Genomic DNA, 57,671 nt, shown 5'->3' on the forward strand with positions numbered 1-57,671 from the left:
GCGTTGCCGAGCCGGCTGGCGGGCGTGCTGTAGAGCCGACCGTCGAGCGGGTCGCTGGGCGCGTTGCTGAATCAGCCGTCGAGCGGGTCGCCGGGCGCGTTGCCGAATCAGCCGTCGAGCGGGTCGCCGGGCGCGCTGTCGAACTGGCTGCCGAGCGCGTTGCCGAGCCGGCTGGCGGGCGTGCTGTAGAGCCGACCGTCGAGCGGGTCGCCGGGCGCGTTGCCGAATCAGCCGTCGAGCGGGTCGCCGGGCGCGTTGCCGAACCAGGCGCCGAGCGGGTCGCCGGGCGCGCTGTCGAACTGGCTGCCGAGCGCGTTGCCGAGCCGGCTGGCGGGCGTGCTGTAGAGCCGACCGTCGAGCGGGTCGCTGGGCGCGTTGCTGAATCAGCCGTCGAGCGGGTCGCCGGGCGCGCTGTCGAACCGGCTGGTGGGCGTGCTGCCGGGCGCGATGCGGAGACGGACGCCGGGGGTGATGGCGGGCGCGTTGTCGAGCCGGGCGTAGAGCGCTCTGCCGTGTCCGTTGGTGAGGTCGCCGAGTCAGGGGCTGGGCGGCGTGATGTCGGGGCGGGCGGCGGGTCGGTTCCTGGTCGTGGCGCCGCCGCATGATGCCTTCCTTGTTGCTCGGGTGCTTTGACGCACCGACGAAAGGTTCATCCTCATGACCTCAACGCACGGTCGGGGGCTGCTGCATCTGGCCGTGGCCGCAGCTGATCAACAGGAGCTGTTCGACGCCGACTTGTGTGTCGAGTCGGCGCGGCTCGCCGAGAGCGGTGGGCTCGACTTCGTGACGTTCGGACCGGACGCGCTCGGCGTTCTCGCCCGGGTCGCGCCCGCCACCACGCGGATCGGTCTGGTGCCCACCGTGAGCGCCACCCGCACCGAGGCCCGGCACGTCCGGGCGGCGGTGGCGAACCTCGACCGGGTCAGCGGGGGTCGGGCCGGCTGGCAGCTCGACGTGTCGGCGACCGGGGCCGAGGCCGGACTCTCCGGCCGTCGCCGGGCCGTACCCGGCGACGAGTTGTGGCGTGAGGCCGGTGAAGTCGCCGACGCGGCAGCCCGGTTGTGGGACGACCCGGAGGACGGTGACGAGATGGGGGAGGTGGTGCCCGGCGGCTTCGGCGACCGGGACGCGCCGCGTCACATCGGCGCGCGCCTGCCCCAGGGCCACCCTGTCCGTGTCGTCGACGCGACCGGGGTCCAGGCCCGGCAGACCGCCGCCCGGTATGCCGACGTGGCACTCGTCCGGGCGGCGAGTGTCGCGCAGGCGGGTGCCGTACGGGACGAACTGCGCGTTGCCGCAAAGGATCTGGGGCGTGATCCGGACGGGCTGCGGGTCCTCGCGAGCCTCGTCGTCGACCTCGGCGGCGGCGAGTACGCGGCCGAGCCGGGGCACGGGGGCGGCGGTCCCCGGCCGAGCGCGCACGGCCCGCTGTACCGGGGCGGGCCCGTCGACCTCGCCGAGCTGATCACCGCCTGGCACACCTCGGGGGCGGTCGACGGCTTCCATCTCGTCCCCGCCGAGCCACGCCGCGACCTGGAGCGGCTCGTCAACGGAACGGTGGCGCTGCTCCAGCACCGGTGTCTGTTCCGCACCTTCTACCCGGGCCGCACCCTCAGGGAGCACCTGGGGCTGGCCCGGCCCGCCAGGCAGTACACCGGGTCGGTCGGGTCCGCCGGGGGAGCGGCCTGACCGTACGGTCGCCGGGGAGCGGTGAACTCCGGCGAACCCGTATGGACGGGCTGACTGAGCGCCACCCTCGTATTGATGACATACAGGTTGTGTACGCAGGTTGTGTACGGGCCGCGCACAGAACGCGTGGCCTGGGCGTGTTTCCAGGGAGTGGCTGGAGTGAGTTCATGACGGCGGACGACGTGTCCGAGGCGTGGCAGCGGTTACACGAACGGTGCATCGAGAAGGTGTCGGCGCCCTACGGGCTCCTCTCACTCGTCGGTACGCACTGGATCGAGGACTTTCCGGACGGTCGGCTTCCGGCCATCCCCGGCCGCTGGACGGCCGACGGCGACCGACTCCTCCTGGACGCCGGGGTCACGGACGGGCTGACGCTCGACGGTGAGCCCTTCGCCGGGAAGGTCGGGCTGACCGCCGACCACGGTCCGGCGGGCGCGGCGCGGGTCGGCCTCGGTGAGCGTCACCTGGTCGTACTGGTGCGCGAGGGTAGCTGGGGTGTGCGCGACTTCGACCCCGCCGCCGAGACGCGCACGGCGTTCAAGGGCGACGCGGTCACCCCGTACGACGGGCACTGGTCGATACCCGGCCGGTTCACGCCGTACGACAGGGTGCGCAGCGTGCGCGTCGCGAACGCGGACGGGCGGGAGCGCGGGCTCGGGCTCGACGGTGAACTGACGTTCTCGCTCGACGGGCAGGAGCTGACGCTGCGTGCGACGGTCGAGGAGGACGGCAGTCTGTGGGCCGTCTTCGCCGACTCGACCAGCGGCGAAGGCAGTTACCGCTTCCACTTCCCGCGCCCCGCGGCCCCGGACGCCGAGGGGCGCACAACGGGGGACTTCAACCGGTCCCTGCTTCCGACAGGCGCGTTCGCCGACCATTTCGGCTGCCCTTTCCGTCGCCCGGCAATACGCTGGGCGTCGCGATTGCCGCGGGGAGCGTGATCTCCGCCAGGGCCTGACGTCAGGCCCTGGACCACCGAGTTCCTTGATCAATCCCTGTGGGCCGTGCGGGGGTTGAGCTGTCCGAGGCCGAAAGGCGCCCTTGCGTCGACCGGTCGAACGGCCGAATACTCCCACCCAGCGCTTGTCAGGGTCACAGCATGTCCGGAATCCGGACGGAACGGTCCCCGACTGCGCCTCACGGGCCCCGACCCCACGCGGGCCCCCGACTTCCCATGTGGAGGAACGACAAGTGAGGATCAAGCGCACTACCCCCCGCAGTGGCATCACGAGACGGACCCGGCTGATCGCCGTCAGCACCGGACTCGTGGCCGCGGCCGCGATCGCGATCCCCAACGCGACCGCCGCCGACGTCACCACCTTCAGTACCGCCCAGCTCGCCAAAACGAGCAGCTCGGTACTCAAGGCCGACATCCCGGGCACCGCCTGGGCCGTCGACGCGAAGACGAACCGCGTCGTCGTCACCGTCGACAGCACGGTCTCCCAGGCGGAGATCGCGGAGATCAAGCGCCAGGCGGGCAGCACCGCCGACGCCATCACCATCAAGAAGACGCCGGGCAAGTTCACCAAGCTGATCTCCGGCGGCGACGCGATCTATGCGAGTAGCTGGCGTTGCTCCCTGGGCTTCAACGTCCGCAGCGGGAACACCTACTACTTCCTGACCGCCGGTCACTGCACCGACGGCGCGGGCAACTGGTGGTCCAACTCCGCTCGTACGACGCTGCTCGGCGCGACCTCGGGCTCCAGCTTCCCGACGAACGACTACGGCATCGTCAAGTACGCGAGCAGCTACCCCACGAGCTCGATCTCGGGCACCGTCGGCAGCGTCGACATCACCAGCGCCGCCACTCCGTCCGTGAACACGACGGTCTACCGTCGCGGTTCCACCACCGGCATCCACAGCGGCCGGGTCACCGCGCTGAACACGACCGTCAACTACGGCGGCGGCGATGTCGTCTACGGCATGATCCAGACCACGGTCTGCGCCGAGCCCGGCGACTCCGGCGGCCCGCTCTACTCCAACAGCGGCATCGCCTACGGTCTGACCTCGGGTGGCAGTGGCAACTGCTCCTCCGGTGGTACGACCTTCTTCCAGCCCGTCACGGAGGCCCTGAGCGCCTACGGCGTCAACGTCTTCTAGTTCCTAGGGCATCCGCTCCACGGCACACGGCACCACGGCACATGGCACCACCGGTTTCCGTACGGCCTGACCTGCAGCCGGCAGCAGCAGGAGAGCGACAGGCGAGCCCCCGCACGCGACTCGTGTGCGGGGGCTCGCCCTTGTCCGCCTGCCGGAGTTACCTTCGAAGTACAGGAAGTCTCCCCTGCGTACGCCCACTTCGGACCCTGGGGGCCGGCATGGTCGAGGAACTGGTGACGGCGTCTGTCGCTGTCGCGTCCGCCGGAGTGCTGTACGTCGCGGCTGCGGCGCGGGTCGTCAAACAGTACGAGCGGGGTGTGGTGTTCCGGCTCGGACGGCTCACGTCGAGTGTGCGCGGGCCCGGGTTCACCGTGATCGTGCCGTTCGTGGACAAGATCCGCAAAGTCAATATGCAGATCGTGACGATGCCGGTGCCCGCGCAGGAGGGCATCACGCGGGACAACGTGACCGTGCGCGTGGACGCGGTCGTCTACTTCAAGGTCGTCGACGCGGCCGAGGCGGTCGTCCAGGTGGAGGACTACCGGTTCGCGGTCTCGCAGATGGCGCAGACCTCGCTGCGGTCGATCATCGGCAAGAGCGACCTGGACGACCTGTTGTCCAACCGGGAGAAGCTCAACCAGGGCCTGGAGCTGATGATCGACAGTCCTGCCATGGGGTGGGGCGTGCAGATCGACCGGGTCGAGATCAAGGACGTGTCCTTGCCGGAGACGATGAAGCGTTCGATGGCCCGGCAGGCCGAGGCCGACCGGGAGCGGCGGGCGCGGGTCATCAACGCGGACGCCGAGCTGCAGGCCTCGAAGAAGCTGGCGGAGGCCGCCGGTGTGATGTCCGAGCAGCCCGCCGCACTCCAGCTCCGGCTGCTCCAGACGGTGGTGGCGGTCGCGGCCGAGAAGAACTCGACGCTCGTTCTGCCCTTCCCGGTGGAACTCCTCCGCTTCCTGGAACGGGCCCAGCAGGTTGCTCCGCAGGTGGCCGGGCAGGTGGCCGGGCAGTCGGTTGCGCCGCCGGTTGCGTCTCCGGTCGGGCAGGCCGTTGCGTCTCCGGTCGCGCCGTCTGTCGTGCCCTCGGCGGGGCCGTCGCAGCCGGAGAGTACGCAACCGACGTCGTCTACCTGAGCCGGGTCGGTCTCGGCTGCGGTAGCTCTCGGGGATCGTCGGTGTTGCCGGGCCGTCGGCGGTCAGGCGTGCGCCCTAGCGGATCCACGACCCAGTTGTACTCCGACACGGTCGGTGTCGGTGTTCTTGCTGGGGGCTGTGGTGGCGGCTGAGGCCGTCTGACCGTCTGGTTCTCGCCCCCGCCGCCCCTACCCGTCCCATCCCTGGGGGCTGCCGCCCCCAGACCCCCGCTTTCGGCCCTAAGGGGCCTCGTCCTCAAACGCCGGACGGGCTGAAGGGGCGGGCCGGGCTGGAAATGCGGCGGGCTCGGCCCCAGGCGTCGGTGGGTTATCGGTCACCGGTTTGGACGCGGCCGTGCGTTACGGCGGCGGCGACACGCCGGGGGCGGGATTTCGCCGTCCGGTGAGGGTGTCCAGGCGGTGGCCGTGGTCTTCGAACGCCGTCGGGCGTCCTTGATCAGGTCGCTGACCGGGGCCGATGGGGCTAGAGTGAATGAATCAATCGAACGGAAGTGCGAATCAGCTGTCGGTCGATCATCGAACTGATGATCGATTGCGTGGCCGAAAAGGGGTGGAGTGATGGAGGTGCGGCATGACGGGCTTCGCCCATCTGCACGTCGCGTCCGGTTACTCCGCCCGGTATGGCGCCGCCCACCCCGAGCAGTTGGCCCGGCGGGCCGCCGAGCGCGGTATGGGGACGCTGGCCCTCACCGACCGGGACACGGTCACCGGTGCCGTACGGTTCGCCCACGCCTGTGCGAAGGAAGGGGTGCGGCCGGTCTTCGGCGTCGACCTGGCGGTGGCCGCCCTCGCGCCCCCGCCTCCGGAGGCGCGGCGTCGTACCCCGGCGCGTGGCGGCGCCCATGTGGTCGAGCCGCCGCTGCGGTTCACGCTGCTCGCGCGGGACCGGGCCGGCTGGGCACGGCTGTGCCGGATCACCTCGGCCGCGTATGTCGGTACGGCGTCCGGCGCGGCCCCGGTGGTGGTGCCGTGGGAGGCGCTGCGTGAGTACGGCGGCCCCGGCCTGACCGTGCTGCTCGGGCCGCTCTCGGAACCGGTGCGGGCGCTGGCGGTGGGCCGGGAGGACGTCGCGATGAGGTTGCTGGCGCCCTGGACGGAGATCTTCAGGAACGGGGTCAGGTTGGAAGTCGTTGCGCAGAAACGTTTCGGCACAGGTCCGGGATCCCTGCGCCTGGCCGCCCGTACCCTCGCCCTGGCCGACCGCACCCGTACCACCGCCGTCCTCTCCAACGCGGTCCGCTACGCCGACCCCGAACAGCACCGGCTCGCGGATGTCCTGGACGCCGCACGTCTGCTGCGGCCCATCGACCGGCGCCGGCTGGACGGCGGACAGCGGTGGCTCAAGGACGGGAGGGGGATGGAGACCGTCGCGCGGATGGTCGCCCAATGCGCCGGAGCGGACGTACCAAGGGCCCGCCGTCTGATGGCGGACACCGTCGACACGGCGGCCGCGTGTCTCGTCGACCCGGTGGCGGACCTCGGGCTCGGTGCCCGGCACTTCCCGGAACCGTCGCTCTTCGGCGCCGAGCCCCGAGCAGCTCGAGGGGACGGAGCCGCGCAGTTGTTGCGCCGGCAGTGCGAGGAGGGACTGGTCCGGCGTGGCCTCGACCGCGACCGGGCGGCGCTCGACCGGCTGGAGGCGGAGCTCGAGGTGATCTCCACGCTGGACTACGCCTCGTACTTCCTCGCCGTCGGCCAGGTCGTGACCGACATCCGGGCCAAGGGCATCCGGGTCGCGGCCCGGGGGTCGGGCGCCGGCTCGCTGGTCTGCCACGCGCTGGGCATCGCCACGGCCAACCCGCTCGAACACCGGCTGCTGTTCGAACGTTTCCTCAGCGAGCGGCGCAGGAGCCTGCCCGACATCGACATCGACGTGGAGTCCGCCCGCCGCCTGGAGTGCTACGACACGATCTTCGACCGGTTCGGCAAGGAACGGGTCGCGGTCACCGCGATGCCCGAGACCTACCGGGCGCGCCGGGCGCTGCGGGACACCGGTCTCGCGCTGGGGATCGCCCCGGCCGAGGTCGACCGGATCGCCAAGAGCTTCCCGCACCTGCGGGCCTCCGACATCACCGGCGCCCTCGCCGAGCTGCCCGAACTGCGGAAACTGGCGGGTGAGATGGACCGGTACGGACCGCTGTGGGAGCTGGCCGAAGGGCTCGACTCGCTGGTCCACGGCATGGCCATGCACCCCTGCGGTGTGGTCATCAGCGACGCGACCCTCCTGGACCGGCTGCCGGTGCAGCCCACCCCGCAGGGCGACTACCCCATGGCCATGGCGGCGAAGGAGGAGATCGAGGCGCTCGGCAACATCAAACTCGACGTCCTGGGCGTGCGGATGCAGTCCGCGATGGCCCACGCCGTCGCCGAGATCGAACGCACCACCGGCAACCACATCGACCTCGACGACCCGAAGCAGGTGCCGCTCGACGACGTCTTCGCCTTCAAGCTCATCCAGGAGAGCCAGACCCTGGGCCTGTTCCAGCTCGAGTCGCCCGGCCAGCAGGACCTGCTCTCCCGGCTCCAGCCCCGCGACCAGCAGGACGTCATCGCCGACATCAGCCTCTTCCGCCCGGGGCCGGTCGCCGGCGGCATGCCCGAGCGGTACATCGCCGCCCGGCACGGCGGCACACCGGCGTACGCCCACCCGGACCTGGAACCGGTGCTCGCCGACACCTACGGCGTGACCATCTGGCACGAGCAGATCATCGAGACGCTGCATGTGATGACCGGCTGTGACCTGGCCCTCGCGGAGATCGCGCGGCGGGCGCTCGGCGACAAGAACCGGCTGCCCGCGATCAGGGACTGGTTCCACGGCCTGGCACGCGCGCGTGGCTACAGCGCGGCCGTCCGGGACGAGGTCTGGAGGACCGTCGAGGCCTTCGGCGCGTACGGCTTCTGCCGGGCCCACGCGGTCGCCTTCGCCGTACCGGCCCTGCAGAGCGCCTGGCTCAAGGCGCACCATCCGGCGTATCTGCTGGCCGGCCTGCTCGAACACGACCCCGGGATGTGGCCCAAGCGGGTCCTGGTCTCCGACGCCCGTCGGCGCGGTGTGCCGATCCTGCCCGTCGACATCAACCACTCCAAGGTGAAGCACACCGTGGAGAGAGCCGGCGGAGAGCAGTGGGGTGTGCGGCTCGCCCTGTCGGCGGTGCACGGCATCGGCGCGGAGGAATGCGCCCGGATCGAGGAGGGGCAGCCGTACGGATCGCTGTCGGACTTCTGGCAGCGGGGCCGCCCCAGCCGTCCGGTCGCCGAACGCCTCGCGGAGATCGGCGCCCTGGGCTGTCTGCACGACGGGCGTCTCACCCGGCGCGACCTGTTGCTCCAGATCGCCGAACTCCATCGGGCCTCCCGCACCCGGTCGGCAGGCAACGGTCAACTGCCCATCGACGCGGGCGCCGTCGGCGGTGCGGAGCCGAGCGGTCTGCCGGAGATGACCGGCCGCGAGGCCCTCAGCGCCGAACTGAACACCCTCGGCATCGACGTCTCCAGGCATCTGATGGAGCACCACCACCGGCTGCTGCGCGAGATCGGCGCGACCGACGCGGCGCATCTGGCCGGGCTGCGGGCCGGTCAGCAGGTCCTGGTCGCCGGTGTACGGGCCTCCACGCAGACCCCGCCGATCGCCAGCGGCAGGCGGGTCATCTTCGTGACGCTGGAGGACGGCTCCGGCCTGGTCGACCTGGCCTTCTTCGAGGATTCGCATCCGGCGTGCGCGTACACCGTCTTCCACAGCGGGCTGCTGCTGGTGCGCGGCACGGTCCAGGTGCGCGGCACCCGGCGTACCGTCGTCGGTTCCATGGCCTGGGACCTGGACGAGATCGCCGCCGCCCGCCGCGACAACGGGCCCGAGGCCGCGCTCGCCCTCCTCGGCACCGACCGTCCGGCCCCGACCCCCGCCCAGCCGCGGCGGACCCTGGCCAACGGCACCACCGGTGCCCGGCTGCATCCGTACGCCGACCTCCAGCCCGCCGGGACCCGCTCGGCCGACCTGAAGAAGTTCGGCCACACCAGTCCGGGGAGTGCGGGATGAGCATTCGGCAGCGGCACATCGCCCACCTCCACCTGCACGCCTCGCTGACCGGGGATCAGTACGGAGACATAATCGAACTGATGTGTGGCATAACGCCTCACGTCCAGGCCGTCCCGCCCAACGCCGTCCAGCTCGATCTGACGTCGGCGCTGAGATACTTCGACCTGTCCCCCTATGACGTCGTCCAGCTGGCGAAGCTCCGCTTGAAGGGCCTGTACGGCATCGACAGCAGTGCAGGCCTTGCGGGCAACCGCATGCTGGCGGCGATGGCGGCCGACGCGTCCGCGCCGGGTGACACCACCTGGGTCCCCGCCGGGCAAGTGGCCGACTGGCTGTATCCGCGGCCGGTCACCGCGCTGCCCGGGATCGGCCGTGCCACGACGGAGACGCTCAACAGGTATGGGCTGCACACCATCGGGCAGCTCATCGACCTGCCCGCGGGGACCCTGCAGCGACTTTTCGGCGCAGGCCCTGCCCGGCTGCTGGCCGAGCGTGCCCGCGGTCACGATCCCCGCCCGGTCGTCCCGTCGGAACCGGCAGGGCATCTGGTGGCCGACCTCGTGCTGGAACGGGACTGCCTCGACCCGGTGCAGCATCACCGAGCCGTCCTGGGACTCGCGGACCGGATCGGCCAACGCCTCCGCGGCGAAAGCCGGATCGCCGGCCGACTCACCCTCACCGTGCGATACGCCGACCGGAGCTCCACCACACGTACGCGCACCCTGCCGGAGCCGACCAGTCACTCACCCCACCTCGCGGCAGCTGCCCTGGGCCTGCTGGCCGGCCTCGGGCTGCAGCGAGCGAGGGTCCGCGCCTTCGCGATCCGCGCCGACGACCTGCTGCCGGCCGGCAACGCCTACCGCCAGCTCTCTCTGGATCCCGGTGACGCTCGTGCCCGCGCAGCCGAAGCCGCCGCCGACCGTGCCCGTCGACGCTTCGGGGCGGAGGCCGTACGTCCAGCCACTCTGGCTGACCGCTAGCCCCGCGAACCGCCCGTATCTGGTGAGACGTAGGCGGCGATATCGCCGTCGGGCGGTTCGCACGACCCGGGCTCGGGCCGCGTCCGGTGGGTCGCGGAGTCGGACATGGCCTGGCTCTGCGGACCTGGCCGTCTGCGGACCTTTGGGGAGAGAGCATCCCTCGAAAACCTAGGTCCATGTGCTGAGTTCGGTTCGGGCTCGGGTCGGGTCCCGGTCGCGAGCTCCGTCGATAGCGTTGGCGATCAGCCACGACACACCCGTGACGCTCCTGGTCGGCGCGGCGGGCCCGACGCGCCCCGGGGAGCTGATATCCGGTCCAGGTGTCGTGGGCGCACCCGAGGAGAGCGATGTCCAGCAGCGGCTACACGTACATTTGCAAGTTCGACGTGTTGGAGGAGGGCGTGCCCCGACGGTTCGAGGTGGAGAGCGTTCCCGTCTCCCTCGTCCTGGCCGAGAAGCAGGTGTTCGCGATCCACGATGTGTGCTCCCACAGTGCCGTCTCGCTGTCCGAGGGGGAGGTGGACGGGTGCACGGTCGAGTGCTGGCTGCATGCTTCCCGGTTCGACCTGCGCACCGGACAGCCCCTCGACCCGCCGGCGACACGTCCCGTGCCTGTGTACCCGGTGCGAGTCGAAGACGGATGCGTGTACGCGCTTGTGGCACCGCGGGGTGAACGGTGAGGCAGGCGTCGGACGATGCCGCCGGGGAGCGGGCCGATGCCGCCCGCAACCGTGCCCGGCTGCTGGAGGCAGCCGCGGAGCTGGTTGCCGAACGGGGAGCGGAGCATGTGACGATGCACGAGGTCGCGCAGGCGGCCGGGGTGGGCAAGGGCACGCTCTTTCGCCGGTTCGGCGATCGCACCGGGCTCCTGCTGGCTCTGCTGGATGACGCGGAGGCCGAATTCCACGAGGTGTACACCTCGGGGCCGCCGCCGTTGGGGCCGGGAGCACCGGCGAGTGAGCGGCTGGCGGCGTTCGGTTGCGCCTTGATCGCGCGCATCACCGACGAGGCGGACCTGGGTGCCGCTCTGGCACGCCAGGTTCCCCTTGAACGGCGCCATGGTTCGAACGTCGGCGGGGCCTTCCACGACCACGTCGTCTCCCTCTTGCGGGAAGCGGGAGCAGCGGGCGATCACGACATGCTCGCCCACGCCCTGCTCGCCTGGACGAACTTCGAGACCATGGATTACCTGCGCGACGAGTGCCAGGTCGCCGCCGCTCGGCTGCAGGCCACCTGGGTGGACCTGGTGCGGGGGGTGACGGGAACGGATGCAGGGTGACCATGAGACGTACGGCTTCTTCTTTGCGCCTGGGGGTATGAGGCCGAGCAGACCGAGGCGGACGAGAGCTGATTCCAATTGGTCGGGGGCCACCGCGGCGACCCTGGACAACTAGACCGGTTCGACCGGTCAGCCGCCGGAAAATCGATCATTCGCGAGGGCGTCGGCCGTCACCTGGAACTCCTCGAGAACAGCGAGGAACCCGGGCCTGCCCCACAGAGCCAGGCCCAGAACGACGACACCCACGGCCGTCATGTGCACGGCCCCTGGGAGGTCCTGGCACGACAACGCGTGCATGGCCGACTCGTCCCCCCGGGCCCATGCCCGCGTTGCCTCGACAACGGCGAACTCGTGATGGGGCGGGGCTACGGCCGCGACCTCCTCGGTGTGCCGAACCAGTTCGCCCACCTGCCACCGCTTGCCGCTCAACTCCATGATGCTGACGGTGGAGTGCAACAGCCCACTCAGAAAGGCGTACACCTCTGTCCAGCTGCTCGCGTCCAGCCCGGACAGCGCCTCTTCGACCGCGACGGCGTCGCGGTCCGTGTAGCCCCGGACAACGTCCATCGCGCGCTCGTGAGAAGTCTTGGGCGCTGCATCGCTCATGCGACTCACACTAGGGTCGCCCGGACCGGCGGGAATCGGTCTCTTGTCCCAATACACCTCGGAAGATTGAACTAAGACCCACCACCTGCGGCCGACCCGCGCGGTAACGCCACGGCCGCGCCCAGGTCTGGATGATCAGGGCGCGGAGCGGTGAGCGAACAACAGGTGTCACCGAGGTTGTCGGGGTGGTCAGCCGAGAGTCCAGGCGACGCTGTCGGTGTAGGTGGAGCCGTTGATGGTCGCGGTGACGGTCACGGTGTTCTGCCCGGGCCTCAGTGTGACGTTGGCCCACCTGAAGATGTGGTCGTTGCTGCTCAGGGTTCCCAGGGACGTGCCGTTGAGGGTGGCGCCGACCTGACTCGCGTTGGAATAGACCTTCAGTTCGGTGGCGGCGTCGGTGCGCTGGGTCCAGCGGCGGCTGGTGATGTAAAGCGTGGGAGTGGTCGCCCAGTTGGCCTTGTACCAGTAGAAGGCGTCCTTGCGGATCTGCCGGTCGTGGGTGACCAGGCCCTTGTCGTTGATGCCGGGCTGGCTTCCTTCGTTCCGGCCGTCGGAGGCGAAGTCGAACATGGCCCAGACGAACGTGCCCCAGATGTACGGGCGGGCGGCGAGCTGCTTCCAGGCCGCTTCGTGGAACAGCGACTGGTACTCCTCGGGGTGCCAGGAGCCACCCGGCGAGGGCTTCGGCGGGTTGAGGGCGTGCTGGGTGGTGTTGGCGCCGGCGCCGTACTCCGAGATGGCGATCTTGCGGGTCGGGGAGGTGGTGTGCAGGTTGTCGGCCCAGGCGCCGAGCTCACCGTCCTTGGAGCCGTAGTACCAGCCGAGGTACTTGTTGAAACTGGTCGTCTGCGTGTGCAGCCCTGCCTGCGCGTTGTCGGGGTCCTCGCTGCGCACGGCGTAGGTGGAGAGCCGGTCGGGGTCCTCGGCCGCGACGATGTCGGCCAGTGACTGGAGCAGCGTGTTCGTGGCGGCGCCGTTGTAGTCGGTCTGCTCGTTGCCGATGCCCCAGAAGACGATCGACGGGTGGTTGTAGTTCTGCCGGATCAGCTCACGCATCTGGTTCTGGGTGCTGGCAGTGAAGGCGGCCGAGTCGGTGACGGAGTTGACGAGCGGGATCTCCGCCCACACGATCACCCCGCGTTCGTCAGCGAGGCTGTAGTCCTTCTGGTCGTGCTGGTAGTGCGCCATCCGGATGGTGTTGGCACCGACCTCCTGGATGAGGTCGAAGTCCTGCGTGTGGTCGGCGTCGGATATCGCCCAGCCCTTGACGGCCCGCTCGTGGTGCAGGTTGACGCCGTGCAGATGGAGGCGGCTGCCGTTGAGCTGGAAGCCTGTGTCGGCGTCGACGGCGATGGAGCGAAGGCCCAGGCGTTCGGTCACCACGTCCGCGATCCTGTCCCCACCCCCGGTGACGTCGTGTATCTCCACACTGGCGTTGTAGAGGTACGGATCCGCCACGCCGTTCCACAGACGCGGGCTGTTGACAGTGACCGTTTGACTGATGTCCGCGCCGGTGGCCGCGGCAAGGGAGCGCGCGGTGCTGCTGGTGTCCGCGACGACGTTCCCGCCGCTGTCGGCGATGACGGTGCGGACCACCACCGACCTGGTGGTGCTGCTGTCGTTCCACAGCTTCGTGGTCACGGTCACCGTGGCCGACGCCGTGCTCACGTCGCTCTGCCGCAGATAGACGCCGGGACCCGCGTAGTCCGTCATCCGCACGTGAAGGCTGTCGATGGCCCACAGGCTCACATTGCGGTAGATGCCGCCCTCGAAGGTGTAGTCGGCGCTCACCGGCGCGATGCCGGTGTCGCGGGCGTTGGTCACCTTCACCGCGATCACGTTGTCCCCGCCCACGACGAGCACACCGGTGACGTCGAACCTGAACCGGGCGTATCCGCCTTTGTGCTGCCCGACATAGGTGCCGTTGACCCAGACGTCGGCGACCTGGTTGACCCCGGCGAACTGCAGGTACAGCCTCTTGCCGGCCATGGTGGGCGGCACGGTGTAGTGGCGGCGGTACCAGCCCACGCCGCGGTAGTAGTTGTTGCCGCCGTCGGCACCGTCGACGGCGTTCCAGGTGTGGGGTGTGTTGACCGGTGTCCATCCGGAGTCATCGAATCCGGGCGCCTGCGCACCTGTGACGTCTTGTCTGATGAATCGCCACCCATCGTTGATGTGGATCCAGACGCGCGGATTCGGCGCCGTGTACGTCGTGGCGGCGGACGCGGCACCGGCAAGCGGAATCCCCGCCAGCGATGCCAGCACTCCTGCGGCTGCCCCGCTCAGCACGTGCCGGCGAGTAGGGGAACCAGTCATGTCAGAACTCACTTCCTCAAAAGGTGAATCGAAAGGTCTTCCTGGGGCGCGGCATGCCGGCGACCGCGGTGGGCCGACGACCGCGGTGGGCCGACGGCATCCGGGCCGGGGGACCGGCTGCGCGAGGCAACCGGGAGACGTGCATCGGCGGCCCCTCGCGTCCAGCCGGCCGGCTGTGGAGGGTGGTAGCGGTGTGGAACGGGGATGGCCGGGCTCGTCGGTCTGGTCGGCGAGCCCGGCCGGGGGTGCGAGTCACTCGTTCTTTCGTCGGGTCAGTTGATGCGGACGATCTTCCAGAGTTGGTCGTCGACGGTGAGGTTGTTCCACTGGACGACGGCTGCGCCGTCGGCGGTGGAGGACTGGGCGACGCCGGCGTAGAGGGTGCTGTTCACGTTGCGGAGTTTGTAGTAGCCGTCGCCCGCGTCGGTGAGGGTCCATTTCTGGGAGTCGGCGGTGGAGGCGGTGTTCTGGACGATGGTGGCGCCTGGCGTGGTGGAGGAGTTGCGGATGTCCAGGTTGAGGTTGCTGTTGGCGTTCTTGATGGTCCAGGCTCCGTTGCCGGTGGACTGGAAGGTGAACAGCTGGCAGGGGCAGGCGGAGTTGTGCCACTGCTGGGCTGCGGTGTTGGTGGTGGTGGAGGCGGCGGGGATGTCGATGTATTTGCCGCTGTTCTTGTTGACGAGGACGTATTGTCCGGTGCCGAGTGGGGGCAGGGCGGTCTGGGTGAGGTTCCAGCGCTGGCAGGCGCAGTTGCTGGTGGTCCACTGGTCGGCGGGGGTTCCTGCGGTGGTGGAGGCGCCGGGGATTTCGAGGAGTTTGCCGGTGATGCGGTTGGTGATGGTGTAGCCGCCGGCGGGGTGGGGGGCGACGGCCCATTCGTGGTCGAGGGTGCCGTTGTCGTCCCACTGCAGGATGGCGGCGCCGTCGGCGGTGGACTGGTTCTGGACGCCGAGGACCTTGCCGCTGGCTGCGTTGAAGATCTTGAAGAACCCGGAGGGCTGTGCTGCGAAGCGCCACTGCTGGTTGGTGGAGGTGGTGGGGGTCTGCTGGGTGGCGGCGGTGCCGTTGGTGGTGGTGCCGCCGGTGATGGTGAGGTTCAGGTTGCTGCCCGCGTTGGAGGCGGTGTAGGTGGCGCCGTCCGAGATACCACCACCCAGATCGATCGTGCTGTACTGGATGGGGTTGAGGACGCTCCCTTGGTTGCGTCCCCCGGTGAACACCATCAGGCTGTGTCCGTCGGACAGGGGCAGCAGGCCGCGGCTGTAACCGCGCGGGACGTTGGCGCGGATGCGGGTCCAGGCGCTCGGGTCACCGTTCTGGGTGTTGAGGAACAGGTCGTCCTCAGTGTCGCCGCTGACGGCGAGGGTGCCGTTGGGGCCGCCGGTGGGCAGCCAGGTGACGTAGGGCGCCCCGCTGGGGATGGTGCCGTCGGTCGACCGCAGCAGCTGGTCGGTGGCCGGGCCGAACGCCTCCGGGTCGGCGGCGATCTTGTAGTAGACGGAGCAGCGGCCCTCGGGCGCACCGCAGTACTCGTGGGTCATCACGTAGTTGCCGTTGGGCAGCCGGGTGACCACGGGCATGCCGGGCCGGTCCGCGTAGTTCGGCTTCGACACGTCGTCCACGATCGGGCCCCAGTTGCGCAGGTCCGTGGTGACCTGGTGGACGATCTCCTGGCCGTGGCTGGTGTCGCGCTGGTCGGAGTAGTAGGCGATCAGCTTGTTGCCGGAGACCAGGAAGTAGGGCTCCCACACGGGGGTGTTGCCGTTGCTGGATATCGCCCGTCCACCGGTGGCGATGTTGCTGACGAAACTCCAGGTCAGTCCGCGGTCGGTGCTGGCGTACAGGTCGATCTTGGTCGCGGAGCGGTCGCCGGGGACGGAGTCGCCGGCGACCAGGATGGTCCCCGCCGGGAAACCGCCCATCGCTGTGGGCAGTTCGAACAGCTCGGGCTCCCAGCGCATCCCCCAGCCGTTCTGGGTGTCGGCGACGTCGGAGATCTTCGTCCAGGAGTTGCCGTTGTCGGTGCTGCGGTAGATCGGGAAGACGGGCGTGCCGTTGGTCCACTGCTCGAAGGTGGCGAGGATGGTGCCGTTGGCCGAGCCGTTGTGCTGCAGACGCAGTGCTCGCGGGTAGAGCGAGCCGGGGGCGGGCGCGTCGGACGGCGGCGTGTACAGGGTCTGGGCGGCGCGGGAGAGGGCGTCCGCCCTGCCCGCGGCGGGCAGGACCAGGGTCGCCGCGGCCAGGGCGAGGGCGAGCAGGAGGAACAGGAGAGAGGTGGGACGGGGACGTGGAGAGGCGCCGGGTCTGGCGCCGGACTGTGCGGGGGACATGTGCGGCTCCCAAGCGGGAAAAGGGAAGGGGTGTTTCGGTGTCCGCCGCTCCGGAAGGATCCGGAGTGACGCGGCGGAATTCGTTGGGCACGTGGCCCGCGGAACGATCGGGCGCCACTGCCGGGCGCGGCTCGCGAGCCCAGGGATCACGACGCGACAAGCGGGGGACGGCGCGGAGGCGGGGGCCCCGGCCGGTGGGCCTGTGCGGGAGCAGTGGCGTGGTGGGGGTCGGTCAGAGCGAGGGCGGGGGCGCGGTCGAGCCGCGGACGATGAGTTGGACAGGGGGGTGACTCGCCGGTGGCGGTTCGGTGTCGGGCTCCTCGATGGCGTGCACGAGAAGCTGGATTCCTTCCCGTGACGCGGCCTCGAAGGGCTGACGCACGGTGGTGAGAGGAGGGGAGATATAGGCGAAGACGGGGTTGCCGTCGAAACCGACGACACTGACGTCCTCCGGTACCCGGCGCCCGGCTTCGCGCAGGGCGTGGATCAGGCCGATGGCCATCTCGTCGCCCGCCGCGAACACTGCGGTCACCGAGCTCTCCGGGGCCAGCGCACGGCCTGCCGCGTATCCGGAGGCCGCCGACCAGTCACCGTTCAGCACGGGGGGTTCGTGCGCGCCTTGTGCCGCCAGCGCCGCCTGCCACCCCTCGATACGGTCCTTGGTGGCGTACCACCGCCTCGGCCCGGCGAGGTGATGGACGGTCGAATGCCCCAGGTCCAGCAGGTGTTCGGTGGCCGCTCGCGCCAGCTGATGGGCGCCCACACCGACAGTGAGTGTCCGGGCCGCAGCGAAGGCGGGTGGTGCTCCCAGGAAGAGGACCGGCACGTCGACCCCGAGCGGTACTTCCCCTTCGACGATGGGTTCGGAGACGACCACTCCGTCCACCCCCTGTTCGAGGAGTGATTCCACGGCGCCGGCGATGCTTTCCGGGGTGCCGTCGGGTGTGTTGACCACGCGAAGCGCGTAACCGGCGTCCCGTACGGCCTGCTCGATGCCCACGAGCAGGGAGGCGGTTCCGTACCCGGAGGTTCCCAGCGCGACCACGCCGATGGAACGGGTGCGACCGGAGGCCAGCGCCTTGGCAGCCTGGTTCAGCCGGTAGCCGAGTTCCCCGGCGGCCGCGAGGACCCGTCGGCGGGCCTCGTCGGAGACGTACGGCTCGTTGTTGAGGACCCGAGAGACCGTCTTGCGCGAGACGCCGGCCAGCGTGGCCACGTCCGCACTGCGCGGCGCGGCGGAGCCCACACCGCGCTCCACCCCTGTTGTCATGGAGCCTCCCAACGACCGTGTGCCTGCATCGAGCTAGGTCAGCGATATGACCACGCGGTCTGATCGCGCGGTCAATGTCTACGCACCGACCGGCCGCTCGTCAAGAGTTTTGGGTAACGTTCCCTGTCTTCCGCTGTGGCTGGTCACCGAGGGCGTGGGCTGCGCGGAGGAGGTCGTCCAGCGGGCTCGAGAATCCATGGCGGCGAGGTATCGGTGCCGGTCAGACCGCGATTGCCCGGCGTGAAGCGGTGTGGCGCGCGGCCCCGTCAGCCTGGTCCGGGCTGCCGGCGGTGCGATGTTTCGCCGGTTCCGGACGTCGCGTCCAGCTGAACGCACGTCTTGACAGTGAGCACGTGGAGCGTCCACGCTTCCTGGCGTCCGCCGGTCGAGATTGTTCGGTCATGTTTGTTTGTGGTCGCTCGACGGCCCAGTTTCCGCTGTACCCCTACTGCTGACGTGCCATGTTTGGATACGCCGGTCTGCCGGGAGCCGAAATGCACCAACGCCGCTCAGACGCTGGTGGCGAAGTGAACGGAACGCAGCCGACTCGCTGGTTCCGAGGCCGTCGCCGCACAGGCGGACGGCCCGCTCGTCGGCGCGCCCGCCGTCATCCCTTACACGTACGGCGGTCGAACCGCCTGGTACGTGGCCACCCGGCCGGAGCCCGAGATCCTGGCCGCTCTCATGGAGCGCATCCGCCAGGAGGCGGGTGTGCGGCCGGAGTGCGAGGCACCCGGGAGATCGAGGTGGTGCGGCGCCGTGTCACGGACGCCGACCGGCCATGTCCGCCACCCGGCGCCCGCTGCGCCGCATCGAGGCTGCCCTTCCCACTGTCGAACGGCTGTCGAGCCGCCGACACGACCCTGACTACGATGACCTCACAGGTCGTCACAGGGCATGAGCACAGCCGGGAGAACCGCTGAACAAGGTCACGATTCGGGACGTCGCCGAGTTCGCGCAGGTGTCCCAGTCGACGGTGTCGAACTACTTCCACAAGCCCCGCAAGCTCTCGGACACCACCAGGGAGCGGATCCGGCAGGCGGTCGAAACGCTCGGGTTCGTGCCCAACGACGCGGCTCGCATGCTGCGTACGGGGGCGAGTCCGGTCATCGGCTATGTGGCTTTCGAACTCGCGAGCGCCACCACCCCGCAGATCGCCACCGCCATCGAGCAGCGCGTGTCCGCCGAAGGCATGTATCTGCTGATGGCCAATGACGTCGGATCCCGGCAGCGTGAGCGTGAGTATCTGCAGCTCTTCGAGCAGCAGCGGGTGGCGGGGATCATCATCTCGCCCGTCGGTGACGTCGAGGACGAGCTGGCGCGCCTGCGTCGGCGCGGTATCGCCAGCGTTCTGAGTGCTCGACACGCGGTCTCCCCGTCCCAGGCGTCGGTGTCCATCGATCATGTCGCCGGCGCCCGCCTCGCGGTCCGGCATCTCGTCGAACTCGGCCACCGGAAAATCGGGTTCGTCGCCTCCTCCCTGGATCTCCAGCAGATCGCCGACCGGCAGCGAGGGGCGTTGTCGGTGATCGAGCAGGTGCCGGATGCCACGCTGGAACTCATCTCCGTGCCCGAACGGTCGGTCGAGGCCGGGATCGCCTGCGCCGACCGCCTCGCCCGCCGCGCCGACGCCGACCGGCCCGATGCCCTCTTCTGCGCCAACGACCTGCTCGCCATCGGCATCGTCCAGTCGTTCGTGGCCGGTCGCCGCATCCGCGTGCCCGAGGACGTCGCGGTGGTGGGCTACGACGACATCGAGTTCGCCCAGTCGACCATCGTTCCCCTGAGCACCGTGCGCACGCCCCACGCTCAGCTGGGAACGGCCGCCGCGCAGCTGCTGTTCGAGGAGATCGCCGCGCTGCGCGCCTCCGGGGGCACGGAGGACCGGGGCGTGGCGCCGCAGATCGAGTTCGCGCCCGAACTCGTGGTCCGTGACTCCACCACCGGAACCTGACACCGGAGGTTCCGCACGGCAGGTACACCCGGGTTGCGATTAAATCGATTTACCTTACCGAGGGACATTCGCGGCCCACGCGCTCCCGGGGCGTGCTGACCCTCAGGAGCGGCCTCGCCGGGATCGTCGACGATCAACAGGCGTACCAGGCAGTGCTCGACGCGATCTGCGGCATCGACGCCTCGCGCGCCGACGCCTTCCGTCGCGCCACCCGATGGAGGGTCGGCCGGATGCTGAGTGAATCAGGGCAGGCGCACGACGTCCACACCGACGGCAACGGCGACTGAACCCTCACCCCCTGCGGCGTCGGAGGGTGATGTGCCGATGCGTGCGTGCGCGCGGCCGACTCGCCAACTCGCCCTGGCAGACAGGGAATTCACCAGTTCTTCGCAAGAAATCCTGGTGCGTGGCCGTCTGTTGCGTGAGACTGGACGATCATTCGAGACCATCTCTCGAATTGACGCGGCGATCTTATTGGATCGATTTACTCGCCCGCCCCTCACCGTTCCTTCAGCACAGGGATGCCCCCATGCCCCACACCCCCCACCCCGCCCCCACGGCGGGCTCAAGACGCCTGGCCCGCATAGCGGTTGCCGCAGGCCTGGTGGCTGCGCTCTCCGCAGCCGCGCCGACACCTCTCGCCTTCTCGGCGGACCCGGCCACCCCGGTCGTCGCCCCGCCAGTCGCCGATCCCGCCCTCAACTCCCCGGACGCCAAGCTGGGTTCAGGTGACGTCGGCCTTCTCGCCGACGCGAAGGCGCGTGGCGACAAGTACGTCACGATGATGATCGCGACCGCGCCCGGCCGGACCGAACAGGTCGCCGAGGCACTCGACGCGGTCAAGGGCGGTTCCGTGGGCCGCACTTACGACGAGCTCGGATACGTCCGGGCCACCGTGCCCGTCTCCAGGGCGGATTCGGCCCTCACGGCAGCCGCCAAGCTCTCCTCCGTGCAGGCCATCGACCTGCGGCAGAAGATCGAACCGGAACCTCCGCTGTCCGGCGCGAACCGTACGAAGGGCGTGTCCGCCGAGGCGGGTTCGAGCAGCTACCCCGGCCCGGACAAGGACACACCGGCCGCCAACCCGTACACCCCGACCGTCGAGACGGGTGCCGTCGACTTCGTGAGGAGGAACCCGGCGGCGGACGGGCGAGGCGTCACCATCGGTGTCCTCGACACCGGCGTGGACGTCGCCCACCCGGCGTTGCAGAAGACGACGACCGGTGAGCGCAAGATTGTCGACTGGGTGACGTCGACCGACCCGGTCGTCGACGGCGACGCCACCTGGCGTCCGATGACGACCCCGGTGACCGGGCCGGCCTTCGCCTATGACGGCAGGTCATGGAAGGCCCCGCAGGGCTCCCACCAGATCAACGAGTTCCACGAGTCGGCCACCACGGGCAGCACCGCCGACGGCGATGTCAACCGCGACGGCGACACCACCGACGCCTGGGGCGTCCTGTACGACGCGGCGGCCGGCACGGTCACCGTCGACGTGAACGACAACGCCGACTTCACCGACGACGCACCGATGAAGTCCTACAAGGACGGCTACCAGATCGGCTACCTGGGCACCGACGACCCGTCGACCGACGTCGCCGAACGCATGCCGTTCGTCGTGGAGATACGCAGGGACGTCCCGACGGACCCGCTGGGCGGCGACTGGGTCGGCAAGAAGGCCGACTTCGTCAACATCGGTGTCACCGTGGAAGCGCACGGCACCCACGTGGCAGGCATCGCCGCCGCGAACGGCCTGTTCGGCGGCCGTATGAACGGCGCGGCCCCCGGCGCGCGGATCGTCTCGTCACGCGCCTGCGTCCCGGGCGGGATCTGCACCAACGTCGCGATCGCCGAGGGAATGATCGACCTCGTGGTCAACCGCGGTGTCGACATCGTCAACATGTCGCTCGGTGACCCGCCGATCGCCCTCAACGACGGCAACTACGCGCTCGCCAAGCTGTACACACGCCTCATCGACACCTACGGCGTCCAACTGGTCCTCGCCGCGGGCAACGACGGCCCCGGAGTCAACAGCATCGGCACTCCCGCCGTCGCCGACAAGGTCATCGCGGTCGGCGGGTGGTACTCCAAGGAGACCGCGGCCGCCAACTACGGCTCGGTCGTGGGGCGGAAGTTCGTGCTGTACCCCTTCACCGCGCGTGGCCCGCGTGAGGACGGCGGTTTCGCCCCGACCCTCCTCGCGCCCGCCTCCGCCGTCAGCGTCTACCCGACCTGGCTGCCGGGCCTCCAGCCCGTACCCGGCATCAGCTGGAAGCTGCCGGCGGGCTACGCCATGATCCAGGGCACGTCGATGGCCTCCCCGCAGGCCGCGGGTGCCTCGGCACTGCTGCTGTCCGCAGCGAAGAAGCAGGGCATCGACCTGACACCCAGGAAGCTGCGCACGGCGCTGACCTCGACCGCCGCCCACCTCGAGGGCGTACAGGCCTACGAGGAGGGCGCGGGCCGCATCGACGTCATGGCCGCCTGGAGCGCGGTCAAGGCCGGCGCGACCGCCCATGACTACCTCGTGAAGGCACCCGTCGACACCCTGCTCGCCCAGGCGCTCGAGACACCGGGCTTCGGCACCGGCCTCTACGACCGCGAAGGCGGACTGAAGTCCGGCCAGAAGAAGTCGTACGACATCGCCCTCACCCGTACGTCGGGACCGGACGGGCCGCTTCCGCACAGTCTGCGCTTCAAGAACGACGCTGAGAACACCTTCTCGGTCGTCGGCCCGCGCGTGGTCGCACTGCCGCTGAACCAGCCGGTGACGGTCAAGGTCCAGGCCGCGCCGACGTCCGCGGGTGTCAAGAGCGCCATTCTGCAGGCCGACGACCCGGCTACCGTGGGCGTCGACAGGCAGATCCTGACGACCGTCATCGTCTCCACCCCGGCCGAGCCCACCTACTCCGTCTCGGGCTCGGTACAACGCAACGCCACGCGCGCCTACTTCGTGACCGTGCCCGAGGGCGCCACCTCCCTGGCGATCACGCGCACCCAGACCGGCGACAACAACTCCTTGTTCTCCGGCGTGGACCCGTTCGGCGTCCCCCGTTCCTTCGAGGACGACGTCAACCCGGCGCCGGACGTGGTCGAGTACGCCCACCCGACGCCCGGCGTGTGGGAGATCGTGACCCGGGGCCCCTACAACGCGGCACTCCTCGACAACTCCTACGAGCTCGCCGTCACCGTCCACGGCGCGTCCGTCGGCGGTCCGACGATCGGCGAGGCCGCGTCCTAGCAGTACCTCTCAAGTGACCGGAAGCGGGTGTCCCGACACATGGGACACCCGCACTTCCGCGGACGGTTGTCGACGTGACCCCCGGCCGGCAGGACTGCTTCACCTACGAAGAACGAAGACCGCGCTCGCGTCGCACGATGGCGATGTTGAAGGTGTCCAGAACTCCCGCGAGGGTGAAGTACAGGGACGCGTACATCTCCACCCCGCGTGCCGTGCCGATGTCTCCGAGGTCAAGAATCGCGTTCGACTGCCAGCCGAACTCCGTCAGCAGCGTGCTGACGGTGCGCTTGGCCTCCGGGTCGTTTCCGGAGACGAAGATGTTGTGCTGCCCGGGTACGCGGGCGGGGTCGACCATGACGTCGACGTGGACGGTGTTGAGCGTCTTCACCACCCGGGCGTCCGGAAAGGCTCGTTGAATCCGCTCGCCGAGGCTGTCGGTGTTGGCCACGACCAGCGACCCGCTGCTGTCCTGGTGCTCCGTCGAGGGGCAGGGCGATGTCGATCAGAGGCTTGCCGCTGAGGTTTTCCGCGCCCACCGCTTCGAGCGCGCTCAGTGTCGCCACTCCGGAGGTCGCGTTGATGATGAGCTCACCGTGCGCACCGGCCGCGGCGAGGGGAGTCAGTGCGATGGCGGGGTGTTCGCGCTGCCACGCGCTGTAGGGCTGCATCCCGGCCCTGTCTTCCTGCGTCCTGCTGAGCGTTTCGTCCACGTCGCGAGTTCCGACGACGACATCGTGGCCGAGACCGGCCAGTCGACTCGCGAAGGACCGCCCTACCTTTCCGGTGCCGAGGACCGTGATCTTCATGATGCGCCTTTCAGGGGTGATGACCGGTGCGTGCTCCTTGGGGCCGCGGTCTTCATGGAGCCGCGGGCTCCAGGGACGACGGCGGGGCGACGCACATCGAGTCGGTCCTCACGGGGTCACCAGCACCTTGAGGGCGGTGCGGTCGTTCATCGCGTGGTAGCCGTCGGCGATCTGGTCGAGGTTGACGGTGCGGTCGAAGACCCGGCCGGGGTTGACGGTGCCGTCCAATACGGCGGGCAGCAGTTCCTCGATATAGGCCCGCACGGGGGCGGGGCCGCCGTTGAGGGTGATGTTACGGCCGAAGAGGCTGGTGAAACCGGTGGGCGCCTCGTCGTACTGGGGTACACCGACGCGGCTGATGACGCCGCCGGGACGAACCACGCCGACGGCCTGGTCATAGGCGTTGCGGTAGCCGACGGCTTCAAGGACCTTGTGCGTGCCGTGTCCGCCGGTGAGTTCGCGCACCTTGGCGATGCCTTCCTCGCCTCGTTCGGCGACGACGTCCGTGGCGCCGAACTCGCGGGCCAGGTCGGTGCGGCTGGCGTGACGGCCCATGATGATGATCTGCTCGGCTCCGAGCTGCTTGGCCGACAGGACAGCGAGCAGGCCGACCGCTCCGTCACCGATGACGGTGACCGTGTCGCCCGCGGTGACGCGGGCCTGCTTCGCGGCGTGATAGCCGGTGCCGTAGACGTCAGCGAGGGTGAGCAGGGAGGGCAGGAGGTCGGAGTCCTCCTCGACGGGGAGCTTGACGAGGGTCCCGTCGGCGTGGGGGACGAGGACTGCTTCGGCCTGGGCGGTGGAGAAGAACCCGCCGTGGGGGCAGGCGGTCTGGACACCGTCGCGGCAGGCGGAGCAGGTGTTGTCCTGGTAGGAGAAGGAGGCGACGACGAGGTCCCCGTCGGACACGGCCCGGACGTCGGCGCCGACCTCCTCGACGACACCGAGGAACTCGTGTCCCATGGTCGTGCCGCGGTCCGAGGCCGGGAGGTCGTGATAGGGGTGCAGGTCGCTGCCGCACACGCAGGTACGTACGACACGTACGAGTGCGTCGGTGGGCTTCTGGATGCCGGGGGCGGGGACGTTCTCGACGCGGACGTCGCCGGCGCTGTACATGAGGGTTGCGCGCATCAGGGTTCCTTCAGGCTGTGGGCTCCGCGCCCAATCAGGCGTGATCGAGCGTGAGATCGGGTGGTGACTCACCGGCCGGCGCGCGGGACGATCCTGCCCGGGGTGTGGCCGGCTTCGCGGCTTCGGTAGGTGGCGGGGTGGCGGGGTGGCGGGGTGGCGGCGGCGGTCAGGCCGAAGGCCGTGGTGCCTGGCCGTACTCGGCGTCGGTGACGTGGTCGCCCCAGAACACGACCTGACCTTGGTCGTCGGCTTCCTGCATGGCGACATGGGCCATGAAGCGGTCGGCTGTGGCACCGTGCCAGTGCTCCTCGCCCGGCTCGATGTGGACGACGTCGCCAGGACGGATCTCGCGGATCTCACCACCGCGTCCGGCGACGTAACCGATGCCGTCGGTGACATAGAGCGTCTGGCCCCTGGGATGGCTGTGCCACGCCGTCCGCGCGCCGGGGGCGAACCGGACGTGCGCGCAACCGATGGCCGACTGCGCGTCGGGGTTGCGCACGCCTTCGATGTAGACGTCGCCGGTGAACCACTCCTGGGGTCCCTGGGCGGTCCGGCCGCCACTCTTGGTGAACTTCACGGTGCTCCTCCTTGGTTGTGGTGCGGGTGCTCTGCGGCAGGGCTGTCAAACGAGCACTGCCGCGTGACAAGTGCTACGTGGTGCGACGCCCGAGCACACCGCGCCGACCGGTGATCCACAGCGCCAGGCCGATGAAACGACACCACCGGGCCGCCCACTCAGGACAACTGAGGTCCTAGGTTGCGGGGGTCCGCCTACCGGTTCAGACCGGGCCGACTCGGCCGTCGGTGAACAGGCCGACCGCCGCGCCCATCCAGATGCCGTTCGGGGCACCAAGCGTTCGGGCATCGGCCGTGAGCTCGGCCGATCGGGCACGACCAGTTCGCGAACATCGAGACGTACGGGATCGCCTGATCGCCTGATCGCCGGGGTCGGACCGGCTGCCCCTGTTGTGAAAGCGGATCGGGGACCGCTCGGTCGGAGCACTTTCGTGTTGGCCCGACACCCCGTTTTGCCGGGCATGGCGGCGTGCTGAGGGCGGCGCCACCGGGTCCGCCGCTACCCCTCTTGGACCTGCGGGGGCACCCTCTCGGTGCTCGCCCACGCCTTCCTCGCGGTAGTCCGTACCGACGAACCCACTCGCAACACCGCCGGCGTACTAGGCCGTGGCGCCGCCGTCGGTGAGGACGTGTTGCTCTGGTTGCTCTGATTGCTGCTCCGGCTCCCAGGCGTGCGCCCAGAGGGTGATGCCATCGACGATGGCGCCGAGCGCACGACCCTTGGGTGTGAGCCGGTAGCTGACTCGCGTCGGAGGGCCTTCTTCGACACGCCGTTCGACGATTCCCTCGTGCTCGAGCTCGCGCAGTCGTTCGGTGAGCATCCGCGAACTCACGCCGGGGATGGCGTGCTTGAGGTCGTTGAACCGCTCCACGTCGTGGAGCAGGGCGCGGATCACCGCTCCCATCCAACGGCTGCCGATCAACTCGACAGCGTGCAGGTAGCGAGGGCAGAACGCGTGCGGTGCGATCGACTCCATGAAACTAGGTTACCCCAGGCCTCTAAGTTACTTAATGGAACTAGGTTGACATTAGTAACCTACGCTCGTAGCGTTCATGGCGTATCCCACCCAGCTTCGGAGGACCCCCATGTCGCACACTGATCTGCACACGCCTGAGAACAGCGCGATCGTGCTCATCGACCACAACCTCGGCACATCGCTGTCGGTGCAGTCGATGGACCGCCATGCGCTGGTCAACAACACCGTCGCCCTGGCCAAGCTGGCCAAGCGGATGGACGTGCCGCTCGTCGTGACCAACGGGCAGGACACCGACCCGTCGTCGACGCTCTTTCCCGAGCTGCTCGGCGTCCTCGGCGAGACCCCGGTCATCGCCCGCAACGGCACCTTCAACGCCTGGGACGACGCCGGCTTCGTGGCCGCGATCGAGCGCACCCAGCGCCGCAGGCTCGTCCTGGCCGGTCTCTGGACCGAGGTGTGCGTGATGTTCCCGGCGCTCTCGGCCCTCGAAGCCGGCTACGAGGTCTCCGTCGTGGTCGATGCGTCGGCCGGCGAGAGCGTCCAGAGCCAGGACGCGGCGCTACGGCGCCTTGTCCAGGCCGGCGCCGTGCCCACCACCTGGTTCTCCCTCGGGGCGGAGCTCGCGCGCAGCTGGGCCGACGTCGACAAGGCAGTCGCCCTCGGCGAGATCGCTGGTGAGCACCTGGCCACGTTCAGCCTCACGAGCCAGTACTTCCAGCACACGCTGACGGTGCCGTCGGCCCTCGCCGCCGCCTGACCGGCGCAGCGGGCTCACCGTCGCCGTGCTTGGCCCGCCACGGTCACTTTCCGGGCGGGTCCGGCGCTCCCCAGGAACGGGGACGCAGTCCTTCGTACTGCCGGCGTGGTCTTCCCGCTGTCTCGGCGGCACGGCGGGCCCAAGGACCTGTGTGGGCGGCGAATGGGCTGTCTCCGAACCCACGGAGGTGAGGCGCGGACAGGCTACGGCGCGTTCCGGGACCGGCGCGCCGCCCCGTCCAGGCCGCAGCTTTCCAGCTACCCATGTACCAACAGGTCCGCTCGCGGCAGACGCCGGTCGGCATGGGCCGAGAGGACCAGAACACATGAACCTGTACCAATTGGCGGGCGGCAGCGTCGCCCTGCGACGGATGACCGAGACGTTCCTGGCCAAGGCGCAGGCGGATCCCCTGCTGTCAGAGATGTTCGGCGGCAAGGACGACCACGCCGAACACATCGCCGGCTACTTCATCATGAACTTCGGCGGCCCGGACGACTACCTGCGCGAGCGAGGCGACCTGCGCTTCCTGCTCAGGCGGCATGTCGGGCTCCACATCACGGAGGGCCAGCGGGCGCGCTGGCTGGAGCTGATGACCGAGTCCGCCCGTGAGACGGGCATGCCGGAGGCTTTCATCGCCGTCTTCGTCCAGTACCTCCAGGGGACGTCCCACACCACAGTGCAGGTCTCCAACCTGAGCCCCGACCAGGCCAGAACGATGCTCGGAGCCTGACCGCTCCACCCTGCTACCCAGCGGTGTGCAGGCACGCGACCAGCACACCAAAGGGTGAGGAGTTCCTCGACATCGCCGCGCACCCCGAGGCGAAGGTGCGTCTGGTGTCCCTGGCCAAGGACGTGCCGCCGAAGTACCTGATGACGGTCGAGCTCACCCTCCACGGCATCACCCGCACCGTCGACCTGGTCGCCGACACGGCCGGGCCGGTCGCCGACGCGTTCGGCGTGCCGCGTGTCGGCGCCACCGCCACCGGACGCCTCTAGCGGAGTGACTTCGGTGTCTCCGCCTTCCACGGCTTCATATCCGACGACGTCGAGTTCACCGTCAACGTCCAGGCTGTGCCGGCCTCGGTGCCCGACGACCAACTGCCGCCCGCCAACTGATGTACTGAGCAAGGGACTTCAGCATGAGCATCGCCAACGCTTCCTCTCTCGACGGCAAGGTCGTCGTCGTACCGGGCGGCACCGGCAACGTGGGCGAGGGCATCGTCCGCGCCTTCCTCAGGGCGGGCGCCACCGTCGTCGTCCCCAGCCGCAGCCGGAGCCGCCTCGACCAACTCGTCAAGCTGATCGGCCCCGAACTCGCCGGCAGGCTGACGACAGTCGCGGCCGGTTACGCCACGTTCGACGAGGCCGACCAGTTCGCCACGGAGACCGTGGCCCGGTTCGAGCACGTCGACCACGTCGTGGCCTCGGTCGGCGGCTGGTGGGCCGGCAAGGAGCTGTGGCAGATCGACGCGGACGACTGGCAGAAGGTCTTCGTCGACGTGGCCACGTCCCACATGGCACTGGTCCGTGCCTTCGTCCCCCGCCTGTCCGAGGACGGCAGCTACACCACCGTCGCCGGTTTCTCCGCGAAGAAGCCCGTCCCGTCCGCGGGCATCGTCAGCATGCAGGGCGCCGCACAGCTGATGATGCGAGAGGTGCTCACGGCCGAACTGGACGGCCGCGGCCGGGTCAACGACCTCGTCCTCGGCCCGATCATCAACCGCCGCCGCCCGAGCGGTGCCCCTGGCTGGCTCACCGCCGACCAGGTGGGAGAAGCGGCGGTCGGGGTCGCCCGTACGCCGTCGATCGCCGGCGAGCACGTCGTCCTCAACACGGACGGGGATTTGGACAAGGTGCTGGCCCGGATGACGGGGTGACGGGGTGACGGGGTTCCCGAGCGGGGCGCGTGCGCGGGCATACCCGTCGTAGGCGTGGGCGATGAGCGCCCGTCCACAAGTTCACCCCGCCCGAACCCGTGGCCGCCCAAGAATCGTCCACCCGGCCACCGCCGGCCTGCTTGCGCACCGCGAGAGCAGGCAACGGGACCAAACCTAACGCGGCTCGTCCTCGGGAGTCGGGGAGTCCGTGTCGGGAGCCTCCTCGGCCGGCGCTGTCCCTGTCGCTGCGGTCGTCGCCCGTAGGGAGGCTGTCGGTGTGGCGCGTTGCGCGGTCTCCAGGGCGTGCAGGCGGCGCTTGATGTCCCGCAGTTCGTCTCCTGAGGCTCAAATGTAACGGGATCCCCAAGTGTGACGTGAGTCAAGTCATGTTTCGAACGGGTAACGATGCGCGAGGTGGGGCGTAAGTCCGCTTCGGCCACATCCAGATGCCCGTGGGGCGCGAAATGAAGGTGTGACCGTCCTCTGCGTGCGCTTCGAACTGCCACCGCCCATGCGTGAGACCCGCTTGCCGCAACTCCTCGCGTTGCTGGGCGAGTTCACGCCCGTCGTCGAGGCGCTGCCGCCCGACGCGGCGCTGCTGGGACCGTACGACGGCATGCGGGAGTCGAAGCGGGACGCCGTGGAGTTGGCGGCGGAGATCCGTGCACGGTCCCTGTCCCGGTGCGGGATCGACTGTGCGGTGGGGATCGGCCCCGGGCCGACCCTGGCCCGGTTCGCCCTGTGTGAAGCCACTCCTGGAGTTCCTCGACGTCTGCCCCAACGGCCCGACGCCGTAGCGGAGTTGATCGCATCGCGAGTCGTGGACACCCTCCCCGGAGTCACCGGTGCCACCGCCCGCGCCCTCGAAGTCCACGGGCTCGACACCCTCGGCCGGGTCGCCGCGGCACCGCTGGCCGTCCTGTGCCGCCTCGTCGGTACGGAGGTCGGTCGCGACCTGCGCGAAAAGGCCTCCGGCGTCGACTGCGGGCGGGTGGTGCCGAACACCCACCCGGCTCGCTGTCTGACCGCCGAGCGCGTGGTGTCCGTACCGGAATGCCATCGCGCCGTCCTGCGCTCGGCGGCCCGTGAACTCGGCGCAAGGCTCAGCGCCTTGGAGAAGGCGTGCCGCACCCTCACCCTCACCCTGCGCTATGCCGACCACCCGGCAGAGACCCGCAGCCGTCCGCTCGGGAGGCCGACCGCCGACTCCGCCGCACTCATCCGCGCCGCTCGTGCGATGGACGAGACGCTCGCCCCGCAGCCTGCCCGAGTGAGCGGACTCGCCCTGCACGCCAAGGAGTTGGAAGGAGCCGACATCGGTCGAAACCGGGTGCGGGCGCAGTGGCCCTCTATCACAGTCCCCGGTCATGGCGAAAGTTTTTACTGACGCGTAACTTCCCAGTTTGTGCTACTCGCTCGTAACTTGACGAGTGAACAGCATCCTCGTGATCCGGATCACAGGGCGTAGAGCCGTCGCAACTCCCTTGAGCCGCAAGGAGATCACTCGATGCTGCCCTGGAAACGCGCACTCAGACCTCTCGCCGCACTCCTGCTGGCCGCCGCGGCCACCGTCGCGCCCGTCGCCACCGCCGCGCACGCCGAAACCCGCACCGACCAGGCCGAATCCGCCGCGCCGACCACGAGCGGCGGCTGGAACGACTACTCCTGCAGGCCTTCCGCCGCCCACCCCCGCCCGGTCGTCCTCGTGCACGGCACCTTCGCCAACGGGGTCGACAACTGGCTCACCCTCGCGCCGTATCTGATGAACCGCGGCTACTGCGTCTTCTCCCTCGACTACGGCCAACTGCCCGGCGTCCCCCTCTTCTACGGCCTCGGGCCCATCGACAGGTCGGCCGGGCAGCTCGCCTCCTTCGTCGACAAGGTGCTCGCCGCGACCGGCGCGAGCGAGACCGACCTCGTCGGTCACTCGCAGGGCGGCATGATGCCCCGCTACTACCTCAAGTTCCTCGGAGGCGCCGCCGAGGTGCACACCTTCGTCGGTATCGCGCCCAGCAATCACGGCACCACCCTGAACGGGCTCACCAACCTGCTGAAGTACTTCCCCGGGGCCGAGGACCTGCTCTCCATGGCCACCCCGGCCCTGGCCGACCAGGTGGCGGGGTCCGCCTTCCTCGCCAGGCTCAACGCGGGCGGCGACACCGTCCCGGGAGTCCGCTACACGGTCCTCGCCACCCAGTACGACGAGGTGGTCACGCCGTACCGCAGCCAGTTCCTGACCGGCTCCGACGTGCACAACGTCCTGATCCAGGACCTCTGTCCGCTGGATATCTCCGAGCACGCCGCTGTCGGGCTGCTCGACCGGATCGTGTTCCACGAGGTGACCAACGCCCTGGACCCGGCCCACGCCACCACGACCACCTGCCTGTCGGCGATCGGCTGACCCCGGCCGGAGAGTCTCCGCCGGGGTCTGGCCGGCCTGAGCCGCCGGTCAGACCCCGGCAAACTCAGTGGCAGTACGGCAGATCGGGGGCGATCACCAAACTAGCCCCGGATTTCCGCGAAATCGCCTGCTGGAGGCAGGTGAGAGAGATCCTTATGGTCGGCTTAAGGAAGGGTTCGGACTGCGCTCAGGCAACGGTCGGCGAGGCAGTGGCGCGCAGCCGCAACGACGGTGTTGCCCCGCGGGCGGGACCTCACCCGTCGGGCCACCAGGTGCGTGCGATGTCCTTGCGGACCTCGGAACGCTCGGTGGTGCGTTCGTCGGCCTCTTCCCGCACCCTGCGGGCGTCCGACTTCCTCAGGGGCTTCTGCACGGTTATGCGGCGCATGGCTGCCTCCTTCGGTCTAGCGGGTTCCGCGTTTTCACGGAGATAGACCATTTCCGGGAGGGTGACTCATCGGCGCCAGGTCTGTCAGTGGCGGCCGTCACGATTCGATTGTCAGTGGCGGGTGTCACTCTTGGCCCCATGACCGACACCGACTGGGACGCGGAAGCGGCCACCTTCGACGACGAACCCGACCACGGCCTGCGTGACCCGGGCGTGCGCGAGGCCTGGGCCGCCCGCCTTCGCTCCTGGCTGCCCGACCGCCCCTCCGACGTCCTCGACCTGGGCTGCGGAACCGGCAGCCTGTCGCTCCTCGCGGCCGAGCAGGGACACCGCGTCACCGGCGTGGACCTGTCCCGGTCCATGGTCGAGCGGGCCAGGAGCAAGCTCGCCGGCCGTGACGCGGTGTTCCTGGTCGGCGACGCTGGGGCGCCGCCGGTGGGGGAGGAGCGCTTCGACGTCGTGCTCGTACGACACGTCCTGTGGACCCTGCCCGACCCCGCGCGCGTGCTGCGCCACTGGCGGGGGCTGCTCCGGGCCGGCGGACGCATGGTGCTGGTCGAGGGGGTGTGGGGGACGGTCAGCCCGGCCGGCATACCCGCCGACACGCTCACCGCGCTGCTCACGCCCCTCGCCGCGGACGTACAGGTGGAGCGGCTGTCCGGCGACGCCAGGCTGTGGGGGCGCGAGGTCGAGGACGAGCGGTACGCGGTACTGGCCGGCACCTGACCGCGCTCGCGCCCGTTCAGGCGAGCAGCTTCTCGAAGCCGCCTTCGCGCGCCAGCGCCTCCAGCTCGTCGAGAGCCGCCACGGCGGCCGACGCGGCCGGCGGGTCCGACCGCGCCAGCCCGCTCTCCTCGAACTCGTCCTCGTCCAGCCGCCGTACGTCCGTGCCGTCGGCGGAGCGCCACAGGTCGAGGTCGAGATCCTCGACGACCAGATCGGTGCCGGTGAGTGTGGCGGGGCGGGCGATGTCGCAGTACCAGCCCTTCAGCGTGCCCGCCGCGTCACGCACCTCCTTCACCGAGTACCAGCGGTCCCGCCAGTAGTACTCGGTGAACAGGTCGCCGGGTTCGAAGCGGACGAAGCCGAAGTCACGGACCCCGTCGCCGGCCCAGGCGGCCCGTACGGCGAGGCGTGTGCCGTCGTCGTGGAGCAGCTCGGCCAGGTAACTGATCTTCGTACGGCCGCCCTTGACCAGGACGACGTTCACCGTGGGTACGGACGGGGAGCGCGGCGCGGCCTCAGACGAGTTCGCGGACATACCGCACCTCCGTCGCGCAGATCTCGTAACCGAACCACTTGTTGATGGCGATCATCGGGCCGTTCCCGGCGTCGTTGCCCGTCAGCGCCTGCGTGTACCCGGCGGCGCGGGCGCGGTGCAGGGAGTCGTTCTTGGCGAGCTTCGCAAGGCCGCGGCCACGGAACTCGCGGGCGGTGCCGGTCATCACGGTGCCGTAGCGGGTGGACCCGTCGGTACGGGCCGCGCTGAACGCGGCGGGGCGGCCGTCGACGACCGCGACCGAGGTCAGCTCGGAGCTGAACAGAGGGTGCTGCCAGGTCTCGCTGAGCCAGGCCTCGTAGTCCGTGAACTCGTAGTCCACGTCACTCGGTTCGTCCGAAGACACCTCCGCATCCAGGTCGAACAGCGGGCGCGGGTCGGCGGCGAAGTCGGAGGCCGGCACGATCTCGACACCGGGCGGAGGATCCTGGAGCGGAGGCAGCTCGCGGTTCGCCAGGTCCAGGAGAAGGAAGTGCGCGCTGCGGCTGGAACGGTAGCCGTGGCGCTCGGCGAAGGCGCGGTTGTCGGGTGCGTCCAGCACCCAGGCGAAGGACTTCGTCACCCCGGCGGCGGCGAGGTGCTGTTCGGCGGTGCGGACGAGGAGCGTGCCCGCGCCGCGACGCAGGTGCTCCGGGTGCACGTACACGTTGACGAACCCCTGACCGGGCTCCGCGCTGTCGTACACGACTCCGGTCTGGGCCGTGCCGATGACCTCGCCGTCCTCCTCGGCGACCAGTGCCTGGAAGCGGGCCTCGGGGTGGGTGTGCGCGATGTCGTACGCGACGCTCTCCGCGTTGGACAGGATGAAGGGCAGGATGATGCGCCGGACGCGGGCGAAGGCCTCGACGCCGGCTCGGTCTTCGGGACGCAGGGCGCGCACGGTCGGTGTCATGAGCTCGGACGGTACGCGGGGAGGTACGGCGGATGCCTCCTATTTTCCGGCCGGTGCGGGACAATCGCCGCGTGACCCTGAAGATCCGCATCGACGACAGCGCGCCCCCCTACGAGCAGGTGCGCGCCCAGATCTCCGAGCAGGCCCGCGCCGGGACGCTGCCGGTGGGGTACCGGCTGCCCACCGTACGGGGGCTCGCCGAGTCGCTCGGGCTCGCCGCGAACACGGTCGCCAAGGCGTACCGGGCGCTGGAGGCGGACGGGGTGATCGAGACGCGGGGCCGCAACGGGACGCTCGTCGCCGCAGCGGGCTCGGCGGCGGAGCGGGAGGCGGCGGTCGCCGCGCAGGGGTATGCGGAGCGGGTCCGGCGACTGGGGCTGGGGTCCGAGGCGGCACTCGACGCCGTACGGGACGCTCTGCGGGCGGCTTACGGGGAGGGGTGAACGGGGAGCACTTCAGCGTGCCCCGGGTGCCGGGTGCCGGGTGCCGGGTGCCGGGTGCCGGGTGCCGGGTGTTGCGGTGCTCGGGTCTTCGGTCCTCGGCTCTTCGGTCATCGGGTCCTCACGTGCTCAGGTGTTCCGGTGTCCGGGTGACGTGCAGGCCCTTTGCCCGTGCCGCTCTCGCGAACTCCGCCGCGTCCTCCACCGCCGCGCCCGTCGGGTCGTTGTTGAAGTACGCGTACACGTCCTGGCTCTCTGACCACGCCTCGGCGATGCGGTCGGCCCATGTCCTCAGTGACCGCCGGCCGTAGTGCGGCCACGCGCGGGCGCGGCCCACGTGGAAGCGGACGTAACCCCAGTCGGTGGTGCGCCACAGCGGGGTCACCGGGCGGGACCGCACGTCCGCCCAGCACAGCGCGGCCCCGCGGGCTTCCAGCACCTCGCGCACGTCCCCGGTCCACCAGGAGTCGTGGCGCGGCTCCACGGCGATCCGGGTCCCGGCCGGGAAGCGGGACAGGCAGTAGTCCAGCAGACCGGGGTCGCCGCGCAGGGTCGGTGGCAGTTGGAGCAGGACCGGACCGAGCCGGTCGCCCAGGCCCGCCGCGTGGCTCATCAGGCGGTGCACCGGCTCCTCGGGGTCCCGCAGCCGCTTGATGTGCGTCAGAAAACGGCTGGCCTTGACCGTGACCACGAAGTCCGGCGGGGTCCGCTCCCGCCAGGTCTCGAAGGTCTCCCGGGTCGGCAGCCGGTAGAAGGCGTTGTTGATCTCGACCGTCGCGAAGCGCGCCGCGTACTCCTCCAGCCACAGCCTGGAGGGGCACCCGGTCGGGTAGAGGACGCCCCGCCAGTCCTTGTACTGCCACCCCGACGTACCGACGAACAGGGTCATACCTTCATGAAACCACTACAGGTACAGCCCTGCGTCCGCGCTCTCCCTGGGATCCGGCACCGAGGTCGGGCTGGTTCCCCTGCGCAGGGCGTACAGCTCGGCCAAGGTCGCGCCCTCGCGGGCGATTCCCTCCTCGGTGCCCAGCCAGGTCGTCGCCTCCCGGCGCGTGAGCGGACCCACCTCGATACGAGCCAGACAGCGGCCGGGGCGGACGACGGCCGGGTGGAGACGCTCCAGGTCCTCGTTGGTCGTCACGCCCACCAGGACGTTGCGGCCCTGGCCGAGGAGGCCGTCGGTCAGGTTCAGCAGGCGGGAGAGGGCCTGGCCCGCCGTGTGCTTCGCCTCGCCCCTGATCAGTTCGTCGCAGTCCTCCAGCAGGAGCAGACGCCAACGGCCCTTGCCCGTGCCGTCCTCCTCGCCGATCGCGATGTCCATCAGATAGCCGACGTCCGAGAACAGTCGTTCGGGGTCCAGGACGCAGTCCACCTGACACCAGTCCCGCCAGGCACGGGCCAGCGTGCGCAGCGCGGACGTCTTGCCGGTGCCCGGCGGGCCGTGGAGCAGCAGCAGCCGGCCCGCGATGTCCTCCGGCGTCGTCTTCATCAGGCCGTCCATCGCGTCCGCCACCGGTGCCGTGTAGTTGGCGCGGACCTCGTCCCACGTGCCCGCCGAGATCTGACGGGTCGTGCGGTGCGGGCCCCGGCGCGGGGACACGTACCAGAAGCCCATCGTCACGTCCTCCGGCTGGGGTTCGGGCTCGTCCGCCGCACCGTCCGTCGCCCGGTCGACGACCTTCGCGGCCAGCTCGGGGGAAGTCGCCGTCACCGTGACGTCGGCACCCCGGTTCCAGCGGGACACCAGCAGGGTCCAGCCGTCGCCCTCCGCGAGGGTGGTGCTGCGGTCGTCGTCGCGCGCGGCGCGCAGAACGCGGGCGTCCGACGGGAGAAGCGTTGCCCCGGACCGTACGCGGTCGATGTTCACGGCGTGGGAGTACGGCTGCTCGCCCGTCGCGAAGCGGCCGAGGAACAGCGCGTCGACGACGTCGGACGGGGAGTCGCTGTCGTCGACGTTGAGCCGGATCGGCAACGCGTCGTGTGGGTTCGCAGACATGCCGCCATGATCCGGCACCAGGGCGCCGTGCGCACCCGGTTTCCAGGGCGCGCGCGGCGCCCTGGTGCCGGTCGTTCCCCGCGACACCTTCCCGTATGCGTACACGACGTTCCCCGGAGGCGCCGGCTGCCTCCGGGGAACTGCCGTTCGGTTCGCGCGAGTTACCGCGACGGGACGGGTACTACGGGAGGGGTACTACGGAACCGGTGTTACGGGACGAGCCGCAGCAGGCGGTTCGGGGAGCCGCTGCCCGGGCTGGTGACCACGCCGGTGGTGGCGCCGCTCGTGAGTGCCGTGGCTACCTGGGCCGGGGTGGCCGAGGTGTGGCCCGCGAGGTAGACGGCGGCCGCGCCCGCGACGTGCGGGGTGGCCATCGACGTACCGGAGATCGTGTTCGTCGCGGTGTCGCTGGTGTTCCAGCCCGCCGTGATCGAGGAACCCGGGGCGAAGATGTCCAGGACCGAGCCGTAGTTGGAGTAGCTGGCCCGGGCGTCCGTGCTGGTGGTGGCGCCGACCGTGATGGCCGCCGCGACCCGCGCGGGGGAGGAGGACGAGGCGTTGGCGTTGCTGTTGCCGGCCGCGATCGCGTAAGACACGCCGCTGGCTATGGAGTTGGAGACCGCGGCGTCCAGTGTGGTCGAGGCGCCGCCGCCGAGGGACATGTTGGCGACCGAGGGGCCGCTGTGGTTCGCGGTCACCCAGTCGATGCCCGCGATGACGCCGGCCGTGGTGCCGGAGCCGGCGTTGTCGAGCACCCGGACCGCCACGATCTTCGCCGCCTTGGCGACACCGTAGGTCGAGCCCGCGATGGTGGTGGCGACGTGGGTGCCGTGGCCGTTGCCGTCCTGGGCGACGTTGTCGCCGTCGACGGCGTCGTAGCCGTTGGTGGCCCGGCCGCTGATCTGGGAGTGCGTGATGCGTACGCCGGTGTCGATGACGTACGCCGTCACCCCGGCTCCGGCCGTGTCCGGGTAGGTGTAGGTGCCGGACAGCGGCAGGGCGGCCTGGTCGATGCGGTCGAGGCCCCAGGGGGCGCCGGCCTGCGTGGCGTCGACGTGCACCGTCTGGTTCTGCTCGACGGTGGCCACCGCGGGGTCGGCGGCGAGTCTGCGGGCCTCGGCCGCGGAGAGGGTTGCCGTGTAGCCGTTCAGCGCCTTGCTGAACGTCTTCCTCACCGTGCCGCCGTACTCGCCGATCAGGTTCTTGCCGGCGCTCGACGCGGCCTTGAGGCCCGCCGTCTTCTTGAGCGTGACGATGTAGCTGTCCTTGACGGCTGTGGGGGAGCCGGCGGCCAGCACCTTGCCCTCGGCGGGTGCCGGGGCGGCCTGGGCGGGTAGCGCGGTGAGTCCGCCGACGAGAGCGGCGGCTGCCACGACGGTGGTCGCGACGGTCCTGATCTTCCTGCTGTGCGGTTGTGCCATGACGAGGGAGTCCTCCTCTGAGGCAGCACACGCCTGGGTGGGGGTGCGTCTGTGGGGGGATGCCCGCTGGTGCGGACACGACCCGGAGCGTCGCGTTCCGCCCGGGCTGAGGTAAAGGCTCGGTCATGGGCGGGAGTTGCTCAAGAGGCCTGACGGTTTGTCACGCGCATGTCATGAGCACGTAATACGGCGCAACGTGAAGGTGGTTGATCCGTTCCGGTTGGGCCGGAAAGTCTTGGCATGGACACTTCCGTTCAACACGCGTAGTTGGTACGAACGTTGAGGCAGAGATCCTGCTAAAGGGAGGTTCCATGAGACGTTCCCGAATTACGGCATACGTGACCTCGCTCCTCCTCGCCGCCGGCATCGCCCTCACCGGGGCCACGTCGGCGCAGGCGTCCCAACTCGCCGCCGCCACCGGCTATGTGGCCCTCGGCGACTCCTACTCCTCGGGGGTCGGCGCCGGCAGCTACATGAGCTCCAGCGGCGACTGCAAGCGCAGCACCAAGGCGTACCCGTACCTCTGGGCCGCCGCCCACTCACCCTCCAGCTTCAACTTCACCGCTTGCTCGGGCGCTCGAACGGGTGATGTTCTGGCGAATCAGCTGACCCCGCTCAGCTCCGCCACGGGCCTCGTCTCGATCAGCGTCGGCGGCAACGACGCGGGCTTCGCCGACGTCATGACGACCTGCGTGCTCCAGTCCGACAGCTCCTGCCTCGCCCGCATCAACACCGCGAAGGCGTACGTCGACTCGACCCTCCCCGGTCAGCTCGACAACGTGTACGACGCCATCAGCTCCCGGGCGCCCGCCGCCCATGTGGTCGTCCTGGGCTACCCCCGCTTCTACAAGCTCGGCCAGGCCTGCCTGGGCCTCTCCGAGGCCAAGCGCTCCGCCATCAACGGGGCGTCCGACTACCTGAACAGCGCACTCGCCAAGCGGGCCGCCGACCACGGCTTCGCCTTCGGTGACGTCAAGTCGGCCTTCACCGGTCACGAGATCTGCTCGGGCAGCTCGTGGCTGCACAGCCTCAACCTGCTCAACATCGGCGAGTCGTACCACCCGACGGCCGCCGGCCAGTCGGGCGGCTACCTCCCGGCACTCACCGACAACGCCTGACCGGACGTCCGACGCCCGGACTCAGGGCGTGCTCGCGGGAGAGGAGGCCCCGTCCGTCGGGGTCTCCGTCTCCGTCTCCGGCTCGCAAGTGACCGAGAACGGCACGGTGTTGGACTTCACGCTCACCGGCTCGCGGACTTCGACGCCGATCGCGTTCCTGATCGTCCCGCTCTTGTCGTACGTCGTCACATAGACCTTGTTCTGCTTGGTCCTGTCGCCGCCCGCCGGGAACGACAGAGTCCGCCAGCCCTGCTCCGGAGCGGCCCCCTTCTCCGTCACCCACCGGTAGGAGACCTTCGTGGGCACGTTGCCCACCGTGAAGGTCGCCGTGAACCCGGGCGCCTCGGAGTTGGGCGGCGGGCAGGACCCCGAGTAGTCGGTGTCCGAGCCGGTGACCTGGACCTCCACGCTCTGCGCCGGCTGCGAGGTCCTGCCGCCGTCACCGCTGCTCGGAGACCCGCTCTCCTCGTCGGCTGACTTGCTGGGGCTGTTCTTCGGCGAACTCGCGCCACCCGTACCGTCGTTGTTCTGCCCGGCGCTGGTGCTGCTGCCCACATCGGCGTTGTTGTCGCCCGTGCCGTTGTCCCCGTTCAGCAGCGCGTAGGTCAGTCCGGCCACCGCCAGCGCGACGGCGGCGAGGCCCGCGACCAGGACGACGGCCGCCCGGCGGTTGCGGTCGGGTTCGGCCGAGCGGGTCCCAAAGGTGTCCGACGGAGGGGGAGGCGGAGGCGGGACGGGCCGGGTCGCCGCCGTGGGAACGGGGGTCGGCAGAGGCGGCGTCGTCGGATGCTGCGGAAAAGCCGCCGCGATGGTCGGTGCCGCGTACGGGGCCGTCGGGCCGGTCTCGGCGCGCAGGGTGCCCCCCGCCCCGATGATCCGCAGATCGTGTTCGGCCTGCGCGGCGGCGATCCGCTCGGCCGGATCCTTGCGCAGCAGCCCCTCGATGACGGGCGTCAGCGGACCTGCCCGCCGGGGCGGCGGCAACTCCTCGTCCACGATCGCGCGCAGGGTGCTGAGCGGGGTGTTCTGCCGGAAGGGGGAGTTGCCCTCGACCGCCGCGTACAGCAGCACGCCCAGCGACCACAGGTCCGACTCGGGGCCGGGGGTGCGCCCCAGCGCCCGTTCGGGAGCGAGGAACTCGGGGGAACCGATGACCTCGCCGGTCATGGTGAGCGCCGAGCTTCCCTCCACGGTCGCGATACCGAAGTCGGTGAGCACGACGCGGCCGTCGTTGGACAGCAGAACGTTGGCCGGTTTCACGTCCCGGTGCAGCACCCCGGCCTCGTGGGCGGCCCGCAGCGCGGAGAGCACCTCGGCACCGATGTGCGCGGCCCGCTGCGGCGGCAGCGGTCCCTCGGCGTCCAGCTGGTCGGCGAGCGAGAGCCCGCGGACCACCTCCATGACGATCCAGGGCCGGCCCCCGTCATTCGCCACGTCGTAGACCGTCACGACGTTCCGGTTCGAGACGCGGGCGGCGGCCCAGGCCTCGCGCTCCAGTCGCGCATACAGGCGTTCGATCTCGGAGGTCGGCAGTCCGGCGGGCGCGCGCACCTCCTTGACCGCCACCTCGCGGTGCAGGACCTCGTCACGGGCCAGCCACACCGTGCCCATACCGCCCTCGCCGAGCGGTGAGAGCAGCCGGTAGCGTCCCGCGATCACACGTTCACTGCCCGGTTGGTCGGACATGAGCGTCCCCCTGTCGCAGCCGCACGTTCACGGACTCGATCTCGTCTTCGATCTCATCGCACACCGATTTTCTGCACTCCGCCTGATTTCTTCCCAAAAGTAGCTCAGCTGAATGCGGCTGCCGCCCCCTTGAGCACCAATCCGGCACCCAGTGCGACAACGAGGAACGCGGACGCCAGCGGCGCGGTACGCCGGACGAGTGTGACCAGCGGACCGCCGGCCAGCCCCGGACGCCGGTCCAGCAGCCGGTTGGCCCCGCTGCCCAGCTTCACCACGAGGAACCCGGCGCCGGTGAGGGTGAGCGCCAGCCCGACCCCGTACGCCAGTACGAGCATGAACCCGAACCAGGCCTTGCCCAGCGCGGCGGCCCCGACCAGCACGACCACGGCCGACGGGCTGGGCACGAGCCCACCGGCGAACCCGAGCAGGATCGTGCCCCGAACGGTGGGGGCGATGGCGTGCGTGTGGGTGAAGCCGCCGTGAGTGTGTTCGAGGGTGGTGTCGGAGTGCTTGTGGTCGTGGTGCTCGTGGGTGTGACCGTGGTCGTGAGAGTCGTGGTGGTCGTGGTGGTTGGGCGAGTGATCGTGACTGTGACCGTGATCGTGCTGGTGGTCGTGCACGTGCGTGGGTGCGGCTGCGGGCGCGACGGCGAGGGCGGAAGCGGTGGGGGCCGTCTCCGTGTGCGAGTGTGCGTGCGCCGCGTGGGCGAGGACCAGTTCGCGTTCCGGCGCCTTGTCGGCCACGTGGGTGTGGCTGTGGGGGTGCTCGTGGTCATGGCCATGGTCGTGGTCATGGGAGTGACCGTGGTCGTGGGAATGACCGTGGTCGTGGTCGTGCGAGTGGTCATGGTCGTGCGGATGGGGGTGGGACTGCGCGGCGTGGTGTGCGCGCTGGCGCCAGGCCCGGCGTACGAGGGTCAGGCCCGCCCCCGTCACCAGTACGCCGCTCGCCACGCCCAGCCACGCGATCACCGAGGGTGCCGCCGCCGAACCGGCCGTCACCAGCAGGCCCAGGGCGACCACGCCCAGCGTGTGGGTGACCGTCACCGACGCGGCCAGCGGCATGACGTCGCGCAGGCGGGCCCTGCCGCCCCGGGCGGCGGCCGAGGCCGCCATCAGGGTCTTGCCGTGGCCCGGGCCGAGCGCGTGCATCGCGCCGAGGAAGACCGCGATGACCAGGGCCAGCGCGGCGAAGCCGATCGTGAGGTCGTGCCGGGCCACCAGGGAGTCCAGCGCGCGCGTCCAGCGGTCGGCGCCGCGCGGCAGCACGGAGGAGGCCGGCGCGTCCTTCCCGCCGCTCTCGACGAGGGCCGGGCCGCCCGCGCGCACCTGCAGGGCGGCCGTCGGGGTGTCCGCCGGGGAGGAGAGCAACTCCTGCGGATAGCTGGTGAGTTCACCGGAGACCGATTTCTTCGGTACGTCGGACCCGGCGAGCGTCATCCGGTCGCCGCGCGCGGTGATCTCCCGCCAACCGGGCCCCGACTCGGTGCCCGCGCTGTGGAAGCCGAGGGCGACGGTGTCCCCTTCGGCGACCTCGGGGAGAGCGGCCGTGAGCGCGCACTCCACGCGCAGGGTGTCCAGGCCCGCCTGACCGGGCCGCGTGCTCGCCTTGGCGCTGCCGACGGAGAGTGCGACCGTACGTCCGGCGACGGTGACCTTGCTGCCCTGCGCGGCAGTCGCACACCGCTGCCCGGCCCACTCGGTCAGCCCCAGCTTCTCGATGTCGGGCTTGGCCTGGGTCGCCGGGATCTCGGCGAGGTCCTCGACATGCGCGACCCGCAGCTGTCCCGGGGCGACGACGAGACCGTCGTACCGGTTGACGGTGAAGTTGCCGAGCGGATGCGCGCTCGCGGCCTGGGCGGGCGCCAGCACGAGCGCGCAGACGGCCGTGAACAGGGCGGCGCCGGAGACGGCCGCACGACGGGGCTTCACTTCGCCGCCTCCAGGGACTTGAGAGCCGTACGGGCCTTGCGGGCGCCCAACGGGGAGAAACCGGGGTTGAGTTCGAGGGCGGCGGCGAGCGAGGCGCGGGCTTCCTTGGCGTGGCCCGTGGCCTGCTCGATCATGCCGCGGTGGTAGAGGAAGGAGGCGTTGCGGTAGCCGGTCGCGGTGGCGCGGCGGGCGTAAGGGAGCGCCTCCTCGTCCTTGCCGTTGACGTGCAGGGCCCACGCGAGGGCGTCGGCCGTGTGCACGGTCTCGCGGCGGTCCCACTCGGCGCGGGCCGCGCGCAGCGCCGACTTCCGGTCGCCGTGGTCGGCGGCGGCGAGCGCCGTGTCCAGGTCGGCGTTGACGCCGTTGGCGCGGGCGATGGCCGTCCAGGCGTTGACGAGCGCGTACTGGTCGCGTGCCTTCGCCAAGTCGCCGTCCCCGCCCCGGACTTCGTACAGCTCGCCGAGTTCGACGAGCGGGCCTGGCAGCGGATAGCGGGAGACGACGTCCTCCATGCCCCTGATCGCACCGGCCTGGTCACCGTCGGCGAACTGGGCGCGGGAGCGGCCCTCCAACGCCGGAAGGTAGGCGTCGTCGGCGGCCAGCGCACGGGCGTAGAACTCCAGAGCGGACTTGTACTCGCCCTGGTTCCAGGCGAGTTGCCCGAGCGCGGTGGCCACGTACGCGATGTCCCCGCGCGAGGTGGCCGAGTTGAGCGCCTGCTCCAGCACACGCCGTGCGGTGGCGACATCGCCGCGCAGCTCACGCACGTACGCGTACCGGGTGAAGACAGGCACCCCGGGCCGCTTGGCGTCGGCCTCGTCGGTGGCCTTCAACGCCTCGTCGTAGCGCCCGAGTTCGACGAGGGCGTCGATACGGGTGGACAGGGCGCGCTCGCTGTACGGGTTCTGCGCGAGGGCCTGGTCCGAGTACTTGAGGGCACCGGGGAAGTCATGGCGGGCGGCGGCGAGGGCGGCGCGCCCGGCGAGGGCGGGGTCGTTGTCGGGCTCCAGCTCGAGGGACCGGTTCAGGGCCTGCTGGGCCTGCGGGTACCGGGAGGGGTCGCCCTTGGTGCGAGCCTGCTCCACATAGGCGAGCCCGAGGGTGGCCCAGCTGCCGAAGTCCTTGGGCTGCGCCCGGAGATGGGCCTGGAGAGAGGCGATGCTGGCGTCGAGGTTGCCGCTCGCGAGCAGCGCGGGTGACATCGCGGCGGGCGCGGACGAGACGTTGGCGGTCCCGCCCCCGTCCCGAACGGCCCCCAGCACCACGGCCCCCGCGGTGAACGCCACCGCCAACGCGACGGCACAGGCCCCGAGCTGCACAGCCCGCCACCGCCGCGACGACTCCCCGACCCGCCGAACGGCAACAACCCGCTCGTCCTGGGCTTCGCCCGATCCGGCCGGGGCCGTCGCCGTGGCGGTCGGGGCGGCGCTGTGCGGGGCGGCCTCGGGTTCGGCGTCCGCGTGCTCTGGGGCCGCCTCGGGCTCGGTTGTGGCTGAGGCCGGTGCCGGGGCGGTCGGGGTGGTGCCGTGCGGGGTGTTCTTGTGTTCCGTGTGCGCGGCGTCCGTGAACGCCTCCGTCTCGGGTGTGGCCGTTGCCCCCGGTGCGTCCGTCGGCCGGGTGCCGAGCTCACTGGCCGGTGCGTTGTCGTTCGTACGCGGGGGCATGCCCTCTCCTTGTGTTGCCTGGGCGGGTCAGTCGTGCGGGATCAGGGTGTCGACACCCGGGTGGGGCCGGGAGCCGACGGGTGTGCGGCGCGGCCCGCGCCGTGGGGGATGGATACGAGCGGGCCGCGCCAGCTGGTGGGGGTGGGGACGAACAGCGGGTCAGTACGCCCGGTTCCGCATGTTGCGCCGCCACCACACGACGCCGGCGAAGATCAGCAGGAACCCGGCCGCACCGGCCGCCGCCGAACCGGCGATCAGCATGGTGTCGGTGCCACCGGCGGTGCCGGCGGGCTGCAGGGCGTCGCCGAGCTGGCTGCGGACGTCGTTGGTGCCGCTGGTGCCCTTGGCGAGCGGGCCACGCGAACCCTCGGTCGGCAGAGCCACGTACGGGAAGTACTTCTCGAAGTTCTTGTCGTTCTTGTCGACCGCGTCACCGAGGTCGTTCTTCGCACCGAGCAGCTCACCCTCGACGACCTGCAGCGAGGCGTCGATCACGTCGTCCGTGAGGCGACGGCCGTTCGGGAAGCCCGCGGTGTCACCGTCGAGGACACCGAGACGCTTGGGGTGCATGTTCGGGGCGATCGAGGTGTTGAGGCGCAGTTCCTCGGCCGGGGTGACGTACGGAGGCTGGTTGAGACCCTTCACACCCTTGAGGAAGACGTCCACCAGGTCGTTGCGCGGCTCCTTGGGCGCGGGGATCTTGTAGATCGCCTCGATGAGCTTCGGCAGCTCGGGGTTGGTCACGTTCTTCAGGAACTGGGCGTCCTGCCACGGCGAGGACGCGTTGAACTTGTCCTTGTCCTTGATGGGGTTGACGACCTCGTTGACCAGCGGCATGCCCAGCCGCGAGACCTGCGAGTAGTAGCCGCCGGCGTTCAGGCGCTGGGTCGTCGACCAGATACCGACGACCGGCTGCTTCGACGACTCCGCGATCATGTGCGTCGGCACCTGGAGCGCGATCGTGTTGACGTTGTAGCCCTTGAGCGTGTCGTTGCCGACCTCGGAGAGGTTCCCGCCGTACAGCAGGTCGAAGACACGCAGGTCCGCGAAGAACGGGTCGTCGGCCTGGCCGGCGAACGTCGTCGAACCGTTCGTCAGCTTGTGGATGGCCTGGTCCCGCAGCTTCTTGTAGTTCGGCATCGACGCCTTGCCGACGTTCGACGGAGCGACCGGCACATCGTCGGCGACCTTCGTCTTCGACACGACGCGCTGGTTCTTGAGCTTGATCAGCTCGATGTCGTACGTCTGCGTGACGTTGAGGTCCTTGTCGTACAGGCTGTCCACCGCGCCCGTGTTGTACAGGAACGACTTCTTGTTCTTGACATGCGTCTTGAAGGTGTAGCGGAACAGGAGGTCGCCCTGCGCGTCACCGTTGTTGTCGATGTGCAGGTCGTACTGGGCGTCCTCGGCGAACTGGTAGAAGTTCGGGCCGCCGCCCGGCTCCTCGAACGGGATCCAGTTCGCGACGATCGTCGTCGTGTCCTTCTTGTCCGGGCTCACGAACGCGTACAGGTCCGTGTTGTCGAACTGGGGCGTGCCCGAGATCAGCGGAGCCTCGCGGTGGCTGGAGGCGGAAGCCTTACCCGGTACGAGCGCGGTGACGCCGGCGGACGCGAGCCCCCCGGCGGCCAGCGCGCCACAGATGAGGGTCGCGATGCTCCTGCGCCGCGCGCCGCCCTTGGAGATGGTTGTCGTCATTCCGTCCGTCCTCACCGTGTCAACTTGCCTGACGACGGGGATTCGGAGCCCTCGCGGAGGCGGATTGGTCGAACCTGAAAACTTTTTCAAAGATGTTTGGGAGGCCACCGAACCGCGTACCGGACCTCGTACCGAACCGCGTTTCGAAGGCAGTTGATCCGTACCCATCCGGAGGCACGTCCGCTACGGATAACTAAGGTGACGGTGACAAGCGTGATGGAGCGGGGAGGGGCCGTGTGCGGCCATAGAGAGGGGACGCGGGTGGGAGCGGACGAGCTTCTGGTTCTCGTGGCCGGGGGAGACCAGAAGGCCTTCGAAGAGCTGTACGGGATCGTGTCCGGGCCGGTGTTCGGACTGGTGCGGCGCGTGGTGCGGGACCCGGCGCAGTCGGAGGAGGTGTCCCAGGAGGTCCTGCTCGAACTCTGGCGCTCGTCACCGCGCTTCGACCCCAGGAAGGGCAGCGCCCTGTCCTGGATACTCACGCTCGCGCACCGCCGGGCCGTCGACCGGGTACGCAGTGCCCGCGCGGCCGGCGAGCGCGAGCAGCGCGAGGCCCAGCGCTCCCACCGGCCCGCCTTCGACCACGTGGCGGAAGAGGTCGAGGCCGGAATGGAACGCGAATGGGTGCGCCGGTGCCTGGACCGGCTGACCACCCTGCAACGCCAGTCGGTCACCCTCGCCTACTACGAGGGCTACACGTACCGTGAAGTGGCGGAGCAACTCTCGCTCCCACTGGGCACGGTGAAGACACGGATGCGCGACGGACTGACCCGACTGCGCGAATGCCTGGGAGGTGTCGCATGAGCGCGCTCGGCAGACTGTTCCGCCGCGAGGATCTCCACTCCCTCGCCGCCCCCTACGCCCTCGACGCCCTCGACCCCGACGAGCGGCGCCGTTTCGAGAAGCACCTGTCCCGCTGCGACGCCTGCACCGCCGAGGTGCGCCTGCTGTCCGAGGACGCGGTCCGGCTGGCCTGGTCCACGGCGGCGCAGCCGCCGTTCGCCATGCGCGACCGGGTCCTGTCCGCGATCCGCGCGACCCCGCAGGAGTCCCCGGGCCAGTCCGCGGCCCATTCCCCGGCACGCGCCCCCGGACGCTCGGCCGAACCGCCCCGCAGGCGCAGCCACCAACTCCCGGCACACGTCTGGGGCACCGAACCGCTGCCGCCGGCCCGCCGTGCGCCCCGCATGCGCCCTCTGTTCGCCCCGCTCGCCACACTCACGGCGGCGGCCGCCCTCGTCGTCGCCGCGCTGTTCGCCGTCCAGAACGCGCAGACCCAGGACAAGCTGGACACCGCGCAGGCCCAGGCACGTGAGATTGCCGACGTTCTGTCCGCTCCCGACGCGCGATCGACCACCGACCGGGACGCGCGGGGCCAGGGAATCACCGCGATCGCCTCCGCCTCCGAGGGGCGCGCGGTGGTGACCCTCAGTGGATACGGGGAACTGCCGAGCGACCGCGTGCACCAGTTGTGGCTCATGCGCCCTGATGTGCAACCACGCTCCCTGGGACTCTTCAAGGGCGACACGCCCTTGGTCGCGACCGGTCTCGACAAAACGGCCACATCACTCGCTGTGACCGTCGAACCCGACGGGGGCTCAGAACAGCCCACCAGTGCACCAGTTGTCCAACTCGCCCTGGAATCGGTTGGATTCGGAGGGTAATCATCGAGGAGTCGTCAACACCCTTGTGGGGAAGGTGAATCCTGTGACCGAGATACACGAGTGCCCCGAGGGGGCGATAGGGTTAACCTGCCCGGGCCGGGTGGACTCGTACGGGTGGGGAGTGACATGGAACAGATAACGATGCACAGCAGGGCGCGCGTCCCTGCGATCACGTGCGGGAGCAGTGCGACCAAGGCGCGCCTCGACCGCCATCTCTCGGTGCTGTCGGGACCCGCCGTCCCTCAGCGCGAGACGGCGGAGGCGACCTCGCTGATGCTCGAACTCACGTCGCGGGACACCGTGAAGCAGCGCAGTGAAGTCGGCAAGCGTGTGAGCCGGCTCTCGCTCTTCGCACCGCTGCGTCGTCTGAGCCGCACCCTGTTCGGAGGGCGCTGAGCGACCGTGCCGGCGTCCCCGCGCCGTCCACCGACCGGCTGACGCCGTTCGGTCTTGTCAGGGCCCGCGCTCAGGCGGCCACACCGTCCCGGCGCAGTGCTGCGATCTCCTCGCCCGTCATCCCCACGGCACGCAGCACCGCATCGGTGTGCTCCCCGAGCGCGGGCACATCACCCATCCGCGCCTCGTCCCCGCCCGGCAGCGTGATGGGGGGCAGCAGCGCACGCAACGGCCCCACCGGTGAACCCACTTCCCGCCACCGGTCCCGGGCCGCGAACTGCGGATGCTCCGCCACCTCCGGTACGTCCCTCAGCCGCGCGCACGCGATCCCGGCGCCGTCCAGCCGCGCCACGGCCTCGTCGGCGTCCAGCGCACCGAGGGCCGCGGCCACGTGCGAATCCGTCAGCTCCCGGTTCGCGACCCGTGCAGCGTTCGTCGCAAACGCCGGGTCGGACCCCAACTGGGGCCGCCCCAGCACCTGTCCGGCCAGCCGCCGCCACTCCCGGTCGTTCTGCACCGACAGCAGCACCCGTCCGCCGTCCGCCGTCGCGTAGGCGTCGTACGGGGCGATGACGGCGTGTGCGAGGCCGGTGCGCGCCGGGGGCGTGCCGTCGTGCATCGCGTGGTGGAGGGGGTGCCCCATCCACTCGGCGAGCGCGTCCAGCATCGACACCTCCACCGGCCCGCCCCGCCCGGTCACACCCCGCCGTACGAGCGCCGCGAGCACCCCCGAGAACGCGTACATGCCGGCCGCGATGTCCGCCGCCGGGATCCCGGCCTTCACCGTCTGTTCCGGCGTCCCGGTCACCGACACCAGGCCCGCCTCGCACTGCACGAGCATGTCGTACGCCCGCTTTCCCGCGTACGGGCCCGAGGCCCCGTACCCCGAGATGTCCACGGCCACCAGCCGGGGGTGCGCGGCGCACAGGGTGGCCGCGTCGAGGCCGAGTCGGGCGGCGGCGCCCTGGGCGAGGTTCTGCACGAACACGTCGGCGTCGGCGACGAGCCGCCGTACGACGGCGAGTCCGCGCGGGTCCTTGACGTCGAGGGCGAGGGATTCCTTGCCTCGGTTGCACCACACGAAGTGCGAGGCGAGGCCGTGGGCGGCGGTGTCGTAGTGGCGGGCGAAGTCGCCGCCGTCGACACGCTCGATCTTGATGACGCGGGCGCCGAGGTCGGCGAGGTGGCGGGTGGCGAAGGGGGCGGCGACGGCTTGTTCGAGGGCGACGACTGTGAGGCCCGTGAGGGGAAGGGGTTCCATGCGGCCGATCATGCCGGTTTTCCTCGGGGGCGCTGCCCCCGAACCCCCGCTCCTCAAACGCCGGAGGGGCTGGATTTTCAGCCCGTCCGGCGTTTGAGGACGAGCGCGTTCAGCGCGACAGTGGGGGTCTGGGGGCGCAGCCCCCAGGGATGGGACGGGTAGGGGCGGCGGGGGCGAGGTCAGAGCAACGTGAACTGGCCCTCCGGGCCCTCTTCGTGGTGGTCCAGGACCGACGCCGGGCGGCGTGACCCGTCAGGTACCGGGAGTACGCCCGCCGTCCGCAGGCCCGCCGCGGTGATCGGCTCCCTCACCCTCAACTCGGCCTGTCGCGGACGCAGTTCCGCCAGCAGCGCCAGTACCGTGATCAGCTCCAGCAGCTCCGACGTCCAGGGCTGCGGCCACGTCGCGGGCCTGATCGCCTCCAGCACTCCCGGCTCGGCCGCGTCCTCGACGCGCACCGCCAGCCACTGCTCCAGCACCTTCACCCCGCCCACCTCGAAGTCCCAGGCCTCGGGCGGCACCGGGGAGATCCGGCCGTCGTCGACCTGGAGGGTCTCCTCGTCGCGGTCGTAGTGGACGGCGACCGGGCGCGAGGGCAACGGGGACCGTACGTACGGGCGCCGGCCGCCGGGCAACTTGGGGCGTTGGCCGTCCCGGCGCATCAGCCACAGCATCCGGCGGCCCAACTCGACGCCCTCGGACCAGAGCTCGGGGTCGGCGGTGAGCGGTACGGCCAACCCCGGCCGTACCGCCACCAGGACCCAGGCCAGGACGTCGACCGGGTCGGGGCGGTGGCCCAGGCGGTCGGTCAGGTGGTCCAACAGGCCCGGGGCCAGGTTGGGTTCGGTGCCTTCCGGCCGCCGGTAGAGGGGGCGGACCCGGCCCGGGCGGGCCAGCGGGAGGAGGGACGAGGCGAGCAGGAGTGGGCCCATGGAGCCGGGAGGCGCGGTCGGTGTCTCGACGACGAACACCTGCCGGTCGTCCGCCACCCGCCACAACTCCGGGCGGGCCGAGTCGATCAGCCGGTGGTCGGGGATCAGCCACTGCTCGTCGAAGGGCGCCCGCAGGACCCGTACCGGCTCCGCGCAGGGGCCGTGGGCGCGGGCCAGTTTCTCCGTGCCGCCGGCCCCGCCGGGGAGTTGGCCGACCGCCGAGTGCGTGGTGCGGGCGCGCGTCGGCTCGAACAGGGTGTCGCGGTCCGGTCCTTCGGCCTTCAGCAGGGCGTCCCAGCGTGCCTTCAGGGAGGCGGCGTCCGGGGCCGTCGGCCACCCCCGGCCCAGCCGTGGCGGTGCGACGGACCACGGCATGAGGTCCGCGAGCAGCGGAGCGTCGTCGTCGTGCGGCACGCTGGGCATCGTACGACGCCCCCTCCTCTCCCTGTCTCAGGTCGCGTCGAGAGTCACCGTGAAGGAGAAGCGGTCGCCCCGGTAGTGGATGACGGCCACGTCCAGCACCCGGCCCGTGTCGTCGTACGCGACACCCGTGTAGTGCAGGATCGGGCTGAGCAGGGGGACCCGGAGCAGCCGGGCCGTCTCCGGGTCGGCGAGGCGGGCCTCGACCGTGTCCGTGATGCGGCTGATGTCGATGCCGACGACGTCCCGCAGCACCTTGGTCATCGGCCAGCGGACCAGGTCGTGCCGGTCGATGCGCTCCGCGAGTTCCGGACGGACGTAGTTGCGGGCGTGGTTGGTCGGCTCACCGGTCTCCTCGTCGCCGCGCAGCCGGTGGTACGTGGCCACCTCCGCGAGATCCGGGAAGTACTCGGCGAGTTCGGCGGGCACGGGCGCGCTGCCGTGGTCGAGGAGCCGGGTCGTCATACCGGACTGCTGCGCCACGATCGCGTCGACCGAACCGAGCAGCCGTACGGGAACGCCTCGCCGGGCGTCCGGCTCGATGAACGTGCCGCGCCTGCGGTGGCGGCTGATGAGTCCCTCGTCCTCCAGCTCCTTGAGCGCCTGCCGCATGGTCAGCACGCTCACGCCGTAGTGACCCGCCAACTGCTCCTCGGTGGGCAGCCGCAGCGGGTCCCGGGCCGAGCGGCCGAGGATCGAGGCGCGCAGGGACTGCGAAACCTGGTACCAGAGCGGCAGTTTGCGGTTCAGGACGATCGAGTCAGGGGCGAAGGAGGTCACGGAGGTATCCGTACCGGTCGTGAACGCTCAGTGCAACGGGTGGAAGTGCCGCTGGAGGCCCGACCACACGTCGTCGTACCCGGGTTGCAGATGCTCCGCCCGTGCCGCCTGTGCCGTCAGGGTCACCGGCCAGCGCGTCTCGAACATGAACGCCAGCCCGTCGTCGACCTTCTGCGGCCGCAGCTCGGCGGCACCGGCCCGGTCGAAGGTCTCCCGGTCGGGCCCGTGCGCGGACATCATGTTGTGCAGCGAGCCGCCCCCGGGCACGAAGCCCCCCTTCCCGGCCGTCTTCGCGTCGTACGCGCCCTCGATGAGCCCCATGTACTCGCTCATCACGTTCCGGTGGAAGTACGGCGGCCGGAAGGTGTCCTCGCCCACCAGCCAGCGCGGCGCGAAGACGACGAAGTCGATGCCGGCGAGCCCGGGGGTGTCCGACGGGGACGTCAGCACCGTGAAGATCGACGGGTCCGGGTGGTCGTACGAGATCGTGCCCAGGACGTTGAAGCGGCGCAGGTCGTAGGCGTACGGGACATGGTTGCCGTGCCAGGCGACGACGTCGAGCGGGGAGTGGTCGTAGACGGCGGTCCAGAGGTTGCCGCAGAACTTGTTGACGACCTCCACCGGACCCTCGACGTCCTCGTACGCGGCGACCGGCGCCCGGAAGTCCCGTGGGTTGGCGAGCCCGTTGGCGCCGATCGGCCCGAGGTCGGGGAGCCGGAAGGGGGTGCCGTAGTTCTCGCACACGTACCCCCGGGCCCAGGCGTCGGTCAGCTCCACCCGGAAGCGCACCCCGCGCGGGAGGAGCGCGATCTGGCCCGGTTCGACGTACAGCAGCCCGAACTCGGTGCGCAGCAGCAGTCCGCCGTCCTCCGGGACGATAAGCAGCTCCCCGTCGGCGTCGCTGAACACCCGCTCCATCGAGGAGTTGGCGTGGTAGAGGTGCACGGCCATGCCGCTGCGCTGAGCGGCGTCGCCGTTGCCGCCGAGGGTCCACAGGCCCGCCAGGAAGTCCGTCCCGGCCGGGGGCTCGGGCAGCGGGTCCCAGCGGAGCCGATTGGGATCGGGCACGGATTCCGTGAAGGGGGCCGTACGGATCGAGCCATTGCCGGTGGGCGTGAACGGGGGGTGCGCGGCCGAGGGGCGGATGCGGTACAGCCAGGAACGGCGGTTGTGGGCGCGGGGCTCGGTGAACGCCGTACCGCTGAGCTGCTCGGCGTAGAGGCCCAGCGGAGCGCGTTGCGGCGAGTTGCGGCCCTCCGGGAGAGCGCCCGGGACGGCCTCCGAGCTGTGCTCATTGCCGAAACCGGAAAGCGACAAGAGCCCCGTGAGGCTGCCCGCCACCTCGGCGGCCTTCCGCGCGTTCTCGCCCATCCCGTGCTCCCTCTCGCTCCCTCGCCCTCATTCCTATGCTTCACCGTAGGATTCCGCCCTCGTGGGCGCAAGAGGGGAAAGTGAGGGGCACGGTTCACCGGACCGCCGCGGAGCGGCATGATGAGGCCTGTGCCCCAAGCGACCTCGCTACGTCGTGCGCCCGTACAGCGGCGCAGTGCCGAACGGCTGACCAGAATCCTCGACGCCTGTGCGGACCTCCTGGACGAGGTCGGCTACGACGCCCTGAGCACCCGGGCGGTGGCGATCCGCGCCGGCGTCCCCATAGGCTCCGTGTACCGCTTCTTCGGCAACAAGCGCGCCATGGCGGACGCGCTGGCCCAGCGGAACCTGGAGATCTTCACCACGCGCGTCACCGAACGCCTCGGGCAGCAGAGCGGCGGCGGGTGGCGGGTGGCCATGGACGCCGTGCTCGACGAGTACCTGGCCATGAAACGGACCGCGCCGGGTTTCTCGCTCGTCGACTTCGGCAACCAGATCCCGGTCGGCAAACGCGACGCCGAACCCAACCACCGCGTCGCTGACACCCTCACCACCCTCCTCGCCGGCGTTCTCGACCGCGCCCCTGACGACGACCTGCGCCGTACGTTCCTGGTCGCCACCGAGACCGCCGACACCCTGATCCACCTGGCCTTCCGGGTCGCCCCCGAGGGGGACGAGCGGATCATCGGGGAGATGCGGGAGCTGCTGCGGGCGTATCTGTCGAGGGTGCTCGACTGAGGTTCACGGGGGGATTCGCGGGCGGATTCCCTGGCGGATTCCCGGGTGTGGACGAGGTGGGTGCGGCCGAGGTGGGCCCGCGCAACCCCTCCCCACCATCCCTACCGGTCGGTATGCTCGGCTGCGATCGCGCGTCACCGCTGCCGCCACCCACCCGGGAGGACCCGTGTCCAGCCCCATCGACACCCGCACCGAATCCCGCACCGCCCTGCGTGTCTGCCCCCTGTGCGAGGCCACCTGCGGACTGACGCTCACCATCGAGAGCGGACGGGTCACCCGGGCCCGGGGTGACCGCGACGACGTGTTCAGCAAGGGCTTCATCTGCCCCAAGGGCGCCTCCTTCGGGGCCCTCGACAGTGACCCCGACCGGCTGCGCACCCCCCTCGTGCGACGGGACGGCGAGCTGCGCGAGGCGAGCTGGGCGGAGGCCTTCGACGCCGTCGCCGCCGGCGTCCGGGGCGTGGTCGAGCGGTACGGGGCGAACTCCGTCGGAGCGGTCTTCGGCAACCCCAACGTGCACACCATGGCCGGGGCCCTCTACCCGCCGGTCCTGCTCGCCGGTCTCGGCACGCGCAGTGTCTTCAGCGCCTCCACGGTCGACCAGATGCCCAAGCACGTCTCCAGCGGGCTCCTCTACGGAGACGCCAACGCGATCCCCGTACCCGACCTCGACCACACCGACCATCTGCTGATCATCGGCGCCAACCCCCTCGAGTCCAACGGGAGTCTGTGTACGGCACCGGACTTCCCCGGCAAGCTCAAGGCGCTCAGGGCGCGCGGCGGCACGCTCACCGTCATCGACCCGCGCCGCACCCGCACCGCCAGGCTCGCCGACCGGCACATCGCGATCCGCCCCGGCACGGACGCCCTGCTGCTCGCCGCGATGACATACGTGCTGTTCGACGAACACCTCGTCGACCTGGGCGAGTTGGCGCCCCACGTCCAGGGCCTCGACGAACTGGCCGCATCCGTCGAGGACTTCACGCCCGAGGCCGTCGCCGAGGCCTGTGACGTGGACGCCGGTACCATCCGCACCCTCGCCCGTGAACTCGCCGCAGCCCCAACTGCCGCCGTCTACGGCCGGATCGGCAGCTGCACCGTCCCGCACGGCACCCTCGCCAGCTGGCTGGTCGACGTCCTCGACATCCTCACCGGCAACCTCGACCGGCCCGGCGGTGCCCTCTTCCCCCAGGCGGCGACCGACAGGACACCCCGGCCGGCCGGTCCCAGCCACGGGTTCACGCTGGGCCGCTGGTACTCGCGGGTCAGTCAACACCCGGAAGTCAAGGGCGAGTTGCCGCTCTCCGCGCTCGCCGAGGAGATCGACACCCCCACCACCGAGGGAGAGCCGATCCGGGCCCTGATCGTCGTCGCCGCCAACCCCGTCCTGTCCGCACCGGACGGCAACCGGCTCGACAAGGCGCTGGACTCGCTCGACTTCATGGTGAGCGTCGACCCCTATCTGAACGAGACCTCACGCCACGCCCACGTCGTGCTGCCGCCGCCCCCGCCCTCGCAGAGCCCGCACCACGACTTCGCCTTCAACACCCTCGCCGTCCGCAACCAGGTCCGCTACAACCGCCCCGCGGTACCCCTGGAACCGGGCAGGATGGCCGAGACCGAGATCCTCGCGCGGATCGTCCTGGCCGCGACCGGCATGCACGGCGCCGACCCCGCCGCCGTGGACGCCCTGGTCATCGACCAGACCCTCGGCAAGGCGGTCAAGGAAGCCCATTCCCCGGTCCACGGCCGCGATCCGCAAGCCCTCGCCAAGGAACTGGACGGCGACACCGGCCCCGAGCGCCGCCTCGACCTGATGCTCCGCCTCGGCCCGTACGGCGACGGTTTCGGCGTACGGCCGGACGGGCTGACCCTGACGAAACTGCTCGCCCACCCGCACGGCATCGACCTCGGACCGCTCAAGCCCCGTCTGCCGCAGCCCCTCAAGACGCGCAGCGGCAGGATCGAACTCCTGCCGCAGCCCATCGCCGACGACCTGCCGCGCCTGCGTCACGCCCTGGGGGAGCGCCCCACCGGCCTCGTGCTCATCGGGCGCCGGCATCTTCGCTCCAACAACAGCTGGATGCACAACGTGCCCGCGCTCACCGGCGGTTCCAACCGCTGCACCCTGCACATCCACCCCGAGGACGCCGCCCAGCTCGGTGTCGCGGACGGAGACCCCGTACGGGTCAAGGGCGCCGGGGGAGAAGTGGTGGCCCCGGCCGAGATCACCGACGTCGTCCGGCGCGGGGTCGTGAGCCTGCCCCACGGGTGGGGACACGACCGGCCGGGCACCCGGCTCACGCACGCCGCGGTCGACCCCGGCGTCAACATCAACCAGGTCCTCGACGGCAGTCTGCTGGACCCGCTGTCGGGCAACGCCGTACTGAATGGTGTACCCATCGACCTCGCGCCAGCAGGCACAACGCTGTGACCTGGAGTTTTGCGCTTATTGCTCGCACGTCAACGTCTTGTTAAGGCTTGTGTAAGCGCCCTAACGTCAACGCACTGCCGACTCCGGTGGGAGTTCAAGGGCGAACGTTAGGTAACCCACTCATGTTGACCATCCTGGGCTTCACGATGATCGCGACCTTCCTGGTCCTGATCATGATGAAGAAGATGTCGCCGATCGCGGCGCTCGTACTGATCCCGGCACTGTTCTGTGTCTTCGTCGGGAAGGGCGCCAAGCTCGGTGACTACGTCATCGACGGCGTCACCAGCCTCGCCCCCACCGCGGCGATGCTCATGTTCGCGATCGTCTACTTCGGTGTGATGATCGATGTCGGCCTCTTCGACCCGATCGTCCGAGGCATCCTGAAATTCGCCAAGGCCGACCCGCTGCGCATAGTCGTCGGCACGGCGATCCTCGCGGCGATCGTGTCCCTCGACGGCGACGGCTCGACCACCTTCATGATCACGGTCTCGGCGATGTACCCCCTGTACAAGCGCCTCAAGATGAGCCTCGTCGTGATGACCGGCGTCGCCGCGATGGCCAACGGTGTGATGAACACCCTTCCCTGGGGCGGCCCGACAGCCCGTGCGGCGACGGCCCTGAAGCTGGACGCGAGCGACATCTTCGTCCCGATGATCCCGGCGCTCGCCGTCGGCCTGGCCTTCGTCATCGCGCTCTCCTACGTCCTCGGCCGCCGCGAGCGCAAGCGGCTCGGCGTGCTCACGCTGGACGCGGTCCTGGTGGAGGAGCCGGAGCAGGAGACGGAGACCGTGCTCGTCGGCGCCGGCTCGGGCGCCAAGTCGGCCGTCGGATCCGGTGCGGGCAACCCTGCCGCGTCCACCGGCGGTTCGGGCGGCGAGGGCCCCGTCGACAGCGACACGGACGATGACGACGACCGGATGCTGAAGGTCCTCGACCCGAACCGCGCCACCCTGCGCCCCAAGCTCTACTGGTTCAACGCGCTCCTCACGGTCACGCTCCTCACCTCCATGATCATGGAGTGGCTGCCGATCCCGGTGCTGTTCCTGCTCGGCGCCGCGCTCGCCCTGACGGTCAACTTCCCGCACATGCCCGACCAGAAGGCCCGGCTCGGCGCCCACGCCGAGAACGTCCTCAACGTCTCCGGCATGGTCTTCGCCGCCGCCGTCTTCACCGGCGTCCTCACCGGCACCGGCATGGTCGACCACATGGCCCGCTGGCTCGTCGACAACATCCCCGACGGCATGGGCCCGCACATGGCCTTCGTCACCGGCCTGCTGAGCATCCCGCTCACCTACTTCATGTCGAACGACGGCTTCTACTTCGGCGTCCTGCCGGTCCTCGCCGAGGCCGGCGCCGCCCACGGCGTCTCCCCGCTGGAGATCGCCCGCGCCTCCCTCATCGCCCAGCCCCTGCACATGTCCAGCCCGCTCGTCCCCGCCGTATACGTTCTCGTCGGCATGGCGAAGGTCGAGTTCGGCGACCATACGAAGTTCGTCGTCAAGTGGGCCGTGCTGACATCGCTGGCGATCCTCGGGTCGGGAATCCTGTTCGGGCTCATCTGATCCACGTCTGATCCACGTCATCGGATTCACGTCCGAACCGCGCATCCGTCCGAAAGGACACGACTATGAGGCCCGGTGGGAACCGCGGCTGGCTGCTCCGCCTCGTCATCGC

47 protein-coding genes and 5 pseudogenes (1 of these 52 running past the window's edge) are annotated in these 57,671 nt (G+C 70.2%); 29 read left to right on the forward strand and 23 right to left on the reverse strand.

Going from position 1 to position 57,671, the window contains the following annotated elements; translation table 11 throughout:
- The 9 genes and pseudogenes from PV396_RS23200 to PV396_RS23240 all read left to right on the forward strand — a co-directional run.
- Nucleotides 1-605: pseudogene (locus PV396_RS23200) on the forward strand (hypothetical protein); the annotation flags it as partial.
- A 52-nt stretch (nt 606-657) separates the two neighbouring features.
- Entirely contained in the window at nt 658-1,689 is a 1,032-nt protein-coding gene (locus PV396_RS23205; protein WP_319207502.1) for an LLM class flavin-dependent oxidoreductase, read from the forward strand.
- Nucleotides 1,690-1,856: 167 nt separating this feature from the next.
- Nucleotides 1,857-2,647: pseudogene (locus PV396_RS23210) on the forward strand (DUF1684 domain-containing protein).
- Between the two features lie 233 nt (nt 2,648-2,880).
- Nucleotides 2,881-3,789 (forward strand): S1 family peptidase, encoded by a 909-nt coding sequence (locus PV396_RS23215; RefSeq protein WP_319207505.1) that lies wholly within the window; start codon nt 2,881-2,883, stop codon nt 3,787-3,789.
- Nucleotides 3,790-4,007: 218 nt separating this feature from the next.
- Nucleotides 4,008-4,925, forward strand: a complete 918-nt coding sequence (locus tag PV396_RS23220; protein ID WP_319207506.1) for a slipin family protein — start codon at nt 4,008-4,010, stop codon at nt 4,923-4,925.
- A gap of 591 nt (nt 4,926-5,516) precedes the next feature.
- Nucleotides 5,517-8,981 carry a DNA polymerase III subunit alpha gene (locus tag PV396_RS23225; RefSeq protein WP_319207508.1) on the forward strand — a complete coding sequence of 1,155 codons (3,465 nt, stop codon included), beginning with the start codon at nt 5,517-5,519 and terminating at the stop codon, nt 8,979-8,981.
- The gene (locus PV396_RS23230) at nt 8,978-9,961 is read left to right on the forward strand and encodes a DNA polymerase thumb domain-containing protein (protein ID WP_319207510.1); all 984 of its coding nucleotides are present in this window, start codon (nt 8,978-8,980) and stop codon (nt 9,959-9,961) included. Before PV396_RS23225 ends, PV396_RS23230 begins: the two co-directional genes overlap by 4 nt.
- 347 nt (nt 9,962-10,308) lie before the next feature.
- Nucleotides 10,309-10,641 carry a non-heme iron oxygenase ferredoxin subunit gene (locus PV396_RS23235; RefSeq protein WP_319207512.1) on the forward strand — a complete coding sequence of 111 codons (333 nt, stop codon included), beginning with the start codon at nt 10,309-10,311 and terminating at the stop codon, nt 10,639-10,641.
- Complete coding sequence (locus tag PV396_RS23240) at nt 10,638-11,240, forward strand: helix-turn-helix domain-containing protein (RefSeq protein WP_319207513.1); 603 nt, start codon at nt 10,638-10,640, stop codon at nt 11,238-11,240. Before PV396_RS23235 ends, PV396_RS23240 begins: the two co-directional genes overlap by 4 nt.
- Nucleotides 11,241-11,369: 129 nt before the next feature.
- On the opposite strand, the gene PV396_RS23245 is transcribed toward PV396_RS23240, so the two are convergent.
- From PV396_RS23245 to PV396_RS23260, 4 genes are all read right to left on the reverse strand, one after another.
- Entirely contained in the window at nt 11,370-11,846 is a 477-nt protein-coding gene (locus PV396_RS23245) for a hypothetical protein (protein WP_319207515.1), read from the reverse strand.
- Nucleotides 11,847-12,035: 189 nt separating this feature from the next.
- Nucleotides 12,036-14,162 carry a glycoside hydrolase family 2 protein gene (locus PV396_RS23250; protein WP_319207516.1) on the reverse strand — a complete coding sequence of 709 codons (2,127 nt, stop codon included), beginning with the start codon at nt 14,160-14,162 and terminating at the stop codon, nt 12,036-12,038.
- 272 nt (nt 14,163-14,434) lie between these two features.
- On the reverse strand, nt 14,435-16,492 hold the full coding sequence (locus PV396_RS23255; protein WP_319207518.1) for an RICIN domain-containing protein: 2,058 nt from the start codon (nt 16,490-16,492) through the stop codon (nt 14,435-14,437).
- Nucleotides 16,493-16,724: 232 nt separating this feature from the next.
- Entirely contained in the window at nt 16,725-17,762 is a 1,038-nt protein-coding gene (locus PV396_RS23260; RefSeq protein ID WP_319207520.1) for a LacI family DNA-binding transcriptional regulator, read from the reverse strand.
- Between the two features lie 564 nt (nt 17,763-18,326).
- Between PV396_RS23260 and PV396_RS23265 the strand changes: the two are divergent.
- The 4 genes and pseudogenes from PV396_RS23265 to PV396_RS23280 all read left to right on the forward strand — a co-directional run.
- Nucleotides 18,327-18,629: pseudogene (locus PV396_RS23265) on the forward strand (hypothetical protein); the annotation flags it as partial.
- 67 nt (nt 18,630-18,696) lie between these two features.
- Complete coding sequence (locus PV396_RS23270) at nt 18,697-19,716, forward strand: LacI family DNA-binding transcriptional regulator (protein ID WP_319208400.1); 1,020 nt, start codon at nt 18,697-18,699, stop codon at nt 19,714-19,716.
- Between the two features lie 92 nt (nt 19,717-19,808).
- Entirely contained in the window at nt 19,809-20,003 is a 195-nt protein-coding gene (locus PV396_RS23275; protein WP_319207522.1) for a hypothetical protein, read from the forward strand.
- 242 nt (nt 20,004-20,245) lie between these two features.
- Nucleotides 20,246-22,939, forward strand: a pseudogene (locus tag PV396_RS23280) (S8 family serine peptidase); the annotation flags it as partial.
- Between the two features lie 121 nt (nt 22,940-23,060).
- On the opposite strand, the gene PV396_RS23285 reads toward PV396_RS23280, so the two are convergent.
- The 5 genes and pseudogenes from PV396_RS23285 to PV396_RS23305 form a co-directional block, all read right to left on the reverse strand.
- Complete coding sequence (locus PV396_RS23285) at nt 23,061-23,405, reverse strand: hypothetical protein (RefSeq protein ID WP_319208462.1); 345 nt, start codon at nt 23,403-23,405, stop codon at nt 23,061-23,063.
- A gap of 103 nt (nt 23,406-23,508) precedes the next feature.
- Nucleotides 23,509-23,763 (reverse strand): annotated as a pseudogene (locus tag PV396_RS23290) (NAD(P)-binding domain-containing protein); the annotation flags it as partial.
- Nucleotides 23,764-23,871: 108 nt separating this feature from the next.
- Complete coding sequence (locus PV396_RS23295) at nt 23,872-24,894, reverse strand: zinc-binding dehydrogenase (protein WP_319207525.1); 1,023 nt, start codon at nt 24,892-24,894, stop codon at nt 23,872-23,874.
- Between the two features lie 166 nt (nt 24,895-25,060).
- The gene (locus PV396_RS23300; RefSeq protein WP_319207527.1) at nt 25,061-25,474 is read right to left on the reverse strand and encodes a cupin domain-containing protein; all 414 of its coding nucleotides are present in this window, start codon (nt 25,472-25,474) and stop codon (nt 25,061-25,063) included.
- Nucleotides 25,475-26,072: 598 nt separating this feature from the next.
- A complete protein-coding gene (locus tag PV396_RS23305) occupies nt 26,073-26,450 on the reverse strand; it encodes a helix-turn-helix domain-containing protein (protein ID WP_319207530.1) in 378 nt (125 codons plus the stop codon).
- 109 nt (nt 26,451-26,559) lie between these two features.
- Between PV396_RS23305 and PV396_RS23310 the strand changes: the two genes are divergently transcribed.
- From PV396_RS23310 to PV396_RS23335, 6 genes are all read left to right on the forward strand, one after another.
- The gene (locus tag PV396_RS23310) at nt 26,560-27,207 is read left to right on the forward strand and encodes an isochorismatase family protein (protein ID WP_319207533.1); all 648 of its coding nucleotides are present in this window, start codon (nt 26,560-26,562) and stop codon (nt 27,205-27,207) included.
- 325 nt (nt 27,208-27,532) lie between these two features.
- Nucleotides 27,533-27,937, forward strand: a complete 405-nt coding sequence (locus PV396_RS23315) for a group II truncated hemoglobin (protein WP_319207535.1) — start codon at nt 27,533-27,535, stop codon at nt 27,935-27,937.
- Between the two features lie 23 nt (nt 27,938-27,960).
- Nucleotides 27,961-28,203, forward strand: coding sequence for a YceI family protein (locus PV396_RS23320; RefSeq protein ID WP_319207537.1), 243 nt, complete (start codon nt 27,961-27,963; stop codon nt 28,201-28,203).
- A 143-nt stretch (nt 28,204-28,346) separates the two neighbouring features.
- A complete protein-coding gene (locus tag PV396_RS23325) occupies nt 28,347-29,084 on the forward strand; it encodes an SDR family NAD(P)-dependent oxidoreductase (protein ID WP_319207539.1) in 738 nt (245 codons plus the stop codon).
- Between the two features lie 487 nt (nt 29,085-29,571).
- A complete protein-coding gene (locus PV396_RS23330) occupies nt 29,572-30,471 on the forward strand; it encodes a DNA polymerase Y family protein (protein ID WP_416071466.1) in 900 nt (299 codons plus the stop codon).
- Nucleotides 30,472-30,591: 120 nt separating this feature from the next.
- Nucleotides 30,592-31,485 (forward strand): esterase/lipase family protein, encoded by an 894-nt coding sequence (locus tag PV396_RS23335; protein ID WP_319207542.1) that lies wholly within the window; start codon nt 30,592-30,594, stop codon nt 31,483-31,485.
- A gap of 253 nt (nt 31,486-31,738) precedes the next feature.
- Here PV396_RS23335 and PV396_RS23340 read toward each other — a convergent pair whose 3' ends face one another.
- On the reverse strand, nt 31,739-31,873 hold the full coding sequence (locus PV396_RS23340) for a hypothetical protein (RefSeq protein WP_319207543.1): 135 nt from the start codon (nt 31,871-31,873) through the stop codon (nt 31,739-31,741).
- A 138-nt stretch (nt 31,874-32,011) separates the two neighbouring features.
- Between PV396_RS23340 and PV396_RS23345 the strand changes: the two genes are divergently transcribed.
- Nucleotides 32,012-32,599 carry a class I SAM-dependent methyltransferase gene (locus PV396_RS23345; RefSeq protein ID WP_319207545.1) on the forward strand — a complete coding sequence of 196 codons (588 nt, stop codon included), beginning with the start codon at nt 32,012-32,014 and terminating at the stop codon, nt 32,597-32,599.
- A 16-nt stretch (nt 32,600-32,615) separates the two neighbouring features.
- Here PV396_RS23345 and PV396_RS23350 read toward each other — a convergent pair whose 3' ends face one another.
- Both PV396_RS23350 and PV396_RS23355 read right to left on the reverse strand, forming a co-directional pair.
- Nucleotides 32,616-33,134 (reverse strand): DUF402 domain-containing protein, encoded by a 519-nt coding sequence (locus PV396_RS23350; RefSeq protein ID WP_319207547.1) that lies wholly within the window; start codon nt 33,132-33,134, stop codon nt 32,616-32,618.
- Nucleotides 33,115-34,044, reverse strand: coding sequence for a GNAT family N-acetyltransferase (locus PV396_RS23355; protein WP_319207550.1), 930 nt, complete (start codon nt 34,042-34,044; stop codon nt 33,115-33,117). Before PV396_RS23355 ends, PV396_RS23350 begins: the two co-directional genes overlap by 20 nt.
- 71 nt (nt 34,045-34,115) lie before the next feature.
- On the opposite strand from PV396_RS23355, the gene PV396_RS23360 reads away from it, so the two are divergent.
- Nucleotides 34,116-34,487 (forward strand): GntR family transcriptional regulator, encoded by a 372-nt coding sequence (locus tag PV396_RS23360; protein WP_319207552.1) that lies wholly within the window; start codon nt 34,116-34,118, stop codon nt 34,485-34,487.
- Between the two features lie 118 nt (nt 34,488-34,605).
- On the opposite strand, the gene PV396_RS23365 is transcribed toward PV396_RS23360, so the two are convergent.
- From PV396_RS23365 to PV396_RS23375, 3 genes are all read right to left on the reverse strand, one after another.
- The gene (locus PV396_RS23365; RefSeq protein WP_319207554.1) at nt 34,606-35,373 is read right to left on the reverse strand and encodes a DUF72 domain-containing protein; all 768 of its coding nucleotides are present in this window, start codon (nt 35,371-35,373) and stop codon (nt 34,606-34,608) included.
- Between the two features lie 15 nt (nt 35,374-35,388).
- A complete protein-coding gene (locus PV396_RS23370) occupies nt 35,389-36,483 on the reverse strand; it encodes a DUF5925 domain-containing protein (RefSeq protein ID WP_319207556.1) in 1,095 nt (364 codons plus the stop codon).
- A 209-nt stretch (nt 36,484-36,692) separates the two neighbouring features.
- Nucleotides 36,693-37,904: a S8 family peptidase gene (locus PV396_RS23375; protein WP_319207558.1), complete on the reverse strand. Its 1,212-nt coding sequence runs from the start codon at nt 37,902-37,904 to the stop codon at nt 36,693-36,695.
- Between the two features lie 311 nt (nt 37,905-38,215).
- On the opposite strand from PV396_RS23375, the gene PV396_RS23380 reads away from it, so the two are divergent.
- Nucleotides 38,216-39,022, forward strand: coding sequence for an SGNH/GDSL hydrolase family protein (locus PV396_RS23380; protein WP_319207561.1), 807 nt, complete (start codon nt 38,216-38,218; stop codon nt 39,020-39,022).
- 21 nt (nt 39,023-39,043) lie between these two features.
- On the opposite strand, the gene PV396_RS23385 is transcribed toward PV396_RS23380, so the two are convergent.
- From PV396_RS23385 to PV396_RS23400, 4 genes are all read right to left on the reverse strand, one after another.
- Nucleotides 39,044-40,708, reverse strand: a complete 1,665-nt coding sequence (locus PV396_RS23385) for a serine/threonine-protein kinase (RefSeq protein WP_319207563.1) — start codon at nt 40,706-40,708, stop codon at nt 39,044-39,046.
- Nucleotides 40,709-40,812: 104 nt separating this feature from the next.
- Nucleotides 40,813-42,639 carry a sulfite exporter TauE/SafE family protein gene (locus PV396_RS23390; protein ID WP_319207565.1) on the reverse strand — a complete coding sequence of 609 codons (1,827 nt, stop codon included), beginning with the start codon at nt 42,637-42,639 and terminating at the stop codon, nt 40,813-40,815.
- Complete coding sequence (locus PV396_RS23395) at nt 42,636-44,303, reverse strand: tetratricopeptide repeat protein (RefSeq protein WP_319207567.1); 1,668 nt, start codon at nt 44,301-44,303, stop codon at nt 42,636-42,638. Before PV396_RS23395 ends, PV396_RS23390 begins: the two co-directional genes overlap by 4 nt.
- A gap of 159 nt (nt 44,304-44,462) precedes the next feature.
- A complete protein-coding gene (locus PV396_RS23400) occupies nt 44,463-46,001 on the reverse strand; it encodes a DUF4331 domain-containing protein (RefSeq protein ID WP_319207569.1) in 1,539 nt (512 codons plus the stop codon).
- A 261-nt stretch (nt 46,002-46,262) separates the two neighbouring features.
- On the opposite strand from PV396_RS23400, the gene PV396_RS23405 reads away from it, so the two are divergent.
- The 3 genes from PV396_RS23405 (at nt 46,263) to PV396_RS23415 (ending at nt 48,061) form a co-directional block, all read left to right on the forward strand.
- Entirely contained in the window at nt 46,263-46,805 is a 543-nt protein-coding gene (locus PV396_RS23405) for a sigma-70 family RNA polymerase sigma factor (RefSeq protein WP_307631175.1), read from the forward strand.
- On the forward strand, nt 46,802-47,665 hold the full coding sequence (locus PV396_RS23410; RefSeq protein WP_319207571.1) for an anti-sigma factor: 864 nt from the start codon (nt 46,802-46,804) through the stop codon (nt 47,663-47,665). Before PV396_RS23405 ends, PV396_RS23410 begins: the two co-directional genes overlap by 4 nt.
- Nucleotides 47,666-47,791: 126 nt before the next feature.
- The gene (locus PV396_RS23415) at nt 47,792-48,061 is read left to right on the forward strand and encodes a hypothetical protein (protein WP_319207573.1); all 270 of its coding nucleotides are present in this window, start codon (nt 47,792-47,794) and stop codon (nt 48,059-48,061) included.
- 70 nt (nt 48,062-48,131) lie between these two features.
- On the opposite strand, the gene PV396_RS23420 is transcribed toward PV396_RS23415, so the two are convergent.
- The 4 genes from PV396_RS23420 to hmgA form a co-directional block, all read right to left on the reverse strand.
- The gene (locus PV396_RS23420; RefSeq protein ID WP_319207575.1) at nt 48,132-49,334 is read right to left on the reverse strand and encodes a CaiB/BaiF CoA-transferase family protein; all 1,203 of its coding nucleotides are present in this window, start codon (nt 49,332-49,334) and stop codon (nt 48,132-48,134) included.
- A gap of 167 nt (nt 49,335-49,501) precedes the next feature.
- Nucleotides 49,502-50,677, reverse strand: coding sequence for a type ISP restriction/modification enzyme (locus PV396_RS23425; RefSeq protein WP_319207576.1), 1,176 nt, complete (start codon nt 50,675-50,677; stop codon nt 49,502-49,504).
- A 27-nt stretch (nt 50,678-50,704) separates the two neighbouring features.
- Complete coding sequence (locus PV396_RS23430) at nt 50,705-51,454, reverse strand: GntR family transcriptional regulator (RefSeq protein ID WP_319207577.1); 750 nt, start codon at nt 51,452-51,454, stop codon at nt 50,705-50,707.
- Nucleotides 51,455-51,481: 27 nt separating this feature from the next.
- The gene (gene hmgA, locus PV396_RS23435) at nt 51,482-52,825 is read right to left on the reverse strand and encodes a homogentisate 1,2-dioxygenase (protein WP_319207579.1); all 1,344 of its coding nucleotides are present in this window, start codon (nt 52,823-52,825) and stop codon (nt 51,482-51,484) included.
- Between the two features lie 120 nt (nt 52,826-52,945).
- Here hmgA and PV396_RS23440 point away from each other — a divergent pair, with 120 nt between their 5' ends.
- The 4 genes from PV396_RS23440 to PV396_RS23455 form a co-directional block, all read left to right on the forward strand.
- Nucleotides 52,946-53,563: a TetR/AcrR family transcriptional regulator gene (locus PV396_RS23440; protein ID WP_319208402.1), complete on the forward strand. Its 618-nt coding sequence runs from the start codon at nt 52,946-52,948 to the stop codon at nt 53,561-53,563.
- A 166-nt stretch (nt 53,564-53,729) separates the two neighbouring features.
- Nucleotides 53,730-55,997 carry a molybdopterin oxidoreductase family protein gene (locus PV396_RS23445; RefSeq protein ID WP_319207580.1) on the forward strand — a complete coding sequence of 756 codons (2,268 nt, stop codon included), beginning with the start codon at nt 53,730-53,732 and terminating at the stop codon, nt 55,995-55,997.
- A 122-nt stretch (nt 55,998-56,119) separates the two neighbouring features.
- Nucleotides 56,120-57,559, forward strand: a complete 1,440-nt coding sequence (locus tag PV396_RS23450; protein WP_319207582.1) for a citrate:proton symporter — start codon at nt 56,120-56,122, stop codon at nt 57,557-57,559.
- Between the two features lie 65 nt (nt 57,560-57,624).
- Nucleotides 57,625-57,671, forward strand: partial view of an MFS transporter gene (locus tag PV396_RS23455; protein WP_319207583.1) — the beginning only. Its footprint extends 1,174 nt past the window's final position; the window shows 47 of its 1,221 coding nt (coding positions 1-47); the start codon lies at nt 57,625-57,627; the stop codon falls past the right edge of the window.

Source organism: Streptomyces sp. ME02-8801-2C, from assembly GCF_033793965.1.
GTDB lineage: Bacteria > Actinomycetota > Actinomycetes > Streptomycetales > Streptomycetaceae > Streptomyces.

Excerpts from the sequence above, each read along its gene's own strand:
- PV396_RS23205 (WP_319207502.1), top strand. The coding sequence starts at position 658 with ATGACCTCAACGCACGGTCGGGGGCTGCTGCATCTGGCCGTGGCCGCA.
- PV396_RS23220 (WP_319207506.1), top strand. The coding sequence starts at position 4,008 with ATGGTCGAGGAACTGGTGACGGCGTCTGTCGCTGTCGCGTCCGCCGGA.
- PV396_RS23225 (WP_319207508.1), top strand. The coding sequence starts at position 5,517 with ATGACGGGCTTCGCCCATCTGCACGTCGCGTCCGGTTACTCCGCCCGG.
- PV396_RS23230 (WP_319207510.1), top strand. The coding sequence starts at position 8,978 with ATGAGCATTCGGCAGCGGCACATCGCCCACCTCCACCTGCACGCCTCG.
- PV396_RS23235 (WP_319207512.1), top strand. The coding sequence starts at position 10,309 with ATGTCCAGCAGCGGCTACACGTACATTTGCAAGTTCGACGTGTTGGAG.
- PV396_RS23245 (WP_319207515.1), bottom strand. The coding sequence starts at position 11,846 with ATGAGCGATGCAGCGCCCAAGACTTCTCACGAGCGCGCGATGGACGTT.
- PV396_RS23250 (WP_319207516.1), bottom strand. The coding sequence starts at position 14,162 with ATGACTGGTTCCCCTACTCGCCGGCACGTGCTGAGCGGGGCAGCCGCA.
- PV396_RS23255 (WP_319207518.1), bottom strand. The coding sequence starts at position 16,492 with ATGTCCCCCGCACAGTCCGGCGCCAGACCCGGCGCCTCTCCACGTCCC.
- PV396_RS23260 (WP_319207520.1), bottom strand. The coding sequence starts at position 17,762 with ATGACAACAGGGGTGGAGCGCGGTGTGGGCTCCGCCGCGCCGCGCAGT.
- PV396_RS23295 (WP_319207525.1), bottom strand. The coding sequence starts at position 24,894 with ATGCGCGCAACCCTCATGTACAGCGCCGGCGACGTCCGCGTCGAGAAC.
- PV396_RS23305 (WP_319207530.1), bottom strand. The coding sequence starts at position 26,450 with ATGGAGTCGATCGCACCGCACGCGTTCTGCCCTCGCTACCTGCACGCT.
- PV396_RS23310 (WP_319207533.1), top strand. The coding sequence starts at position 26,560 with ATGTCGCACACTGATCTGCACACGCCTGAGAACAGCGCGATCGTGCTC.
- PV396_RS23315 (WP_319207535.1), top strand. The coding sequence starts at position 27,533 with ATGAACCTGTACCAATTGGCGGGCGGCAGCGTCGCCCTGCGACGGATG.
- PV396_RS23325 (WP_319207539.1), top strand. The coding sequence starts at position 28,347 with ATGAGCATCGCCAACGCTTCCTCTCTCGACGGCAAGGTCGTCGTCGTA.
- PV396_RS23335 (WP_319207542.1), top strand. The coding sequence starts at position 30,592 with ATGCTGCCCTGGAAACGCGCACTCAGACCTCTCGCCGCACTCCTGCTG.
- PV396_RS23340 (WP_319207543.1), bottom strand. The coding sequence starts at position 31,873 with ATGCGCCGCATAACCGTGCAGAAGCCCCTGAGGAAGTCGGACGCCCGC.
- PV396_RS23345 (WP_319207545.1), top strand. The coding sequence starts at position 32,012 with ATGACCGACACCGACTGGGACGCGGAAGCGGCCACCTTCGACGACGAA.
- PV396_RS23350 (WP_319207547.1), bottom strand. The coding sequence starts at position 33,134 with ATGTCCGCGAACTCGTCTGAGGCCGCGCCGCGCTCCCCGTCCGTACCC.
- PV396_RS23355 (WP_319207550.1), bottom strand. The coding sequence starts at position 34,044 with ATGACACCGACCGTGCGCGCCCTGCGTCCCGAAGACCGAGCCGGCGTC.
- PV396_RS23365 (WP_319207554.1), bottom strand. The coding sequence starts at position 35,373 with ATGACCCTGTTCGTCGGTACGTCGGGGTGGCAGTACAAGGACTGGCGG.
- PV396_RS23370 (WP_319207556.1), bottom strand. The coding sequence starts at position 36,483 with ATGTCTGCGAACCCACACGACGCGTTGCCGATCCGGCTCAACGTCGAC.
- PV396_RS23375 (WP_319207558.1), bottom strand. The coding sequence starts at position 37,904 with ATGGCACAACCGCACAGCAGGAAGATCAGGACCGTCGCGACCACCGTC.
- PV396_RS23380 (WP_319207561.1), top strand. The coding sequence starts at position 38,216 with ATGAGACGTTCCCGAATTACGGCATACGTGACCTCGCTCCTCCTCGCC.
- PV396_RS23385 (WP_319207563.1), bottom strand. The coding sequence starts at position 40,708 with ATGTCCGACCAACCGGGCAGTGAACGTGTGATCGCGGGACGCTACCGG.
- PV396_RS23395 (WP_319207567.1), bottom strand. The coding sequence starts at position 44,303 with ATGCCCCCGCGTACGAACGACAACGCACCGGCCAGTGAGCTCGGCACC.
- PV396_RS23400 (WP_319207569.1), bottom strand. The coding sequence starts at position 46,001 with ATGACGACAACCATCTCCAAGGGCGGCGCGCGGCGCAGGAGCATCGCG.
- PV396_RS23410 (WP_319207571.1), top strand. The coding sequence starts at position 46,802 with ATGAGCGCGCTCGGCAGACTGTTCCGCCGCGAGGATCTCCACTCCCTC.
- PV396_RS23415 (WP_319207573.1), top strand. The coding sequence starts at position 47,792 with ATGGAACAGATAACGATGCACAGCAGGGCGCGCGTCCCTGCGATCACG.
- PV396_RS23420 (WP_319207575.1), bottom strand. The coding sequence starts at position 49,334 with ATGATCGGCCGCATGGAACCCCTTCCCCTCACGGGCCTCACAGTCGTC.
- PV396_RS23425 (WP_319207576.1), bottom strand. The coding sequence starts at position 50,677 with ATGCCCAGCGTGCCGCACGACGACGACGCTCCGCTGCTCGCGGACCTC.
- hmgA (WP_319207579.1), bottom strand. The coding sequence starts at position 52,825 with ATGGGCGAGAACGCGCGGAAGGCCGCCGAGGTGGCGGGCAGCCTCACG.
- PV396_RS23440 (WP_319208402.1), top strand. The coding sequence starts at position 52,946 with ATGAGGCCTGTGCCCCAAGCGACCTCGCTACGTCGTGCGCCCGTACAG.
- PV396_RS23450 (WP_319207582.1), top strand. The coding sequence starts at position 56,120 with ATGTTGACCATCCTGGGCTTCACGATGATCGCGACCTTCCTGGTCCTG.